The sequence below is a fragment of the Streptomyces sp. R818 genome (assembly GCF_056172735.1).
On sequence record NZ_JAOCNE010000005.1, the window covers coordinates 172,369 to 230,039 of the forward strand.

40 protein-coding genes and 2 pseudogenes (1 of these 42 running past the window's edge) are annotated in these 57,671 nt (G+C 72.4%); 26 read left to right on the top strand and 16 right to left on the bottom strand.

What is annotated here, in order from left to right:
* A partial coding sequence (locus N5I75_RS16000; protein ID WP_476678087.1) for a type I polyketide synthase occupies window positions 1–6,050 on the bottom strand: 6,050 nt, incomplete at its 3' end.
* Window positions 6,051–6,101: 51 nt separating this feature from the next.
* Window positions 6,102–18,623 (bottom strand): type I polyketide synthase, encoded by a 12,522-nt coding sequence (locus N5I75_RS16005; protein ID WP_476678089.1) that lies wholly within the window; start codon window positions 18,621–18,623, stop codon window positions 6,102–6,104.
* Between the two features lie 275 nt (window positions 18,624–18,898).
* On the opposite strand from N5I75_RS16005, the gene N5I75_RS16010 reads away from it, so the two are divergent.
* The 4 genes from N5I75_RS16010 to N5I75_RS16025 are packed head-to-tail and all read left to right on the top strand — an operon-like array spanning window position 18,899 to window position 22,684.
* On the top strand, window positions 18,899–20,278 hold the full coding sequence (locus tag N5I75_RS16010; RefSeq protein WP_476678091.1) for an NDP-hexose 2,3-dehydratase family protein: 1,380 nt from the start codon (window positions 18,899–18,901) through the stop codon (window positions 20,276–20,278).
* Entirely contained in the window at window positions 20,275–21,261 is a 987-nt protein-coding gene (locus N5I75_RS16015) for a Gfo/Idh/MocA family protein (protein ID WP_476678093.1), read from the top strand. Before N5I75_RS16010 ends, N5I75_RS16015 begins: the two co-directional genes overlap by 4 nt.
* A gap of 35 nt (window positions 21,262–21,296) precedes the next feature.
* Window positions 21,297–21,929: a TetR/AcrR family transcriptional regulator gene (locus N5I75_RS16020; protein WP_476678095.1), complete on the top strand. Its 633-nt coding sequence runs from the start codon at window positions 21,297–21,299 to the stop codon at window positions 21,927–21,929.
* 23 nt (window positions 21,930–21,952) lie between these two features.
* Window positions 21,953–22,684, top strand: coding sequence for a VC0807 family protein (locus N5I75_RS16025; RefSeq protein WP_476678097.1), 732 nt, complete (start codon window positions 21,953–21,955; stop codon window positions 22,682–22,684).
* Between the two features lie 19 nt (window positions 22,685–22,703).
* On the opposite strand, the gene N5I75_RS16030 is transcribed toward N5I75_RS16025, so the two are convergent.
* Complete coding sequence (locus tag N5I75_RS16030) at window positions 22,704–23,114, bottom strand: NUDIX domain-containing protein (RefSeq protein ID WP_476678179.1); 411 nt, start codon at window positions 23,112–23,114, stop codon at window positions 22,704–22,706.
* A 167-nt stretch (window positions 23,115–23,281) separates the two neighbouring features.
* Here N5I75_RS16030 and N5I75_RS16035 point away from each other — a divergent pair, with 167 nt between their 5' ends.
* Window positions 23,282–24,184, top strand: coding sequence for an alpha/beta fold hydrolase (locus N5I75_RS16035; protein WP_476678099.1), 903 nt, complete (start codon window positions 23,282–23,284; stop codon window positions 24,182–24,184).
* Between the two features lie 7 nt (window positions 24,185–24,191).
* On the opposite strand, the gene N5I75_RS16040 is transcribed toward N5I75_RS16035, so the two are convergent.
* On the bottom strand, window positions 24,192–25,046 hold the full coding sequence (locus N5I75_RS16040; protein ID WP_476678101.1) for an endo alpha-1,4 polygalactosaminidase: 855 nt from the start codon (window positions 25,044–25,046) through the stop codon (window positions 24,192–24,194).
* 334 nt (window positions 25,047–25,380) lie between these two features.
* Here N5I75_RS16040 and N5I75_RS16045 point away from each other — a divergent pair, with 334 nt between their 5' ends.
* From N5I75_RS16045 to N5I75_RS16060, 4 genes and pseudogenes are all read left to right on the top strand, one after another.
* Window positions 25,381–25,722, top strand: a complete 342-nt coding sequence (locus N5I75_RS16045; RefSeq protein ID WP_476678103.1) for a hypothetical protein — start codon at window positions 25,381–25,383, stop codon at window positions 25,720–25,722.
* Window positions 25,723–25,904: 182 nt separating this feature from the next.
* Window positions 25,905–26,666 carry an SDR family NAD(P)-dependent oxidoreductase gene (locus tag N5I75_RS16050; RefSeq protein WP_476678105.1) on the top strand — a complete coding sequence of 254 codons (762 nt, stop codon included), beginning with the start codon at window positions 25,905–25,907 and terminating at the stop codon, window positions 26,664–26,666.
* Window positions 26,667–26,948: 282 nt separating this feature from the next.
* A complete protein-coding gene (locus N5I75_RS16055; protein ID WP_476678106.1) occupies window positions 26,949–27,284 on the top strand; it encodes a hypothetical protein in 336 nt (111 codons plus the stop codon).
* Between the two features lie 123 nt (window positions 27,285–27,407).
* Window positions 27,408–28,429 (top strand): annotated as a pseudogene (locus tag N5I75_RS16060) (LLM class flavin-dependent oxidoreductase).
* A gap of 54 nt (window positions 28,430–28,483) precedes the next feature.
* Here the strand turns inward: N5I75_RS16060 and N5I75_RS16065 are convergent.
* Together N5I75_RS16065 and N5I75_RS16070 are read right to left on the bottom strand one after the other, a co-directional pair.
* Window positions 28,484–29,068 carry a hypothetical protein gene (locus N5I75_RS16065; protein WP_476678108.1) on the bottom strand — a complete coding sequence of 195 codons (585 nt, stop codon included), beginning with the start codon at window positions 29,066–29,068 and terminating at the stop codon, window positions 28,484–28,486.
* A gap of 28 nt (window positions 29,069–29,096) precedes the next feature.
* Complete coding sequence (locus tag N5I75_RS16070) at window positions 29,097–30,608, bottom strand: purine-cytosine permease family protein (RefSeq protein WP_476678181.1); 1,512 nt, start codon at window positions 30,606–30,608, stop codon at window positions 29,097–29,099.
* Between the two features lie 178 nt (window positions 30,609–30,786).
* Here N5I75_RS16070 and N5I75_RS16075 point away from each other — a divergent pair, with 178 nt between their 5' ends.
* The 3 genes from N5I75_RS16075 to N5I75_RS16085 all read left to right on the top strand — a co-directional run bounded on the left by N5I75_RS16075 (window position 30,787) and on the right by N5I75_RS16085 (window position 33,693).
* Entirely contained in the window at window positions 30,787–31,338 is a 552-nt protein-coding gene (locus N5I75_RS16075; RefSeq protein ID WP_476678109.1) for a TetR/AcrR family transcriptional regulator, read from the top strand.
* A gap of 129 nt (window positions 31,339–31,467) precedes the next feature.
* Complete coding sequence (locus N5I75_RS16080; protein ID WP_476678111.1) at window positions 31,468–33,096, top strand: amidohydrolase; 1,629 nt, start codon at window positions 31,468–31,470, stop codon at window positions 33,094–33,096.
* Between the two features lie 84 nt (window positions 33,097–33,180).
* Window positions 33,181–33,693: an ANTAR domain-containing protein gene (locus N5I75_RS16085; protein WP_476678113.1), complete on the top strand. Its 513-nt coding sequence runs from the start codon at window positions 33,181–33,183 to the stop codon at window positions 33,691–33,693.
* A gap of 17 nt (window positions 33,694–33,710) precedes the next feature.
* Here the strand turns inward: N5I75_RS16085 and N5I75_RS16090 are convergent, their stop codons facing one another.
* A complete protein-coding gene (locus tag N5I75_RS16090) occupies window positions 33,711–33,920 on the bottom strand; it encodes a hypothetical protein (protein ID WP_476678114.1) in 210 nt (69 codons plus the stop codon).
* 629 nt (window positions 33,921–34,549) lie between these two features.
* Here N5I75_RS16090 and N5I75_RS16095 point away from each other — a divergent pair.
* From N5I75_RS16095 to N5I75_RS16120, 6 genes are all read left to right on the top strand, one after another.
* Entirely contained in the window at window positions 34,550–34,903 is a 354-nt protein-coding gene (locus N5I75_RS16095) for an STAS domain-containing protein (RefSeq protein WP_476678116.1), read from the top strand.
* A 103-nt stretch (window positions 34,904–35,006) separates the two neighbouring features.
* Window positions 35,007–36,224 (top strand): serine hydrolase domain-containing protein, encoded by a 1,218-nt coding sequence (locus tag N5I75_RS16100; protein ID WP_476678118.1) that lies wholly within the window; start codon window positions 35,007–35,009, stop codon window positions 36,222–36,224.
* A 153-nt stretch (window positions 36,225–36,377) separates the two neighbouring features.
* Entirely contained in the window at window positions 36,378–37,592 is a 1,215-nt protein-coding gene (locus N5I75_RS16105) for a cation:proton antiporter (RefSeq protein ID WP_476678120.1), read from the top strand.
* Between the two features lie 53 nt (window positions 37,593–37,645).
* Window positions 37,646–38,056 carry a four-helix bundle copper-binding protein gene (locus tag N5I75_RS16110; RefSeq protein ID WP_476678122.1) on the top strand — a complete coding sequence of 137 codons (411 nt, stop codon included), beginning with the start codon at window positions 37,646–37,648 and terminating at the stop codon, window positions 38,054–38,056.
* A gap of 36 nt (window positions 38,057–38,092) precedes the next feature.
* The gene (locus tag N5I75_RS16115; protein WP_476678124.1) at window positions 38,093–40,594 is read left to right on the top strand and encodes a molybdopterin oxidoreductase family protein; all 2,502 of its coding nucleotides are present in this window, start codon (window positions 38,093–38,095) and stop codon (window positions 40,592–40,594) included.
* On the top strand, window positions 40,591–41,082 hold the full coding sequence (locus N5I75_RS16120) for a hypothetical protein (protein ID WP_476678126.1): 492 nt from the start codon (window positions 40,591–40,593) through the stop codon (window positions 41,080–41,082). The genes N5I75_RS16115 and N5I75_RS16120 overlap by 4 nt, the downstream gene beginning before the upstream one ends.
* A 170-nt stretch (window positions 41,083–41,252) precedes the next feature.
* Here N5I75_RS16120 and N5I75_RS16125 read toward each other — a convergent pair whose 3' ends face one another.
* Entirely contained in the window at window positions 41,253–41,936 is a 684-nt protein-coding gene (locus N5I75_RS16125) for an ANTAR domain-containing protein (RefSeq protein ID WP_476678127.1), read from the bottom strand.
* A 222-nt stretch (window positions 41,937–42,158) separates the two neighbouring features.
* On the opposite strand from N5I75_RS16125, the gene N5I75_RS16130 reads away from it, so the two are divergent.
* The 3 genes and pseudogenes from N5I75_RS16130 (at window position 42,159) to N5I75_RS16140 (ending at window position 45,237) form a co-directional block, all read left to right on the top strand.
* Window positions 42,159–43,571: a hypothetical protein gene (locus tag N5I75_RS16130; protein WP_476678129.1), complete on the top strand. Its 1,413-nt coding sequence runs from the start codon at window positions 42,159–42,161 to the stop codon at window positions 43,569–43,571.
* A 195-nt stretch (window positions 43,572–43,766) separates the two neighbouring features.
* Window positions 43,767–44,740 (top strand): annotated as a pseudogene (locus tag N5I75_RS16135) (aldo/keto reductase); the annotation flags it as partial.
* Window positions 44,741–44,817: 77 nt separating this feature from the next.
* Complete coding sequence (locus N5I75_RS16140; protein ID WP_476678131.1) at window positions 44,818–45,237, top strand: SRPBCC family protein; 420 nt, start codon at window positions 44,818–44,820, stop codon at window positions 45,235–45,237.
* 34 nt (window positions 45,238–45,271) lie between these two features.
* Here N5I75_RS16140 and N5I75_RS16145 read toward each other — a convergent pair whose 3' ends face one another.
* From N5I75_RS16145 to N5I75_RS16155, 3 genes are all read right to left on the bottom strand, one after another.
* On the bottom strand, window positions 45,272–45,970 hold the full coding sequence (locus tag N5I75_RS16145; protein WP_476678133.1) for an ANTAR domain-containing protein: 699 nt from the start codon (window positions 45,968–45,970) through the stop codon (window positions 45,272–45,274).
* Window positions 45,971–46,021: 51 nt separating this feature from the next.
* Window positions 46,022–46,756 carry an ANTAR domain-containing protein gene (locus tag N5I75_RS16150; protein WP_476678135.1) on the bottom strand — a complete coding sequence of 245 codons (735 nt, stop codon included), beginning with the start codon at window positions 46,754–46,756 and terminating at the stop codon, window positions 46,022–46,024.
* Between the two features lie 138 nt (window positions 46,757–46,894).
* A complete protein-coding gene (locus tag N5I75_RS16155) occupies window positions 46,895–47,845 on the bottom strand; it encodes an alpha/beta fold hydrolase (RefSeq protein ID WP_476678137.1) in 951 nt (316 codons plus the stop codon).
* A 135-nt stretch (window positions 47,846–47,980) separates the two neighbouring features.
* Here N5I75_RS16155 and N5I75_RS16160 point away from each other — a divergent pair, with 135 nt between their 5' ends.
* Window positions 47,981–48,571 (top strand): TetR/AcrR family transcriptional regulator, encoded by a 591-nt coding sequence (locus N5I75_RS16160; RefSeq protein ID WP_476678138.1) that lies wholly within the window; start codon window positions 47,981–47,983, stop codon window positions 48,569–48,571.
* 129 nt (window positions 48,572–48,700) lie between these two features.
* Window positions 48,701–49,567, top strand: a complete 867-nt coding sequence (locus N5I75_RS16165; RefSeq protein ID WP_476678140.1) for a LysR family transcriptional regulator — start codon at window positions 48,701–48,703, stop codon at window positions 49,565–49,567.
* Between the two features lie 37 nt (window positions 49,568–49,604).
* Here N5I75_RS16165 and N5I75_RS16170 read toward each other — a convergent pair whose 3' ends face one another.
* Together N5I75_RS16170 and N5I75_RS16175 are read right to left on the bottom strand one after the other, a co-directional pair.
* Window positions 49,605–50,411 (bottom strand): oxidoreductase, encoded by an 807-nt coding sequence (locus N5I75_RS16170; RefSeq protein WP_476678142.1) that lies wholly within the window; start codon window positions 50,409–50,411, stop codon window positions 49,605–49,607.
* A gap of 140 nt (window positions 50,412–50,551) precedes the next feature.
* Window positions 50,552–50,920, bottom strand: a complete 369-nt coding sequence (locus tag N5I75_RS16175) for an STAS domain-containing protein (protein ID WP_476678143.1) — start codon at window positions 50,918–50,920, stop codon at window positions 50,552–50,554.
* A gap of 363 nt (window positions 50,921–51,283) precedes the next feature.
* On the opposite strand from N5I75_RS16175, the gene N5I75_RS16180 reads away from it, so the two are divergent.
* From N5I75_RS16180 to N5I75_RS16190, 3 genes are read left to right on the top strand one after another with little or no spacing between them, the layout of a single operon-like run.
* Window positions 51,284–55,444: a SpoIIE family protein phosphatase gene (locus N5I75_RS16180; RefSeq protein WP_476678145.1), complete on the top strand. Its 4,161-nt coding sequence runs from the start codon at window positions 51,284–51,286 to the stop codon at window positions 55,442–55,444.
* Window positions 55,444–55,740 (top strand): STAS domain-containing protein, encoded by a 297-nt coding sequence (locus N5I75_RS16185; protein WP_476678147.1) that lies wholly within the window; start codon window positions 55,444–55,446, stop codon window positions 55,738–55,740. Before N5I75_RS16180 ends, N5I75_RS16185 begins: the two co-directional genes overlap by 1 nt.
* A gap of 24 nt (window positions 55,741–55,764) precedes the next feature.
* Window positions 55,765–56,433 carry an SMI1/KNR4 family protein gene (locus N5I75_RS16190; RefSeq protein ID WP_476678149.1) on the top strand — a complete coding sequence of 223 codons (669 nt, stop codon included), beginning with the start codon at window positions 55,765–55,767 and terminating at the stop codon, window positions 56,431–56,433.
* A 33-nt stretch (window positions 56,434–56,466) separates the two neighbouring features.
* Here N5I75_RS16190 and N5I75_RS16195 read toward each other — a convergent pair whose 3' ends face one another.
* The 3 genes from N5I75_RS16195 to N5I75_RS16205 all read right to left on the bottom strand — a co-directional run.
* The gene (locus N5I75_RS16195; RefSeq protein ID WP_476678151.1) at window positions 56,467–56,865 is read right to left on the bottom strand and encodes a VOC family protein; all 399 of its coding nucleotides are present in this window, start codon (window positions 56,863–56,865) and stop codon (window positions 56,467–56,469) included.
* 65 nt (window positions 56,866–56,930) lie between these two features.
* On the bottom strand, window positions 56,931–57,374 hold the full coding sequence (locus N5I75_RS16200; RefSeq protein ID WP_476678152.1) for an ATP-binding protein: 444 nt from the start codon (window positions 57,372–57,374) through the stop codon (window positions 56,931–56,933).
* Window positions 57,375–57,414: 40 nt separating this feature from the next.
* Window positions 57,415–57,671: the 3' portion of an STAS domain-containing protein gene (locus N5I75_RS16205; protein WP_476678154.1), read on the bottom strand. Its footprint extends 49 nt past the window's final position; the window shows 257 of its 306 coding nt (coding positions 50–306); the start codon falls outside the window, past its right edge — the gene reads right to left on this strand; the stop codon is at window positions 57,415–57,417.

The following is a 57,671-nucleotide window of genomic DNA, read 5'->3' on the forward strand; positions in this document are numbered from 1 at the left end:
TCGAGGATGACGTGGGCGTTGGTGCCGCTGACGCCGAACGAGGAGACACCGGCCCGGCGCGGCCGGTCGTTCCGCTCCCAGGGGCGTGCCTCGGTGAGGACCCGGACCTGCCCGGCGGACCAGTCGACGAACGAGGTGACCTCGTCGGTGTGCAGGGACTTGGGCAGGGTGCCGTGGCGCATGGCCTGCACCATCTTGATGATCCCGGCCATGCCTGAGGCGGCCTGCGTGTGCCCGATGTTGGACTTCACCGATCCCAGCCACAGCGGCCGGTCGGCGTCACGCTCCTGACCGTAGGTGGCAAGGAGCGCCTGTGCCTCGATCGGATCGCCGAGCTTCGTGCCCGTGCCGTGGGCCTCGACCGCGTCCACGTCGGCGGCCGACAGTCCCGCGTCCGCCAGCGCCGTGCGGATGACGCGCTGCTGCGAAAGGCCGTTGGGGGCGGTGAGGCCGTTGGAGGCGCCGTCCTGGTTGATGGCGGAGCCCCGTACGACGGCCAGGACCTGGTGGCCGTTGGCCCGCGCGTCCGACAGGCGCTCCAGGAGCAGGACGCCGACACCCTCGGCCATGCCCATGCCGTCGGCGCCCGCGCCGAACGCCTTGCAGCGGCCGTCCTCGGCGAGGCCGCGCTGGCGGCTGAAGCCGACCAGGCCGATCGGCTCGCCCATGACGGCGGCGCCGCCGGTCAGGGCGAGGGAGCACTCGCCGGAGCGCAGGGAACGCATGGCCACGTGCATGGCGACGAGTGCGGAGGAGCACCCGGTGTCCATGGTCACGGCCGGGCCTTCGAGGCCGAGGGTGTAGGAGACGCGGCCCGACGCGATGCTGGTGACGGTGCCGGTGATCAGGTGTCCTTCGAGGCCGTCGGGGACCTCGCCGGACGCTCCGTAGCCCTGGTGGGAGACGCCGACGAAGACGCCGGTGTCGCTGCCGCGCAGGCTGTCCGGCGCGATGCCGGCCCGCTCCAGGGTTTCCCAGGAGGTTTCGAGGAGGAGGCGCTGCTGCGGGTCCATGGCGGTCGCCTCGCGCGGCGAGATGCCGAAGAAGGCGGCGTCGAACTCGCCCGCGTCGTGCAGGAATCCGCCGTCGCGGGCGTACGTGGTGCCCGCCCGGTCGGGATCGGGATCGTACAGGTCCTCGACGTTCCAGCCGCGGTCGGCCGGGAGCGGGGAGATCGCGTCGGTGCCGTCGACGACGAGCCGCCAGAAGTCCTCGGGCGAGTGCGCTCCGCCGGGGAAGCGGCAGCCCATGGAGACGATGGCGATCGGCTCGTCCTCGTGGGCGACGGTGCGGGCCGCCGGTACGGCGGGGAGCGCGGCGGGTTGCTCGTCGGCGCTGTCGGCGCCTTCGTCGACGAGGTGGCCGCGCAGGTGGCGTACGAGGTCGCGGACGTTGGGGTGGTCGAAGACGATGGTGGCGGGCAGGGCAAGGCCGGTCGCCTCGTTGAGGCGGTTGCGCAGTTCGACGGCGGTGAGGGAGTCGAAGCCGAGTTCGCGGAAGGCGCGGGTGGCGGCGACGTCGCCTCCGTCGGCGTAGCCGAGGACGGCGGCGACCTGGGCGCGGACCACGTCGGTGAGCATCCGGTCGCGATCGACGGCGGGCAGGGCGGCGAGCTCGGCGCGCAGTCCGCCGCGCCGGTCGGCGGCCTGGTCGAGCACGGCCTCGTCGGCCTTCATCGCCTCGGCGACCTCGGGCACCTCATGAAGCAGCGGCCTGGGGTGGGCCGCCGTGAAGACGGGGACGAACCGCTCCCAGTCGATGTCGGCGATCGCGAGGAAGGTCTCGTCGTGGTCGAGCGCCTGCTGAAGCCCCGCGACGGCGAGGTCGGCGTCCATGAACGGGATGCCGCGCCAGCGCAGTTGCTCGCGTACGACGTTGACGGCCATGCCGCCGCCCTCGGGGCTCCAGATGCCCCAGGCCAGGGACGTGCCGGTGAGGCCGCGGGCCCGGCGGTTCTCAGCGAGGGCGTCGACGTAGGCGTTCGACGCGGAGTAGGCGCCGTGGTCGCCGCTGCCCCAGGTGCCGGCGACGGACGAGTACAGGACGAAGGCGTCGAGGCGGTCGTGGTCGAAGAGCGCGTCGAGGTGGGCCGCGCCGAGCAGCTTCGCGCGGGCGCCCTCGGCGAAGAAGTCGAGGTCGGTGTCGGCGAGCGGCGCGAGCATGCCGACGCCGGCGGTGTGGACGACGGTACGGATCGCGGGCCCGTCGGACTCGACCTGCTCGACGAGGCGGCGCAGCGCGTCCCGGTCGGCGACGTCGCAGGCGGCGATCGTGACCCGGCAGCCGAGTTCGGCCAGCTCCCGCTCCAGGTCGGCCGCGCCGGGCGCGTCGGAGCCGTGGCGGCTGGTCAGGACGAGGTGCTCGGCGCCGCTGCGGGCGAGGAGGCGTGCGGTGTGGGCGCCGAGGCCCCCGGTGCCGCCGGTGACGAGTGCGGCTCCGCTGGTGCGCCAGGTGCGCGGGGCGCTGCGGCCCGCGAGCGGGGCGCGGACAAGGCGGCGGATGTGCGCGCCGGCGCCGCGCAGGGCGACCTGGTCCTCGTCGCCCTGGGCCGCGAGGAGGGCGACGAGCCCGTGTGCGGTGTCGTCGTCCATGTCGGCGGGGAGGTCGATCAACCTGCCCCAGCGGCGCGGCTGTTCGAGGGCGACAACGCGGCCGAGGCCCCACAGGGCGCCCTGGACCGGGTGGTCGACCATGTCTTCTCCGGCGCCGGTGGCGACGGCCCCGGTGGTGAGGAACCACATCTTGGCGTCGATGTCGGCATCGATCAGCCCCTGGACGAGGAGCAGCGAGGACACCATGGCGGCGGTGGCGCCGGAGTGCGCGGGTGCCGGGCGCTCGTCGAGGGCGAGGAGGGAGACGACGCCCTGTACGTCGGCGGTCTCCGTCTGCGCGGCTGCGGCGCTGAGACGGGCGGCGATCTGCGCGCGGTCCAGGTCGTCGGCGTCCATGACGAGGGTGACGACGTTCGCCCCAGCCCGGCCCATCGCCCCGGCGACACCGCTGACCAGCGGCGATCCCAGATGGTCAGCGGGTACGGCGAGCAGCCAGGTGCCGTCCAGCTCCGTGTTCCCGGGCAGTCGGTACGGCCGCCACACGACCCGGTAGCGCCAGCTGTCGAGGCGGGCGCGGCCCTGCCGTCCCCGGTGCCAGGCGGAGAGCGCGGGGACGAGGTCGCCGAGTCCGTCGGTCCGCTCAAGGCCGAGCGTGCCGGCGAGCGCGTCGAGGTCACCCTCCTCGACACTGCGCCAGAACTGTTCCTCGGCCGGGTCAGCGGCGGCCTGTGCCTTCGGCAGGTCGAGCCAGTAGCGGCTGCGCTGGAACGCGTAGGTCGGCAGGTCGACCCGGCGCGGCGAAAGCTCCGTGAAGACGGCGGCCCAGTCGACGGCGACACCCTTCGCCCAGGCCTCGCCCAGGGAGAGGTAGAAGCGGTCGAGGCCGCCCTGTTCGCGGCGCAGGGAGCCGACGACCGGGGCGTCCGAACCAGCCGCCTCGACGGTCTCGGCGACCGGGACGGTCAGCACCGGGTGCGGGCTCATCTCCAGGAACGCACCATGCCCCTCGGCGACCAGCGTGGCAACGGCAGGCGCCAGCTGAACGGTCTGCCGCAGGTTCCGGTACCAGTACCGGCCGTTCGTGTCAGCGGAGTCGATCCACTCGCCCGTAACGGTCGACAGGAACGGCACCGACGGCTCCAGAGCCGTCACGGAAGCCAGGAGGTCCGCCAGCTCTTGTTCGATGGACTCCACGTGCGCCGAGTGCGAGGCATAGTCGACCTCGATCCGACGCACACGTATGCCCGCGCCGTCGGCGTACGCGACCAGCTCATCGAGCGCATCGGCGTCACCGGAGACCACGGTCGAGGTCGGCCCGTTCACCGCAGCCACCGACACCCGACCCGGCCAACGATCAGCCAACTCCTGGGCGCCCTCGGCCGCCAGCGCGACCGAGACCATGCCACCACGCCCGGCCAGCGCCGTGATCGCACGCGACCGCAACGCCACCACCCGCGCACCATCAGCCACACTCAACGCACCCGCGACCACCGCAGCAGCGATCTCACCCTGCGAATGACCGACCACCGCAGCCGGCTTCACCCCGAACGACTCCCACAGCGCGGCCAGCGACACCATCACCGCCCACAACACCGGCTGCACCACATCCACCCGGTCAAAGCCAGGCGCACCCTCCACACCCCGCACCACATCGACCAACGACCAGTCCACAAACTCGTCCAGCGCCGCAGCACACTCCTCGAACCGCCCCGCGAACACCGGCGACGAATCAAGAAGCTCAACCGCCATCCCCACCCACTGCGCCCCCTGCCCCGGGAACACGAACACGGGGTCGAGGCTTTCGCTCTCGGCGAGGCCGCGGGCGGTGGTCGCGGGCTGGTCGCCTCGGGCCACGGCGCGGAGGGAGTCGAGCAGGGCGGAGCGGTCGGTGCCGACGACGACGGCGCGCTCCTCCAGCGCGGCGCGGCCGGTGGCGAGGGTGTGGGCGACGTCCACGGCGGACAGGTCGGCGGATTCGACGCGGTCGGCCAGCCGCCGGGCCTGCTCGCGCAGTGCGGCGTCCGAGCGGGCGGACAGCAGCCAGGGCAGTACGGCATCGGCGGCGTCGGTCCCAGCGGCCGTCTCCTCGGCGGGCTCGGGGGCCGGTGCCTGTTCCAGGACGACGTGGGCGTTGGTGCCGCTGCCGCCGAACGAGGAGACGCCCGCGCGGCGCGGCCGTCCGGTCTCGGGCCAGTCGACGGCCTCGGTGAGCAGCCGGAGGGTGCCGGAGGACCAGTCGACGTGCGGAGTGGGGTCCTCGCCGTGCAGGGACTTCGGGACCACGCCGTGCCGGAGCGACTCGACCATCTTGATGACGCCGGCGACGCCGGAAGCGGCTTGTGTGTGGCCGACGTTGGACTTCAGGGAGCCGAGCCACAGCGGGCTGTGGGCGTCGCGTTCCTTGCCGTAGGTGGCAAGCAGCGCTTGAGCCTCGATCGGGTCGCCGAGCTTCGTGCCGGTGCCGTGGGCCTCGACCACGTCGACGTCCGTGGTGGACAGGCCCGCGTCGGACAGGGCCGCGCGGATGACGCGCTGCTGCGAAGGTCCGTTGGGGGCCGTCAGGCCGTTCGACGCGCCGTCCTGGTTGATCGCCGAGCCGCGGATGACGGCCAGGATCTGATGGCCGTTGGCCTGGGCGTCCGACAGCCGCTCCAGGAGCAGGACGCCGACGCCTTCGCCCCAGCCGGTGCCGTCGGCGTCGGCGGAGAAGGGCTTGCAGCGGCCGTCGGCGGCGAGTCCGCGCTGGCGGCTGAACTCGATGAAGTTGCGCATGCTGGCCATGACGGTGACGCCACCCGCGACGGCCATGGAGCACTCACCGGAGCGCAGGGCCCGCACCGCGAGGTGGAGGGCGACAAGCGACGAGGAGCACATGGTGTCGAGGCTGACGGCGGGGCCCTCGAAGCCGAAGTTGTAGGCGATACGGCCCGACAGGACGGCGGCGGACCCGCCGGTCAGCAGGTGTCCCTCGATGCCCTCGGGGGCGCGGGTGCCGTCGGGCGCGTACGCCTGGTTGCTGGCGCCGACGAAGACGCCGGTGGAGCTGCCCCGCAGGGTGGTCGGGTCGATGCCGCCGCGTTCGAACGCCTCCCAGGTGGTCTCCAGGAGGAGCCGCTGCTGCGGGTCCATCGCGGTCGCCTCACGCGGCGAGATCTCGAAGAAGCCCGCGTCGAACTGGGCGGCGTCGTGGAGGAAGGCGCCCTGGCGGACGTAGCTGGTGCCGATGCGCTCGGGGTCGGGGTCGTACAGCGCGTCGATGTCCCAGCCACGGTCGGAAGGCAGGTCGGAGACGGTGTCGACGCCGTCGGCGACGATCCGCCACAGGTCCTCGGGGCTGCGCACTCCGCCGGGCATGTGGCAGGCGGTGGCCACGATGGCGACGGGCTCGTGCGCCCGCGTCTCCAGGTCGGTGAGCCTGCCGCGGGTCTGCCGCAGGTCCGTGGTGACGCGCTTGAGGTAGTCCCGCAGCTTGTCCTCGGTGTTGTCCGTGTTGGCCATGCCAGTCAGCCCTTCGAGCTTCGAGAATCGGGATGTCGTGTCGGGGACCGCTCAGGAGATCCCGAGTTCCTTGTCGATCAGGTCGAACATGTCCTGGTCGGAGGCGCCGACCAGTTCCTCGTCGACGGCCGCGGGGGGCACCTCGTCGGTGGACGCGTCGGATGCGGCCCAGGAGTCGAGGAGGCCGCGCAGCGCGTCGGCGAGTCCCTGCCGGCCGGCCGGGTCGGTGTCGGCGCGGTAGGCCGCCTCGATCTCCCGGAGCCGAGGGTCGAGGCGGATGGCGTCGCCGTCGTCGGCCGGGAACAGCTCCGCGCCCAGATGGTCGGCGAGGGCGTTCGGCGTGGGGTGGTCGAAGACGAGCGTCGCCGAGAGCTTGGTGCCGAGTGCAGCGCCGAGTCTGTTGCGCAACTCCACGGCGGTCAGGGAGTCGAAGCCCATGTCACGGAACGCCTTGCCGGGCTTGACCGCCTCGGCCGGTGCGGTGCCGAGCACAGCGGTGACGTGCGTGCGGATCAGCTCGGCCAGTCGCCGCCTGCGCTTGGCCGGAGGCAGGGCGGTCAGCTCGGCGCGCAGCCCGCCCGGGGCCCCGCCCGTCGTGCGCGCGGCGGCGTCCTCGTCCTGCTGGGCGGCTTGCGCGGCCGTCAGCTCCTGGACGTCCGGAATCTCGTCGATGAGCGGACGGTGCCCGTGGGCGCAGTAGGCCGGGACGAAGCGGTCCCAGCGGATGTCCGCGACGACGACGGTCGCTTCGTCCGCCGTCACCGCCTCGCGCAGGGCGCGGGCGGCGAGCCTCGGCTCCATCGCGGGCACGCCGCGCCGGAGCAGCTGCTCCCCCACCTCGGCGTCGACCATGCCGCCGCCCGCCCAGGCGCCCCATGCGACGGACGTCGCGGGCAGGTCCTCGGCGCGGCGCCGCTCGGCGAGGGCGTCGAGGTGGGCGTTGGCCGCCGCGTACGGTGCCTGGCCGCCGTTGCCCCAGACACCGGCGCCGGAGGAGAAGAGCACGAACGCGTCCAGGGGGTGCCCGGCGAGCAGGTCGTGCAGGTGCTCGGCGCCGACGACCTTGGCGTGCATCAGGTCGACCGCCTCGTTCGGGTCGACCTCGGTGAGGGGCCGGGCCTGGTCGACGGCGCCCGCAGTGTGCACGACCGCCGTCAGCGCGGGCTCGGCGGGCAGCGAGTCCAGGAGCGCGGCGAGCGCGGCACGGTCGGCGACGTCGCAGGCGGCGATCGTGACCCGGCAGCCCAGCTCGGCCAACTCCCGCTCCAGCTCCGCCGCGCCGGGCGCGTCGGGGCCGCGCCTGCTCGTCAGTACGAGGTGTTCGGCGCCCTCGCGGGCGAGGTCCCGGGCGACGTGGGCGCCGAGCGCGCCAGTGCCGCCGGTGACGAGTACCGTCCCGCGCGGCCTCCAGTCACGCGGGGCCGCCGCCGCGCCGAGCGGGGAGCGCACCATGCGGCGGACTCGGACGCCCACGGCACCGGGCCGCAGCGCGAACTCGCTTTCGCCACCGGGAGCGTTGCGCACTGGCGCGTTGCCGCCTGGAGCGTCGCCGCTTGGAGCGTTGCTGCCTGGAGCGTTGCCGACTGGAGCGTTGCTGCCTGGAGCGTTGCCGCCGGCCAGCAGCGCGGGCAGGTGGGACAGCACGTCGGTGGCACCGTCGGCCGGGAGGTCGATCAGACCGCCCGCCCGCTCGGGGTCGTCGAGCGCGGCGACCCGGAGCAGGCCCCACACGGCGGCCTGGGCGGCGTTCGGTGCCGATGCGCCGCCGTCGACCGTCACGGCTTCTCTCGTCAGCGTCCACAGTCCGGCTCGGACGGCGGTGTCGGTGAGCGCCTGGCTCAAGGCCATGGAGGCCAGGAGGCCGGTGGAGACACCGGGGCTGCGCTTGTCCGGTTCGTCGCCTTCGTCGTAGAGGGCGAGCAGGGACAACACCCCCGCCGGTACGTCTCCCGCGTCCGCGACGGCCGCGTCGAGCAGTTCGGCCAGGACCGCGCGGTCCGCCTGCTCGGGCACGACGACCGGGACGACACCGGCCCCCGCTTCCTCCAGCACACGCCGGGTCCGCGCCGTGAGGTCGTCACCTTCGCGGGCCTCGGGCACGACGAGCAGCCAGTCGCCGGTGAGGGCACCGACGCCGGGAGAGGCGAACGGCTTCCACACCACGCGGTAGGACCAGTTGTCGAGCGTGCTCCGTTCGCGGCGGGCGGTGCGCCATGCGGCCAGGGCGGGGACGACCGCGTCCAGCCCTTCCTTGACGCCGATGGTGTCGGCGAGCTTCTCCAGATCGCCTTCCTCCACGGTCCGCCAGAACTCCGCCTCGACGGGGTCCGTGCTTGCCTGCGCCTTCGGCACCTCGAGCCAGTAACGGGCGCGCTGGAAGGCATAAGTCGGCAGATCGACCTGTCGCTGAGACAGCCCTTCGAAGGCGGGTGCCCAGTCGACGGCGACGCCCTTCGCCCAGGCTTCGCCGAGGGAGAGGTAGAAGCGGTCGAGGCCGCCTTCCTTGCGCCGCAGGGACCCGACGACCGGGGCGTCCGAACCGGCCGCCTCCACGGTCTCGGCGACCGGGACGGTCAGCACCGGGTGCGGACTCATCTCCAGGAACGCGCCATGGCCCTCAGCGACGAGCTTCGCGACGGCCGGGGCCAGCTGAACGGTCTGCCGCAGGTTGCGGTACCAGTACCGGCCGTCGGTCTGACCCGGCTCGACCCACTCCCCCGTCACCGTGGACAGGAACGGCACCGACGGCTCCAGAGCCATCACAGGGGCCAGGAGGGTCGCCAACTCCTCTTCGATGGACTCCACATGCGCCGAGTGCGAGGCATAGTCGACCTCGATCCGACGTACGCGTATGCCCACGCCGTCGGCGTACGCGACCAGCTCATCGAGCGCATCCGCGTCACCAGAGACGACGGTCGAGGTAGGCCCGTTCACCGCAGCCACCGACACCCGACCCTGCCAACGATCAGCCAACTCTCGGGCACCCTCAGCCGCCAGCGCGACCGACACCATGCCACCACGCCCGGCCAACGCCGTAATCGCACGCGACCGCAACGCCACCACCCGCGCACCATCAGCCACACTCAACGCACCCGCCACCACAGCAGCCGCGATCTCACCCTGCGAGTGCCCGATCACCGCCGCCGGCCGCACACCGAACGACTCCCACAGCGCGGCCAGCGACACCATCACCGCCCACAACACCGGCTGCACGACATCCACCCGGTCGAAGCCGGGGGCGCCGTCCACGCCGCGCACCACATCGACCAACGACCAGTCGACAAACTCGTCCAGCGCCGCAGCACACTCCTCGAACCGCCCCGCGAACACCGGCGACGAATCAAGAAGCTCAACCGCCATCCCCACCCACTGCGCCCCCTGCCCCGGGAACACGAACACCGGGGACGCCGCCGCCGCAACCACCGAACCCGACACCACCGGCTCCCCGGCGACCACCACCGACCGGCACTCGAACGCCGTCCGCGACCGCCACAACGACCACGCCACATCCACCGGGTGCGCGGCGACGGACTCCAGGTGCTCGGTCAGCTGCCGGATCTGGGCGTCCAGGGCCTCTTCGGTCCGGGCGGAGACCAGGAACGGCAGCTCCGGCGCGGACTCACGGTCGGGGGCGGGCTCATCGGCGGCCTGCTGGGGTGCCTCGACGATGACATGGGCGTTGGTGCCGCTGATGCCGAAGGACGACACGCCGGCCCGACGCGGACGCCCGTCCGGCGCCGCCCACTCCCGGGTTTGGTCGAGCAGCTCCACAGCGCCCGTGGACCAGTCGACGATCGGGGACGGCTCGTCCGCCTTGAGGGACTTGGGCAGCGTGCCGTGCCGCATCGCCTGCACCATCTTGATGATCCCGGCCATGCCGGACGCGGCCTGCGTGTGCCCGATGTTGGACTTCACCGATCCCAGCCACAACGGCCGTTCGGCGTCGCGCTCCTGCCCGTAGGTGGCGAGCAGCGCCTGCGCCTCGATCGGATCGCCCAGCTTCGTCCCCGTGCCGTGCGCCTCGACCACGTCCACCTCGGCGGCCGACACCCCCGCGTCCGCCAACGCCGCGCGAATAACGCGCTGCTGCGAGGGTCCGTTCGGCGCCGTCAGACCGTTCGACGCGCCGTCCTGGTTGATCGCCGAGCCTCGTATGACACCGAGCACCTGGTGGCCGTTGGCCCGCGCGTCCGACAGGCGCTCCAGGAGCAGGACGCCGACGCCCTCGGAGAGCGCGAAGCCGTCCGCGTCGGCGGCGAAGGGCTTGCAGCGCCCGTCGGCGGCCAGCGCGCGCTGGCGGCTGAAAGCGACGAACGCGCCCGGCCCGGACATCACCGTGGCGGCGCCCGCCAGCGCGAGGCGGCACTCACCGGCGCGCAGGGCGCGGACCGCGAGGTGCAGGGCGACCAGCGACGAGGAGCAGGCCGTGTCGACCGTGACCGCGGGTCCCTCCAGACCCAGCGCGTACGCGATGCGCCCCGACGCCACGCTGGCCGCCGCGCCGGTGGCGAGGTACCCCTCGTTGTCGCCGGACGCGGCACGCAGCTGGGTGGCGTACTCCTGGTCGGTGAGGCCGACGTAGACGCCGGTCGAGCTGGATCGCAGGCTCTTCGGGTCGATGCCGGCCCGCTCCAGGGTCTCCCAGGAGGCCTCGAGGAGGAGCCGCTGCTGCGGGTCCATCGCGGTCGCCTCACGGGGCGAGATGCCGAAGAAGGCGGCGTCGAACTCGCCCGCGCCGTCGAGGAACCCGCTCTCGCGCACGTAGCTGGTGCCGAGGTGGTCGGGGTCGGGGTCGTAGAGGGCGGCCAGGTCCCAGCCGCGGTCGGTGGGGAGCGGGGTGATGGCGTCCTCGCCGTCGAGGACCAGTCGCCACAGGTCCTCCGGAGTGCGCACGCCGCCGGGGAAGCGGCAGCCCATCGAGACGATGGCGATCGGGTCGTCGTCGCCCGCCGCGCGCGCCGGCTCCTCCGTCGGCCGCGCGTCTGACTGATGCTGTTCCGCGAACTGGTCCTGCCCCGTGTACTGGTCCTGTCCCGTGAACTGGTCCCGTCCCCCGAACGCGAGGTCGTCGATGTAAGCGGCGAGCGCGGAGATGCTGGGGTGGTCGAAGACGACGGTGGTGGGGAGCTTCAGACCGGTGGCGCGGTGCAGCCGGTCGCGCAGGGCGACGGCGGTGAGCGAGTCGAAGCCCAGCTCCTTGAACGCGGCCTCCACGCTGACGGCCTCGGCATCAGCGTGTCCCAGAGCGGCCGCCACGTGGGTGCCGACGAGGGTCCGCAGCGCGGCGAGCCGGCGGGCGGGCGGCAGGCCGGCGAGTTCACGGAGTCCCGCGGAGGTCTCGTCCCCGTCCTCGGCGGCGTTGTCGGCGGTTTCGCCCTGGGCGGCGGGCAGTTCGGTCAGCAAGGCGCTGCCGCGCACCGAGGTGAAGACCTCGGCGAACCGGCGCCAGTCGACATCGGCGACCGCCACGACCGTGTCGTCGTGGTCGAGCGCCTGCTGGAGCCCGGTGACGGCGGTGCTGGGCTGGATGACGGGCACGCCCCTGCGGCGCAGGTCGTCCTGGACGGACTCGGCGATCATGCCGCCGCCCGCCCAGGGGCCCCAGGCCACGGAGAGCACGGGGGCGCCGTCAGCGCGGCGGCGTTCGGCGCGGGCGTCGAGCATCGCGTTGGCCGCGCCGTACGCGGCGTGGTCGGCGACGCCCCACGTGCCGGAGATGGACGAGAAGTAGACGACGGCGTCCAGGTCGGCGGTGTCGAGGACCTCGTCGAGGTGAGCGGCGCCGAGGACCTTTCCGGACAGCGTGGCGGCGAGGTCGTCGACGCCCGCTTCGGCGATCGGGCCGAGGACACTCACACCGGCCGCGTGGACGACGGAACGCACGGGGCTGCCGTCCTCGGCGAGGCTGCCGACCAGGTCCGCCAGGGCGTCGCGGTCGGCGGTGTCGCAGGCGGCGACGGTGAGCCGGGTTCCGTGCGCCGCCGCGAGTTCGTCCCGCAGGCCGTCGAGGTGGGCGCCGTCGCCCCGGCGGCCGGTGAGCACGAGGTGGTCCGCTCCCCGCGCGGCGAGCCAGCGGGCGACGTGCGCGCCGAGGGCCCCGGTACCGCCGGTCACGAGGACTGTCCCACGCGGCTGCCAGTCACGCGGGGCCGCCTTGCCGCCGGTGGCCGCGTGCACGAGACGACGGCCGTACGCCGCACCGTCGCGCAGGGCCACCTGATCCTCCACGGTGCCCGCCGTGACGGTGTCCAGGAGGAGGTCCACGACGTGGCCGGCCCCCGACGCCGGGAGGTCGACGAGCCCGCCCCACCGCTTCGGGTGTTCCAGGGCGGCTACCCGTCCGAGGCCCCACACACCGGCCTGGGACGGCGCGGTCGGCGGGTCCTGCGGACCGGTGCCCACGGCGCCCCTGGTCACGCACCACAGAGGCGCGTCGATCTCCGCGTCGCCGAGAGCCTGTACGAGGGTGAGGGTCCCGGCGAGACCGAGCGGCACGGCGGGCCGGAGCGGATGCGGGCGTTCGTCGAGGGCCAGGAACGACAGCACCCCGGCGTAGTCGGCCGACGGTGCCAGCAAGGCGGTGAAAGCGGCGCGATCCAGGTCTCCGGAGGCGGCCACGACGACCGCACGGTCGCCGCGCTCCTCAAGCGCGGACAGTACGTGGGCGACGAGCCGGTCATCCTCCATCTGCTCGGGGAGGACGAGCAGCCAGGTCCCGCCAATGGATGCGGGGGCGGCGACGGGCAGGGGTCGCCACTCGGTGCGATACCTCCAGCCGTCGACCGCACCCCGCTCACGGCGGGCGGTGCGCCATGCGGCCAGGGCGGGGACGACCGCGTCCAGCCCTTCCTCCACCTCTACGCCGATGGTGTCGGCGAGCGCCTCCAAGTCACCCTCTTCGACACTGCGCCAGAACTGGTCCTCGACGGGGTCCGTGCTGACCTGCGCCTTCGGCACGTCGAGCCAGTAACGGGCGCGCTGGAAGGCATAAGTCGGCAGATCGACTTGTCGCGGAGACAGGCCCTCGAAAGCAGGCGCCCAGTCGACGGCGACGCCTCCCGCCCAGGCCTCCCCGAGGGAGAGGTAGAAGCGGTCGAGGCCGCCCTCACCGCGCCGCAGCGAACCCACCACGACCGCATCCGCGCCCGCATCCTCGACGGTCTCGGCGACCGGCACGGTCAGCACCGGGTGCGGACTCATCTCCAGGAACGCGCCATGCCCCTCGGCGACGAGCTTCGCAACGGCCGGGGCCAGCTGAACGGTCTGCCGCAGGTTGCGATACCAGTACCGGCCGTCGGTAACAGCAGAGTCGATCCACTTGCCCGTAACGGTCGACAGGAACGGCACCGACGGCTCCAGAGCCGTCACGGCGCCCAGCACCTCGGCCAGCTCAGCCTCGATGGACTCCACGTGCGCCGAGTGCGAGGCATAGTCGACCTCGATCCGGCGTACGCGAATACCCACGCCATCGGCGTACGCGACCAGCTCATCGAGCGCATCCGCGTCACCAGAGACGACGGTCGAGGTCGGCCCGTTCACCGCCGCCACCGAGACCCGACCTGGCCAGCGCCCCGCCAACTCCTCAGCACCATGCGCGGGCAACGCCACCGACACCATGCCACCACGCCCGGCCAACGCCGTGATCGCACGCGACCGCAACGCCACCACCCGCGCACCATCAGCCACACTCAACGCACCCGCGACCACCGCAGCCGCGATCTCACCCTGCGAGTGGCCGATCACCGCAGCCGGCTTCACACCGAACGACTCCCACAGCGCGGCCAGCGACACCATCACCGCCCACAACACCGGCTGCACGACATCCACCCGGTCGAAGCCGGGGGCGCCGTCCACACCCCGCACCACATCGACCAACGACCAGTCGACAAACTCGTCCAGCGCCGCAGCACACTCCTCGAACCGGCCAGCGAACACCGGCGACGAATCAAGAAGCTCAACCGCCATCCCCACCCACTGCGCCCCCTGCCCCGGGAACACGAACACCGGAGACGAGGCCGCGGCCACCACCGAACCCGACACCACCGGCTCCCCGGCGACCACCACCGACCGGCACTCGAACGCCGTCCGCGACCGCCACAACGACCACGCCACATCCACCGGTTCAGGGGAAGTGGCGCCAGCGGCGAACTGCGCGAGGCGGTTCTCCTGCTCCGTGAGCGCCGCCGGGGTGCGGGCCGACACGAGCCAGGGCAGGGTGACGTCGGTTGCCGTCCTGTCCGGCACTTCAAGGCTGGGTGCGGCTTCGAGGATGACGTGCGCGTTGGTGCCGCTGATGCCGAAGGACGACACCGCTGCGCGACGCGGACGCCCGTCCGGCTCCGCCCAGTCGCGGGCCTGGTCGAGCAGTTCCACGGCGCCCGACTCCCAGTCGACGAGCGGCGAGGGTGCCTCGGCGTACAAGGACTTCGGCAGGAGCTGCGCCCGCATGGCCTGCACCATCTTGATGACGCCGCCGACTCCGGCCGCGGCCTGGGCGTGTCCGATGTTGGACTTCAACGAGCCAAGCCACAACGGCCGTTCGGCGTCGCGCTCCTGCCCGTACGTGGCAAGCAGCGCCTGCGCCTCGATCGGATCGCCCAGCTTCGTCCCCGTACCGTGGGCCTCGACCGCGTCCACCTCGGCGGCCGACACCCCCGCGTCCGCCAACGCCGCGCGAATAACGCGCTGCTGCGAGGGCCCGTTCGGCGCCGTCAGACCGTTCGACGCGCCGTCCTGGTTGATCGCCGAGCCTCGTACGACAGCGAGCACTTGATGGCCGTTGGCCCGCGCGTCCGACAGGCGCTCCAGGAGCAGCACGCCGACGCCCTCGGCCCAGTTCGTGCCGTCCGCGTCGGCGGCGAACGGTTTGCAGCGGGCGTCGGCGGCGAGTCCGCGCTGGCGGCCGAACTCGACGAACATGCCCGGCCCCGACATGACGGTGGCGCCCGCCGCGAGGGCGAGTGAGCAGTCTCCGGCGCGCAGGGCACGGACGGCGAGGTGCAGGGCGACCAGCGACGAGGAGCAGGCCGTGTCGACCGTGACGGCGGGGCCCTCCAGACCGAGCGCGTAGGCGATGCGGCCGGAGATCACGCTGGCCGTCGTGCCGGTAAGGACGTGGCCCTCGACAGATTCCCCGGCCTCGTGCAGGCGGGGGCCGTACTCGGGCGCGGTGGCGCCGACGAAGACGCCGGTGGTGCTGGCGTGCAGGGTGCGGGGGTCGAGCCCGGCCCGTTCGACGGTCTCCCAGGCTGTTTCCAGGAGGAGCCGCTGCTGCGGGTCCATCGCGGTCGCCTCACGCGGCGAGATGCCGAAGAAGGCGGCGTCGAACTCGCCCGCGCCATCGAGGAACCCGCCTTCGCGGACGTATGTGGTGCCGGTGCGGTCGGGGTCGGCGTCGTAGAGGGTGTCGAGGTCCCAGCCGCGGTCGGTGGGGAAGGCGGAGATGGCGTCCGCCTCGTCGCGGACCAGGCGCCAGAGGTCCTCCGGAGTGCGCACGCCGCCGGGATAGCGGCAGCCCATCGAGACGATGGCGATCGGCTCGTCCGCGGCGGTGCGGCGATCGGGGCGATCCGTGTCTTCGTCGGCTGCGGTGGGGGCGGTCAGGTGCGCGGCGAGGCGGGCGGGGGTCGGGTACTCGTAGACGGCGGTCGCGGGGAGGTGGGCACCGGACAGGGTGTTGATCCGGTCGCGGAGTTCCACGGCGGTGACGGAGTCGACGCCGAGTTCCTTGAAGGTGCGTTGCGGGTCGACCTGGCTGCGGTCGGTGTGGCCGAGGACGACGGCGGCGCAGTCGCGGACGAGGTCGAGCGCGTCGGCCCGGTCGAGTCGGGAACCGGCTGCATCGGACGGGGCCGGCGTGTTTTCGACGGGTGCCGATGTCGTGGTTGTCCGGGATCCCGGAGCCCCGTCGATCCAGTGGCGGCGGCGCTGGAACGCGTACGTCGGCAGCGGGACCCGGCGCGGTGCGAGCCCGGCGAAGGCGGGCGTCCAGTCGGCGTCGGCGCCCCTGGTCCACAGCGCTGCGAGGGAGGTCTGGAAGCGGACGGCGCCGCCCTGGCCGCGGCGCAGGGTTCCGGTGACGACGGCGTGCCGGGGGCCCGCGGCGGCCTCGACGGTGTCCTGCACGGGGGCGGTCAGGACAGGGTGCGGGCTGACCTCGACGAAGGCGCCGTGGCCCGCTGCGGTGAGGGCGCGGACGGCCGGTTCGAGGAGGACGGGGTTGCGGAGGTTGTCGTACCAGTAGCGGGCGTCGGTGGCCGCGTGGTCGAGCAGGTCGCCGGTGACGGTGGACAGGAAGGGCACGTCGGGGCGGCGCGGCGTGATGGTGGCGAGGAGGCGGAGCATCTCCTCGCGGACGGGTTCGACGTGCGGGGAGTGGGAGGCGTAGTCGATGCCGACGCGGCGGGCGCGCACGTCCTCGCGTTCGGCGGTGGCGAGGATGTCGGTGACGGTCTCGATGTCGGCGGAGACGACGGTGGAGCGGGGCCCGTTGAGGGCCGCGATCGTGACGCGGTCGCCCCAGCGTGCGACGAAGCGGCGGGCGTCGTCCTGGGCGAGGGCGAGCGAGACCATGCCGCTGCGGCCTTCGAGGGGGACGAGGATCTTGCTGCGCAGGGCGACGACCAGCGCCGCGTCCTCCAGGCTGAGCGCACCGGCGACGACGGCCGCGGCGATCTCGCCCTGGGAGTGTCCGACGACGGCCGCGGGCCGGATGCCATGGGACTGCCACAGGGCGGCGAGGGAGACCATGACGGCCCACAGGACGGGCTGTACGACGTCGGAGCGGTCCAGGGGCGGGGCGTCCGGGTCGCCGCGCAGGACGGCCGCGAGATCCCAGTCGACGTGCGGGGCGAGGGCGTCCGCGCACTCGGCGAGGCGGGCGGCGAACACCGGTGAGGTGGCGAGCAGTTCGGAGGCCATGCCGGCCCACTGGCTGCCTTGGCCGGGGAAGACGAACACCGGGCGGTGGATGTCCCCCTCGACCGGTCCGGCCGGGGTCGCCGTGGTGATGCCGCCCAGCAGAGCGGTGGTGTCGGCGCCCACGGCGACGGCGCGGTGCGGGAGGTGGGCGCGGGTGGTGAGCAGGGACCACGCGGTGTCGACGGGGTCGGCTCCGCTGTCGCGGACGTGCGCGGTGAGGCGGTCGGTCTGTGCGCGGAGCGCCTCGGGCGTGGCGGCGGACAGCAGCCAGGGCACGGTGGCGGCCCCGGACTCGCGGTCCTGCCGCGGCGGGGCCGCCTCGGTCGCCGGGGGCTCTTCGAGGACGAGGTGGACGTTGGTGCCGCCCATGCCGAAGGAGGAGACTCCGGCGCGCAGCGGGGCGCCGGGGGCGGCCGGGGTCCAGTCGGTGGTCGCGCGCTGGACCCGCAGGCCGAGGCCGTCCAGGTCGATGGCGGGGTTCGGCTCCTCGTGGTGGAGGCTGGGCACCAGGCGGCGGTGTGCGAGGCACAGCACGGTCTTGATCAGGCCCGCGATGCCTGCCGCGCCTTCGAGGTGGCCGATGTTGGTCTTCACGGAGCCGACGGCGAGCGGCGTGCGCCGGCCCTGTGCGGTGCCGAGGACCGCGCCGAGGGCGGCGGCCTCCACGGGGTCGCCGACGCGGGTGCCCGTGCCGTGCAGTTCGACGTAGCCGATGTCCGCGGGGTCGACGCCCGCGCGGTGGCAGGCGGCGCGCAGGACGGCCGCCTGGGCATCGGCGTCGGGGGTGGTGATGCTGGTGCCGGTGCCGTCGTTGTTGAGGGCGCCGCCGCGGATGACGGCGTGGATGCGGTCGCCGTCGGCGAGGGCGCGGGAGAGCAGCTTCAGTACGACGATGCCGCCGCCCTCGCCTCGTACGTAGCCGTTGGCGCGGGCGTCGAAGGTGTGGCAGGCGCCGTCCGGGGAGAGCGCGCCGAACTGGGCGGCGGCCAGCGTGGATGCGGGGCTGAGGTTGAGGTGGACGCCGCCCGCGAGGGCGAGTTCGCTCTCGCCGAGGCGCAGGCTGTCGCAGGCGAGCTGGACGGCGGTGAGGGAGGAGGACTGCGCGCTGTCGACGGTCATGCTGGGGCCGCTGACCCCGAGGGCGTAGGAGAGCCGGTTGGCGATGAGGGACCGGTTGAGGCCGGTGAGGGTGTGGTGCCCCGCCGGCTGTCCGGCGTCGCGGGCGACGTCGGCGTAGTCGCAGGTGTCCGCGCCGAGGTGGACGGCGGTGGCGCGCGGGGCGGCGGTCGCGGGGATCCCGGCGCTCTCCAGGGCCTCCCAGCCCAGTTCGAGGGCGAGGCGGGCCTGCGGGTCCATGGCGTCGGCCTCGCGCGGCGAGATGCCGAAGAACGCCGCGTCGAAGTCGGCGGGTGCCGACACGTATCCGCCGCGCAGGGGTGCGGTGCCGCCGTGCGGGGTGGGCCAGCCGTCGGCGGGGGTGCCCGCGCGGCGGTCCTCGGGGGTGTCGGTGACGGCGTCGCGGCCCTCGGTGAGCAGCTGCCAGAACCGGTCCGGGTCGTCGGCGCCCGGGAGCCGGCACGCGAGGCCGACCACGGCCACGGGCTCAGGGCCCGGAGCGGTATTCCGGACGTCGGTGGGCACCGGCTCGTTCATCGATGGCACTCCAAATACCGAGGGCGGGAGGGCGGGGACGGCTCACACATTCGCATGAGGGCGAGGGCCGTCCGGCGTTCGGAGGAAACGCTCTAGGGGAATCTCTAAGCACGTCGTGGGCGTCGCGGGCGTACTTTTTCGGGCCGGCCGCCCCGGGAAGCGGCGGCGGATGGTAGCCAGCCCGGGAACCGGCCGCAAGGGCGATGTTCTAGGCGAATGCCGGAATCGCGGCGGGCACGCTGGGAGGTATCCCGAATCGCAAGAAGGGCAGACCCATGGCACCGACACCCGCATCCGCGCCGTCGCGCGATGAGGAGGCCGGCACACGGGCGGCGCTGGCCGCTTCGGCGGCGACCGTCGACGGCGGTGTGCTGAGCGACGCGGAGCTCGCCGCGTGGCTGGAGGAGCGGCGCCGCACACAGCCGCAGCAGGTGGAGCGGGTGCCGTTCGCGGAGCTCGACGGCTGGCGGTTCGACCCGGGCACCGGCGACCTGCGCCACGCGAGCGGCCGCTTCTTCTCGGTGCACGGGCTGCGGGTCCGCTCGGACTTCGGTCCTGTCCCCGAGTGGGAGCAGCCCATCATCGACCAGCCCGAGATCGGGATCCTGGGCATCGCCGTACGGGACTTCGACGGCATTCCGCATCTGCTGATGCAGGCCAAGGCGGAGCCGGGCAATGTGAACGGGATGCAGTTGTCGCCGACGGTCCAGGCGACGAAGAGCAACTACCGCAGGGTGCACGGCGGTTCGGCCGTGAAGTACCTGGACTGCTTCCGCCGCCCCGAGCCGGGTTCGGTCATCGCCGATGTGCTGCAGTCGGAGCAGGGGTCCTGGTTCCTGCGCAAGCGGAACCGCAACATGATCGTCCGGGTCGGCCCCGAGGTGGAGGCCGGTGAGGACTTCGCCTGGCTGACGCTCCGCCAGGTCAACTTGCTGCTGCGGCAGGACAACGTGGTGAACATGGACTCCCGTACGGTCCTGTCGTGCCTGCCGGACTGGCGGCCCGACGCCACCGAGTGCGGCGCTTCGCTGCACACGGACAGCGAGATCCGCAGCTGGATCACCCGGCGGCGGGCCGAGCACGACGTGCACGTGGTGCCGATCGGGCTCGCGGAGACCAAGGACTGGCGGCACGACCCGGACGCCGTGTCCCACGTGGGCGGACACCACTTCAGCGTCGTGGCGGTCGACGTCGTCTCCGGGCGGCGCGAGGTGGCGGCGTGGTCGCAGCCGCTCATCGAGCCGCACGGCACGGGCACGTCGGCGCTGTTCGTGCGCCGGGTGGGCGGCGTGCCGCACGTCCTGCTGCGCGCCCGCGCCGAGGCCGGGTTCCTGTCCGTCGTCGAGCTGGGCCCGACGGTGCAGTGCACCCCCGAGAACTACGCGGACCTGCCGCCCGACGCCCGGCCGCCGTACCTGGACGAGGTCCGCGACCGGCGCGGCTCGGCCGTCTACGACGTGCTGCTCTCGGAGGAGGGCGGGCGGTTCCTCAACGCCCAGAGCCACTACGTGATCATCGAGATCGAGGACGACATCCCCCTGGTCTCCGACGAGTTCCAGTGGGTGTCGCCGCGCCAGGTCGACGAACTGCTGCGCTACAGCCACCACCTGAACGTGCAGGCACGCACTCTGATCGCCGCCCTGAGGTCGCTGTGACGGCGCCCGCGGCCCGGCCGTTGCGGCTCGGCGCGATCGGTACGTCGTCGATCGCGTGGCGGCGCGTGCTGCCCACGGTGGCACGGATGCCGCAGTGGGAGCTGGTGGCTGTCGCCGGACGTACGGCGAAGAAGGCGGCCCTGTACGCGGAGCACTTCGGGTGCGCGGCCGAAAAGGACCCGGAGGCGCTCCTCGCCCGGCCCGACATCGACGCCGTGTACGTGTCGACCCCGACGGCTCTGCACCACGAGTGGGCCGAGCGGGCGCTGCGCGCGGGCAAGCACGTCCTGGTGGAGAAGGCCATCGGGACCGACGCGGCCGAGGCGCGCTCGCTGTGCGCGCTCGCGGCGGAGCGGGGCCTGACGCTGCGGGAGAACTTCATGTTCCTCCACCACCCGCAGCACGACAGCGTGCGCGCCCTGATGGCCGACGGCCGGCTGGGACGGGTCGCCTCCTTCCGCGCCGCGTTCTGCATCCCTCCCCTGCCGGACGACGACATCCGCTACGACCCGGCCCTGGGCGGCGGCGCGCTCCTCGACGCCGGCGTGTACCCGCTGCGGGCCGCCGCGCTGCTGCTCGGTCCGGGCCTCGAAGTGGCCGGCGCTACGCTGCGCACCCGGGCCTCGGACGGCCTCGACCTGTCGGGACAGGTGCTGCTCGTGTCCCGGTCGGGGGTCCTCGCCGAGCTGGCGTTCGGCTTCGAGCACACCTACGCGTCGGCCTACACGCTGTGGGGCGACCGGGCGCGGGTGACCGTGGAGCGCGCGTTCACCCCGCCCCCCGCCCACCGGCCGACGCTCGTCATCGAGGAGCAGGACCGCGAGGAGCGGCTCACGCTGCCCGCCGCGGACCAACTGGCGCTCCTGCTCGACGAGTTCGCCGAGGCGATCCGCGCGGGCGCCGGGCCGCACACGGACTCCCTCGTCGGCACGATGGAGCTGGTGGACACCATCCGCAAGGTGGCAAGACGGGCTGAACTTTAGGAAAATCCCGATCATGATTTCGTTAATCTGAGGCCATGATGGTCAAGACAGCCAAGACGCGCACGCGGACCTTCACGCAGAATGCACGGCGAGCCCAGATAGTCCAGGCGGCTATCGAAACCCTCGCCGAATCCGGTTATGCGAAGGCGTCGTTCACGAGGATCTCCCAGCAGGCCCAGCTCAGCAGCACCGGGATGATCTCGTACCACTTCTCCGGCAAACCCGAGCTGTTCGCGGAAGTCGTCAACACCATCATGGAGAAGGTCGACAACATGGCGGTCACGCGGATGAACGCGGAAAGCACCTGCCGCGGGAAGCTCGGCGCGTACATCACGTCCTATTTCGACTTCGTCGCCCGGTATCCGCTCCACAGCCGGGCACTCACCGAGATCGTCCGGATGATCCGGCACGGGCAGATCACCGGCCTGGAGAACACCGAACGCACCATCTTGTCGGTGGACCGGCTCGTCACACTCCTCGAACAGGGCCGTGGCGCCGGGGAGTTCGCAGACTTCGACTGCCGCACCATGGCTCTGGCCGTGCGCGGCGCCATCCACAACGTCCTGCGCCACCACCTGTCCGAGGTGGCGATGGACCTCGACCGGTGCGCCCGCGAACTGGCAGACATGTTCGACCGCTGTACACAGGCCGTACAGCGCACGCCGTAAGGCCCTCCCCTGGAGCACACTTCATGACCTCCCCCACATCCAGTCCCGAGCCCACGACGACTCCCCCCACCACCTCCGAGAAACCCTCCTCACGCTGGGGTTTCGTCATCACCGTCGTCTGCGACATCGTGTTGCCCGTCGGGCTCTACTACGTGCTGCGCGCGGCCGGCGCGAGCGAGATCACCGCTCTGCTGCTCAGCGGGTCCGCGCCCGCGCTGCACACGCTCCACTCCGCGATACGCCACCGGAAACTGGACGCCATCGGCGTCTTCACCGTCGCGCTGCTGCTCGTGAGCGCGCTGGCCTCCCTGCTCACCTCGGATCCGCGCATCGCCCTGGCCCGCAACGGCCTTTTCACCGCGCTCGCCGGTGTCTGGCTCCTCGTCACCCTGTTCACCGCGCGCCCGTTCACCTACCAGGCGCTGGGCACTCTGCTGCCCGGACGCACGGAGAAGCTGGAGCGGCTGTGGGGGTCGGACCCGGCCTTCCGCCGTGTGTGGCGCGCCCTGACCGTCCTGTGGGGCGTCGGCCTGCTGTGCGACGCGCTGCTGCGGCTGATCATGGCGTACACCCTGCCCGTCGACACCGTGCCCGCTCTGGACGGCGTCCTGTACGCGGTGTCGTGGATCCTGCTCCAGGTGATCACCCAGATCGTCCTGTTCCGCTCGAAGACCCTGACCAAGATCTTCGGCGAGCGCGGGCCGGGCCGCCGCGCCTTCGCCACCGCACCTCAGCGGCAGGAGGCCAACGACTGACCCGCCCGGCGATGCACCGTCAACGCCGCGCGGTGTGCGGGCAGTCGGCCGCCGTCTCCAGGATGAGGCGGCGGTGGCTGTCCAGCAGACCGTCGGGCAGCTCGTCGGCGGCGAACCAGCGGGCTTCCAGGATCTCGAAAGGGTCGATGCGCAGGGTTCCGCCGGTGAGGCGGGCCTCGTAGGTCACCTCGACGCGCAGCTTGAAGCCACTGTTCAGCCGCACAAGGCGGCCGACGGCGACGTCGAGTCCGGTCTCCTCACGCACCTCCCGGACGACGGTGTCGCCGAACTCCTCGCTCTTGACCGCGAAGCCCGTGGGAAGTCCCCAGGGACGCCTCTTGGACCACATGCGGTGCCTGAGCAGCAGTACACGCTGCTGCTCGTCCCGCACGATGCCGGTGACACCGACCATGAACTTGGCATGGCTCATCCACAGCACGCGCCACTGAAGGCCGCCGCGAAGCCCGTGCCAGATCCATGCGGTGAACCGCGAAAACACGCTCGGTCTCCCTCCGTGGCAGGGTGCGTCCCCACTCCTCCCGATTGTCCCGCAGCCGCCGGATGCGTTCGCACGCCGGAACCTGGCAAGATCGAGGAATGCCGATCATCGACGTGTCGCCCGAAGTGTCCCTCGCCTACGACACCTTCGGGGACCCCCGAGCGGCTCCCGTCCTCCTCGTCTCGGGTTTCGGCGCCCAGATGATCTCCTGGCACGAGGACCTCTGCCGGGCGCTGGCGGACCGCGGACGGTACGTCATCCGCTACGACAACCGCGACACCGGTCTGTCCACCAGGTTCGACGCGCACCCTGTCGACATGAGCCGGTTCATCGCCGCCGTGGGTGCGGGAGATCTCGCGGCCGCTTCCGCCATGGTCCCCTACCGGTTGCGGGACATGGCCGACGACGGCCTGGACCTGCTCACGGCGCTCGGCATCGAGCGGGCCCATGTCGTCGGGGCCTCGATGGGCGGAATGATCGCCCAGACCATGGCGATCACGCATCCGGAGCGGGTGCTGACCCTGACGTCGATGATGTCCTCGACCGGCGAGCCCGAGTTCGGCCGGTCCACCCCCGAGGCCCAGGCGGCCCTGTTCGCCCCCAAGCCGGACGACCGCGAGGGGTACGTCGCGGCGGCCGACCGGGCCCTCCTGTGGTCCTCCAAGCGCTACGGCGACCCCGTCGCCCTGCGCGAGCTGGCCGCCGACAGCTACGACCGCGGCTACTACCCGGCGGGGACCGGGCGTCAGCTCGGCGCGATGATCCTCAGCGGTTCCCGCGCGGACGCCCTCCGCAAGCTCGACGTGCCGACCCTGGTGATCCACGGCCTCGACGACACCTTGATCGACCCCAGCGGCGGGCAGCGCACCGCGGAGCTCGTGCCCGGAGCCGAACTCCTGCTGCTGCCCGACATGGGGCACGACCGCCCGCGCGAGCTGTGGCCCCAGCTCCTCGACGCCATGGAGGCCCACACCTCGGCCGGTTCGCCCGGTCCGCGGTGAGCAGCCCCTACACGTCGCCGCAGGTCTCACGGACGTAGCCCGCGTCGCCTTCCGGCGTGACGTCGACGTCGCGCCGGACGACGCTGATGTCGTCGCCCCAGCCGTCGCAGGCGCGCTTCAGCCCGCGCCCGGTGTACTCGATGACCATGACGTGGTCGCCGAACGCGTCGGTGTAGTCGCCGCACTCCTGGTACGCGCCGCACTCCTCGACCACCGCGAAGTCGAGGCCCACCTGGTCCCGGGCGGGGGCCAGTTCGACGGTGTTCTTCTGGCCGATGGCCAGGCCCTCGGCGTGGGCGTGCCCGGCGAGGAGGGTGAGGAAGGCTTTGGCGTGGTCGGCGCTGAGCAGGCCCTTGGGTGCCCGCGTGTAGCTGTCGTAGTTGTCGGGCTCGACCGCCTGGAAGCCCTTGGACGCGCACTGGTCGATCCAGCCGTCGACCTTGTCGGCGATCCGCTCGCGCTTGTCGGCGGTGGAGATGTCCAGGATCGCCTCGTCCCAGTCCTTGTCCATGACGACGTCGCCCTCCCGGTCGCGCAGCAGGAGGTCGGCTTCCCAGTCGCCCTCCGCGCCCGGCTGGGCCTGGAAGGCGTTGACGTAGCAGACGTTGTAGACGCCGGGCGCGGGCTTCTCCGTGTGGTCGCGGGCGACGATCTCCACGCCGCCCGGCGGGGTGTAGGCGCCGCCGAGCTGGTAGTCGAAGCCGGCGTGGACGGGCGGGAGGGCGACCTTGCCCGCGCTGGTCGTGCCGCCCGGCTCCCGGGCGTCGTCGGTCGAGCATGCCGTGAGAATGCAGGCGGCGAGTGCGGCGGACGCCGCGAGCAGGGCGGTGGTCCGGCGGGCGGGCAGCTTGTTGTCGCGCATGGCTGACGGGCTCCGTATGAGGGGACACGTCCCCGCCTCGGACGCGGCAGCGGTCCTGGCGACTCGGTCCGGACTCGCGGCGCTGTGCCGCCCTACCGGCTGGGCGTGTCTCTCGGCCGACGGCTCACCGGCAGCCGCCCATGACGCTAAACGATCAGAAAACCGCACGTCAAACCGGGTAGCGGAGGCACCACGCGGCAAGCACAGTAGGCCGTTTGCTCGGGAAGAACCGATTCAGCAACCCACGATCGAAGGAGCGCGCGTTCCGTCGCGGACGGCCGAGGGCATCTCTGGCCCCGACCAGACGCAAGAAGAACCCAGGAAGGACCTCCCCGTGCCCCTTCGCTCCCTCGCCGTCGCAGCCGGCGCCGCCGTACTCCTCGTCGCCGTGCCCAGCTCGGCCTCCGCCGCGAACGGCCAGTTCCGCTACTCCTACACGACCGCGGACGGTCACGAGGCCGTCGGCTTCCTGAACGATCCCGCCAGCGGCCAGTGCGTCAACCTCGCGCCCGCCGCGTCCGAACCCGGATCCGCCTCACGGGCACCCAAGAACCACACCGACGCGACCGCGACGGTCTTCCTCGGCACCGACTGCGAAGGCGACACCTACTACACCCTGCGCCCGGGCAAGGGAGCCTCCGACCGCCTCCTCGTACGCTCCGTCGTCTTCTCCTGACAGCCCCTGAGCACCAGGGCGCGGACCGTCGTCGACAGTGCCGGGGACCAGGCCCGCGCCCTCCGCAGGAGTCAAGTGGACACCCGGCCATGGCGTATCCCAAGATCGAGCCCACCTGGAGTCATCGAGTCTCTGAGTCACCGAGTCACCGAGTCACCAAGTCACTGAGTCGAAGGAGCAGCATGCGGCGAATACTGATCACCGGGGCGTCCCGCGGGATCGGCCGGGCGGTGGCCCTGGCGTTCGCCGAGCGCGGCGACCGCGTGGCGGTCCACTACGCCTCCGGTCACGCCGACGCCGCCGAGACGCTTCGCCTCCTGCCCGGCACCGGCCACACCAAGCTCTCCGGGGACCTCGGCGATCCCGAGGCGGCGCGGGAGGTGGTCGACAGTGCGGTGCGGGCCCTCGGCGGGGTCGACGTCCTGGTCAACAACGCGGCTGCCGCGCCCTCCGCCGAGACGCGGCACGCGGTGGCCGACGTGTCGTACGAGGACTGGCAGCACAACTGGCGCCGCATGGTCGACGTCAACCTGCTCGGCGCGGCGAACGTGACCTACTGCGTCGCGCGGCACCTCATCGAGCGCGGCGACCCGGGCAGCATCGTCAACGTCGGCTCGCGCGGCGCCTTCCGGGGCGAGCCCGACTTTCCCGCGTACGCGGCGAGCAAGGCCGCGCTGCACGCCTTCGGGCAGTCGATGGCCGTCTCGCTGGCGCCGCACGGCATCGCGGTGACATCCGTGGCGCCCGGCTTCGTGGCCACCGAACGGCAGAGCGCCAGGCTGGCGGGCTCGCAAGGTGACGAGCTGCGCGCGCAGAGTCCGTTCGGGCGGGTCGGAACACCCGAGGAGATCGCTGCAGCCGTGCTCTACCTCGCCTCCCCCGAAGCGGCCTGGTCGTCCGGGACGGTGCTCGATGTGAACGGCGCCTCGTACCTCCGGTCGTGAGCCGGACGTCAGCCGGGATTCTTGCCGGCCAAGCCGGGTGGTTCTCAAGGCTCGCCCGGCGGGCGCAAGGCGCCCGGGCGGTGGTGGAGGCGGCGCCAGCGGCGAGCCCGCCTGGAAGACCGTCCCGTCCTGGTACCTGATCGCGACGCAGGACAAGGTCATCCCGCCCGCGGCCCAGCGGTTCCCGGACACCATCGTCCTCGTCCACGGCTTCCGGGTGACGCCGCGCAGCCGGGAACACTGGATCAACCGTTACTTGCGCCCGACTGCCCCGGCTTCGAGGTGGAGGCCGAGGCGCTCAACGCCGACCCCACCCCGATCGAGGAACTCACCGTCCCGTCGATCATCTCGTCGCTCGAGAAACTGATCGACGGTCTCGGCACGCAGCCGATCATGATGGGCCACTCCGCCGGCGGCGTGTTCACCCAGATCCTGCTCGACCACGGCTACGGCAGCGCCGGGGTCGCCATCAACTCCGCGCCCTGTACGAGCGGCACCACATCCCAGCCTCGGGCCATGTGTGCTTGGGGCAGCGCCCTGGCCGACATCCATCCCGGGCACGCCGCCTCGTACGTGAACCACCGCAATGACGACCGGGCACCGCCGCTGTTCATCTAGAGGCCTGGCTCGGCCCGCGGAATCTTTCAGCACGACGCACGTGTTGCCCTGATGATCGCCGGGCGGGCGGGCGGACAGCTGCCCGGCGTTCGGCAGAGCTGGTGCCGACGATGGAGGAGCCCCGTGCCACCGACCGATTCGCCCCTGCGGAAGCTGGGCTTCCTGACCATCGGCCTGTTCGACGAGGCCGATCCCCGGCGGGGCCACGAGTCGACGCTGGAGATCATCGAACTGGGTGAACGGCTGGGCTTCGACAGCGCGTGGCTGCGCCATCGCCACCTGCAGTACGGCATCTCCTCCCCCGTCGCCGTCCTCGCCGCGGCCTCGCAGCGCACCAGCAGGATCGAGCTGGGCACCGCGGTCATCCCCGTCGGCTGGGAGAACCCGTTGCGGCTTGCGGAGGACCTGGCGACCGTCGACCTGCTGTCCGGGGGGCGACTCAACCCCGGTGTCAGCGTCGGCCCGCCGATGCACTTCGAGTCGGTGAAGGGCGCGTTGTACCCCGACACGGCGGAAGCGGAGGACTTCGGTTACGGCCGCGTCGAACGGCTCCTCGGTTTCGTACGCGGCGCACCGGCCACCGATGTCCGCGGCGTCGAGGGCTTCGAGGTGTTCTCCGACCGCGTCCAGCCGCAGGCTCCCGGTCTGGGCCGCCGCATGTGGTACGGGGCCGGCACAGTCTGCGGTCGGCGCGCTGGGCCGGGGAGCACGGGATGAACCTCCTGACCAGCAGCGTCGTCAAGGCCGAGGAATCGGAGGACTTCGCCGAGGTACAGTTGTCGCACATCCGCGCCTTCCGCGCCCACCACCCCGACGGCGCTCGGGCCCGCGTCTCGCAGGGGCTCGTCGTGATCCCCACGGACAGCGCCACGCCCGAGCAGCGCAAGAAGTACGAGGAGTACGCGCGGGTCCGCACCCCGCGCACCACGTCCCCGCAGGGCCCGGCCCGGATGATGTTCGCACCCGATCTGGTCGGCCCGTCGGCCGAGATCGCCGAGCGGCTCCACGCGGACATCGCGTTCCAGGAGGTCGACGAGGTCGCGTTCGCACTCCCCTTCACCTTCGACCACGAGGACTACGTCCAGATCCTCACGGACATCGCCCAAGGCCTCGGCCCGGCCCTGGGCTGGCAGCCGACCGGCTGAATCCGGTTGCGGGCGGCCGGTGGCCTCAGGACCGTCCGGCGCGGCGGTCTCCGCCTACTGACCGGTGCCCGCCAGGCGGGCGAGTTCGGCGGCGCGGCGGTGGTCCTTGCGGCGGCCCAGGGCGCGCCGCATGGCGATCAGGTCGGTCAGGGCGGCGTAGCGGATGGTGAAGCCCGCCGGGTCGTGGGCTTGGACGGCCCGTGCCAGACAGGGGGTGACGTCCATGGCGCCCCAGGGTAGGGCGGGGGTGCACAGGTCGCCGCTGACGCTGGTGAGCTGGTAGGCCACTTGCGGCTGGTCGAGGACGGGCGGGGTGACGCAGCCCGCGACCGTCAGGGCAGCGCGCAGGGCCCGGGCCTCTGCGGGAGTGCCGTCCCACAGCAGATCGAGGTCGCCGGTCAGCTCCTGCGAACCGTGCAGGATGCCGGCGACCTGGCCTATGACGACGGCGCGGGAGCCGGACCGGTGCAGGGCACGGAGGAAGGGGAACGGGTCGAAGCCGAGCGCGCCGTCCGTGGCGAACGTACCGGCGTCGTCGTCGGCCTGCTCCGGGCCGCGCCCGGTGGCGGCGCGTTCACGGGCGGCGTCGTGGATACGCCGTACGGCCTGACGAAGTCGAACAGCGGCGGGCTCACTCATGCACCGCATTCAACAGCAGCCACCTCCCCTACTTCTGCTCCGCGCTCGGACGCGTCCGCCGCGTCCGCCGCGTCCGCCCGCGCATCGTCAGGGCGTAGCAGCCCGCCGCCACCGCCATGCCCAGCGGCAGTGTGAGATCGATGCCGCCCGCCGCCGCGGCGATCGGGCCGGTGTAGAGGGTGTCGACGCTGAGGGCGGCCGTGGTGGTGCCGAGGGTCAGGGCCGCCGCTCCGGGCCAGTTGACGCCTCGGCGGTACCAGAACGGGCTGCCGGGGGTCTCGTCGCAGAGGGCGGGGCCGTCGTAGCGGTTGCGGCGCAGGACGATGTCGGTGGCGTAGATCGCCGTGCTGGGGCCGAGCAGGACCACGGTGAGCTGGAGGACGTTGTTGACCGTGTCGAGGAAGTTGGAGACAAGGAGTGCGTAGAGGGTGAGGCCGACGGCCGCCGTGCCGTCGAAGAGGACGCTGACGGAGCGGCGGATGCGCAGACCCACGGCCTGGAGGGCGAGGCCGGCGCTGTACGCGGTCAGCGCGTTGATGGCGATGGTGCCGAGGACCAGGGCGAGCAGGAAGACCGGCGTGAACCAGCGCGGCAGGATCCCTTCGAGGGCGGACTGCGGTTCGCTCATGTCGACGACGGTCGCGGCCAGGGCGCCGAGCGAGCAGACCACCATGCTCGGCAGGAACCCGCCCAGCGCGGTGAAGCCGATGACCGCCCTCTTCGACGTCGTGCGCGGCAGGTAGCGGGAGAAGTCCGCGCTCGTCGTGTAGGAGAGCGGGCCCGAGGCGATCAGCGTGACCCCGGCGAGGATCGTGGCCCACAGGTCGACACCGGTGAGGCGGTGCTGGGGGACGTAGGTGAAGTCGGCGTGCCGGACGACGCTCACGGCGACCACGGCGAAGGTCGCGGCGAGGGCGAGCGTGATCAGCGGGTACAGCCTGACGATCACGGCGTGGCCGTAGACGCTGATGGTGAGCGTGAGCGCCGCGATGACGACGATGACCACCGTCTTGACGCCCGTGTTCGCGGTGACGCCCGCCTTCTCGACGAGGGAGAACGCGGCGACGGACGCGGCCGACAGGTTGAGCGCGAAGTAGCAGACCGAGATCATCCAGCCGGTGACGGCGTTGTTCACGCGGTTGCCGAGCACGCCGAACAGCGCCCGTGTGATCACCTCGCTGGGCGCGCCCGCGGCGGGGCCGGAGACGGCGAGGAGCCCGGTGAGCGTCCAGAAGGCGTTGCCCACCACAAGCACCGCGAGGGCCTGCCACAGGGTGAGCCCCATCAGGACGAGGGCGCCGCCGACCACCAGATTGAGGTAGTTGACGTTCGCCGCCGCCCAGACGGAGAACAACTCCCGCGGTCTGCCCCGGCGTTCGGCGTCGGGTATGTGGTCGATGCCATGTGCCTCGATGCCGTGTGCTGCGGTGGCGTGTGCCTCGGTGGCGGGCGCGGTCGTACGGGCCTCCGGCCGGGCTCCGGGCGGGGCCGCGGTCGTGCCCTCGGCGTCCGGGCCGGGATCTGGAAGCGTCGACGCCATGGAGTCCTCCGGGGTGCTGGTCCTACCCACCTGCTTGCTTATTGGTCGCACACTCAATAACGTGCCGCTCATGCCGTCAAGCGCTCCGAGCAAGCGAATCCGAAAATCTCCGGCCACCAGACGTGCGGAAATCGTTGCGAGAGCCGCTTCCGTTGCGCTTTCCGAAGGACTGGAGTGCGTGACGCTCCGGCGGATCGGCGAGGAACTCGACGTCCGTCCCGGGCTCGTCAGCCACTACTTCCCCTCGGCGGAGGAACTCGTCGCGGAGGCATTCGGAAGCGCGGCGACGGGCGAACTCGACGCCCTGCTGCCCGAGCGATCCACCGGGCGGGAGGAGCCCGGAAGTTCCGGGGAGCCCGCGACGCTGCGGCTCAGCCGGTTCTTCAGCCGGACGACAGGGCCCGTCTGGGACGACATCAGCCGGCTCTGGATCAACGCCCGCCACCTCAGCCGCTACCGGCCCGCGCTGCGCGACCGCGTCGTCGAACAGGAGGCGATGTGGCGCGGGCGCCTCACCGCCCTGCTCGCGGACGGCGCCGGGCGCGGTGAGTTCCGTACGGCCGATCCGGAGGTGGTGGCGATGCAGATCCTGGTCGTCCTGGACGGGCTCGGCGCGGACGCGGGCGCCGGCTCCGAGCAACTGCCCCCGGCGATCACCAGGATGGCGGTGACCCTCGCCGAACGCGAACTCGGCCTGCCGCACGGGTCACTTGCCCCGCTGAAGCCCTGATTCCCCGAGCCCCCGCCCCCTGGCCCCTGGAGTCCCCGCCGCTGAGTCCCCGAGCCTCCGCGTCCCCGCCCCTGCGCGCCGCTCAGCCACCCCGTCACCCGAACGCCGACGCACACCTGGAGCAACCCCATGGCCCCCGACCTCGTCCTCCTCAACGCCCGCCTGCTCGACCCCGCCACCGGCGACCGTCTCCCCCACACCGCGCTCGCCGCCACGGACGGAGCGATCAGCGCCCTCGGCGACGACCGGGCCGTCCGGGCGCTCGCCGGGCCCGGCACCACCACGATCGACCTCAGGGGCGCCGTCGTGACCCCCGGCCTGGTCGACGGCCACCTGCACCCCGTCTCCGGCGCCGAGCTGACCCACGGCCTCGACCTCTCCGGCTGCACCGACCTGGACGGCGTACGGGACGCGCTGGCCCGGCACAAGCGGGAGCTCGCGCCCGGGGCCTGGCTGCACGCGTGGGGGCTCGATCCCAATGTGTTCGGCGACCGGCCCGTCGAGGCCGCCGCCTTCGCGCCCGTTCTCGACGGGACACCCGCGCTGCTCCAGCTCTTCGACGCCCACTCCATGGTGGCGAGCCCGCGCGCCCTCGAACTCGCCGGGGTCGACGGACCCCGTACCTTCGACCAGGCCGCCGAGGTGGTGTGCGACGCCGACGGCGGGCCGACCGGGCTGCTCCTCGAGGACGCCGCCTGCGAACTCGTCGAGCGGGCCGCGCCGAAGCCGACGCACGAGGAGCGCCGCGACCGGCTCGCGCAGGCTCTGCGCGCGATGGCCGCGGCCGGTCTCACCGGCGGGCACGCCATGGACGCGAACGGCGACAGCCTCACGCTCTACGCCGCGCTCGACGCCTCCGGCGACCTTCCGCTGCGGCTGCGGGTGGCGCCCTGGTGCCAGCCCGGCGCGGATGCGGAGGCGCTGCGCGCGCTGATCGAAGCGCAGGGCACGGGCGGCGAGCTGTGGCAGACGGCGGGCGTCAAGCTGTTCATGGACGGCACGATCGACAACGGCACCGCCTGGCTGGAGCGGCCCGACTGCCACGGCGAGTCGACGCACGCGTTCTGGCCGGACCCGGCCGCGTACACGCACGTCATCGGCGCGCTGCACCGGGCCGGAGTGCCGACGGCGACGCACGCCATCGGCGACGCGGCGGTGCGGCACGTGCTCGACTCGGTCGAGAAGGCGCAGTCCGGCAAGGCGGGGAGCGCGGGCCCGCGGCATCGCGTCGAGCACATCGAGACCGTGCCGGACGACACCGTACGACGCTTCGCCGCACTCGGCGTCGTCGCCTCGATGCAGCCCACGCACTGCTGCGACTTCACCCGGGCCGACCACACAGACAACTGGTCGCGGCGGCTCGGCGAGGAGCGGGCCGGGCGGGCGTGGCGCTGCCGCGACCTGTGGGACGCGGAGGCGACCGTCGTGCTCGGGTCGGACTGGCCCATCGCCCCGTACGCACCGCTCGGCGTCATGGCAGGCGCCCGGCACCGTCGCCCGTCCCGCGACCTCGCCGCGCCGCCGCACGGCCCCGAGCAGGCGCTGACCGGTACGGAGGCGCTGCGGGCGATGACGGTCAACGCCGCGTACGCCGCGGGCGAGGAGCGGATCGCCGGGCGCCTGGGCGTCGGGTTCCGCGCCGACCTGTCGGTGTTCGCCGACGACCCGGCCACGACGCCCGCGCTCGACCTTCCGCGGCTCCCTGTGCGGTTGACCGTGGTGGGCGGGCGAGTGACCTACCGCGCGGACGACTGCTAGCCCCTCGCGCGGCACGTCACTGTGTCGGAGGGGACGGATCGTGAGCGGTGGTGGAGCTGAGCACTTTCAGGGAAGGTGCCTGATATGGACACCGTTGTGGAGAAACAGCTGCACCGGCACGCGTCCACGCACGAGCGGGCGCGGAAACTGGTGGCCCAGACCCGTGCCCTGGCCGCCCGGCATCAGCAACTCGCCCTCCGGCACCGGCAGGTACTCGCCGCCTACCAGGCCAGACTGCATGCCAGGAACTCGGGCCGTACCGGGTCGGCCTCCACGTCAGCGAGCACCCCGGGAAGGGAACTGGCGGCGGCGCGCCGCGAGATCGAGCAGCTGCGCGAGGCCATGGCCCGTCGCCCCGTCATCGATCAGGCCTGCGGCATCCTCATGGTGCAGGCCCACTGCGGCTCCCGGCCGGCCTGGGACCTCCTGGTGGAGACCTCCCAGCGCACCAACACCAAGCTGCGCGACGTCGCCGCGATGATCGTCACCGCCCACACCGAAGGCCACTGGCCCACACATGCGGCGGCCACCCGGGTGCACACCTGCGTCTCCCGGCTGCTGGCCGCGCGCAAGCCCCGCGGGCAGCGGCGGGCCTGAGGACGTGGACGGCCCGGCTAGGCGGCGTCGGTGGGCCGGGACCGCCGGGCCCGGGCGGTGGAGAGCATCCGCTGCGCGTCGCTCCGCATGCGCTGTGCCGTCGCGTAGCAGGCCTCGGCCTTGGCGTGCATGATCGCCGCCCGGTCGGCTGCGGCCCACGCGTGCTGACACATCATCGCGGCGTGTCGCCGCATCAGCGTCGCGTCCGCGCTTCGAGTCGTCTTCACTGATCACCTCTCCTCGCCGTGCCGACCGCTCGCCTCGTCGGGCCGACCGTTCTCCTCGCCGTGCCGACCGCCCGAATCGCCGGGCCGACCGCCGGGCCGATCGCCGGGCCAACCGCTCGCATCGTCCGGCCAACCGCTCGCATCGTCCGGCCGACCGTCCGCATCGCCAGGCCAACCGTCCGCATCGCCGGGCCAACCGTTCCCATCGCTGTGTCGGCCGTTCGAACGCCTCGGCCGCAGCCTCCGACGGGCGGGGTCCAGGCCGGCCGGAGGCCGCCGGCCTCAGCGCGCGAGGCCGCGCCTCCAGCCTCCTCCCCCTTTCGCCCCCGTGCGAGGACGAGGCGGAAAGGATCGGAGGACAGACCTGTTCCGGACGACAGGTGACAACCGGGCGTCCCTTTCGGCCCACTCGCACGGCCACCCGCCACCCGCCACACCCGCACCGGCCCTGGGCGGCCGATGCGGGTCAAGCCGATAAACGCTGCGCTTCGTGACTCCTGCCGCCCCCTCACAGGCGGTAGAACATGATCACTCAACAGCGATCATCCAGGCCGCGCAGAACCGAGGAGCTCCGCCCGCCCGTGGCGGAGCGTTCACTCCTGCCACTTCCCAGGGAGAGCTCCGAGACCGTGGGCACACCGTTACCGCCGGGCTGGGAGGTCCGTGTCGTCGACACCGGCGACACCGTCCTGCTGCGCGTCCACGGCGAACTCGACATCGCCACCGCACCCGCCCTGCGGACGGTCCTCGCCCCGCTGGCCGCCCGCTGGTGCGAACTCGATCTGGGCCACGTGACGTTCATCGACTCCAGCGGCGTCAACCTGCTCACCCGCCACCAACGCCGAGCGGCACAGGCGGGCGGCCACCTGCGTCTGGTCGCCACCACCCACGCTGTGCGCCGTGTCCTGGACATCACCGGCACCACCGGCCTCCTGATGACCGAACCCCGCCCGCTCCCGCCCGACGACAGCCCCGGCCCGTAGCACGCCCGCTTCCCGTCCGGCGGCGCCGCCGCCCCCTTGTCCCGCTCGATCACCGGTGTCACCATCGGTCCGCACTTGCGGACCGCGGCACCACGGAGGGCACATGAGCACGGGCACGAGGCGGGCGGGCGGCGCGCTGGCGATCGGCGCGGCGGTCGCCGGGCTCGGCGCGGGGGCGCGCTGGCTCTGGCGCCACCAGGCCGACATCGCGTTCTCCCGGCCCGTCAACGAGTGGGCGTTCACGCACATGTCCGCCGTGCTGCCCACCGAGCCGGTGCCGCGCGCGGCGGTGCCCCGGCCGTTCCCGGTCAGGCCCGGGCTGCGCGACTTCGCGTACGGGCACCAGGGCGAGCGGCGCACCCTGGCGGAGCTGCACGCCCGTACGCACACGACGGGTTTCGCCGTGCTGCACCGCGGGGTCCTGGTGCGCGAGGAGTACCCGGGCCGCTTCGCCTCGCCGACAGCCAGGTTCCAGCTGTTCTCACTGACCAAGTCGGTGACGTCGATACTCATCGGCATCGCGCTGGAGGAGGGCGCCCTCGGCTCGACGGCCGACAAAGTGGTGTCGTACGTTCCCGAGCTGGCGGGCAGCGCCTACGACGGCGTGACGGTCGAGGATCTGCTGCACATGTGCAGCGGCGTGGAGTTCGTGGAGGACTACGCCGACCCCGAGTCGTCGTTCGCGCGGTTCGAGCGGGCGGTGTCGGGCGGCGGTTCCCTGCTCGACCTGGTGCGGTCGTTGCCGCGGGCGGCCGAGCCGGGCGGCACCTTCACCTACTCGACGGTCGACTCCCAGGTCCTCGGCTGGGTCCTCGAGTCGGCGACGGGGCTGCCGCTCTCCCAGTACGCGCACAGCCGTCTGTGGAGCCGCATCGGCGCCGAGCGCGACGCGTACTACTTCCTGACCCGGGGGCGGCCGCGCACCGCGCTCGGCGGCGGCTCGTTCAACGCCTCGGTGCGGGACATGGCCCGGGTGGGCCTGCTGATGGCGCGCGGCGGCGAACTGGACGGGAAGTCGATCGTGCCCGCGTCCTGGGTGGAGCGCAGCCGCCGGGCGAGCGCGCCGCACCTGGCGGTCGGGGCGCTCGGCACGGACCTTCCCGCGCACTACGGATACGCCAACCAGTGGTGGACCCTGGCGGGCGAACAACGGGCGTTCACCGGGATCGGCATCCACGGGCAGTACCTGTGGGTCGACCCCGAGGCCGATGTGGTGGTGGTGAAGACCAGCGCCTGGAACACCGCGGAGGACGAGGCGCGGGACGCGGAGACGGTGGCCGCGCTGTCGGCGCTGGTCGCGCATCTGAAGGCACACGGCTGATCCGGGAGTGCCTGGCCGGCGCCCCTGCCCGGACGGAGGCGGTGGCCCGGCTCCCCCGTACAGGAAGAGTCACCCGCACGCCCGGTCCCGCATGCGCCTGATGCCCGTAGCCCACAGGGTCGGGAGCAGGTGCGGAACGGGCAAGGGGACGGTGTGGGCCAGGCTGGGACGCTCATCCTGATCATGGTGGCGGCGGTGCTCGCTCCGCTGCTCGCCCACGGGGCGGGCCGCTGGGCACGGATCCCGGTGGTGATCTTCGAGATCGTCCTCGGCATCCTCCTCGGCCCCGACGTGCTCGGCTGGGCGCACGGCGGCGAAACCATCGACCTGCTCTCCGACCTGGGCCTGTCGATGCTGATCTTCCTCGCCGGGTACGAGATCCAGTTCGCCGAGATCCGCGGGGACACGCTGCGCCGCTCGGTGTGGGCCTGGGTGGTCTCGCTCGCTCTGGGGCTCGGCCTCGCGCTGGCCCTGACGGGCTTTGACCTGGCCCGCACCGTCATCATCGGCACCGCCCTGACCAGCACGGCGCTGGGCACGGTCCTGCCGATCCTGCGCGACAGCGGCGACCTGGACGGCCGCTTCGGCACGGTGATGATGGCGTTCGGCGCGGTCGGCGAGTTCGGCCCGATCATCGCGATGTCCGTGCTGCTCAGCGGGCGCGCCCCCGGAGCGGCCACGGCCGTCCTGGCCGGTTTCGCGGCGATCACCGCGGTCGCCGTGTTCTGGGCGCTGCGCCCGCGCGCCTTCTGGTTCACCGAGGTCGTGCGGAACACGCTGCACACCAGCGCGCAGTTCGCGGTCCGCTTCGTGATGCTGCTGCTTGTCGGGATGCTCGCGCTGTCCCGCGCCTTCGGGCTCGACGTGCTGCTCGGCGCCTTCGCCGCGGGCCTCCTCACCCGGCTCGTGCTGCACGGTTCGGCCCCGGAGAGCGGCGAAGAGGTGCTGGGGAAGGTGGAGGCGATGGGCTTCGGCTTCCTGGTGCCGCTCTTCTTCATCGTGACCGGCATCGAGTTCGACCTGTCGTCGCTGCTGCACGGCGGCCGTCCGCTGCTCCTTGTGCCCGTCTTCCTCGTCCTGTTCCTCCTCGTCCGGGGCCTGCCCGCGTACGTGCTGGCGCCGCGCGACCTGGCGCCGCTCAGCCGCAGGGCGCTGACCCTGTACTCGGCCACCTGCCTGCCGCTCGTCGTCGCCATCACGACGATCGGCGTCGACGAACACGTGCTGGCCGGAAGCGACGCGGCGGCGCTGGTCGGGGCGGCGATGATCTCCGTCCTCGTCCTCCCGCTGCTCGCGATGCGGTGGCGCGCACGGGCCCGGAAGGTGCGGCCCGGACTGGCCCGGTCGGTCGAGACCGAGAGCTGGTGAACATCCCTCCCGCGGGGGCACCCCCGCGTCATACATCTCACGAAGGAGACCTCATGAGTACGACGGTCAAGGACATGCTCGCCGCCCACCCCGCCGGTCCGGGCGGTGTGGACCGCGACAAGCTGGCCCGCTGCATCGAGGAGTGCGTCGCCTGCGCCCAGACGTGTACGGCGTGCGCGGACGCCTGTCTGTCGGAGGAGATGGTCGCCGAGCTGACCACGTGCGTCAGGACCGACGCCGACTGCGCCGACATCTGCGCCGCGACCGCCGCCGTCCTCTCCCGCCGCCCGGGTCACGACTCCGATGTCGTCCGCGCCGTCCTCACGGCGTGCGCCGCGGCCTGCAAAGCCTGCGCCGACGAGTGCGCGCACCACGCCGACCGCCACGAGCACTGCCGTCTCTGCGCCGAGGCGTGCCGCCGCTGCGAGCAGGCGTGCGAGGAGCTGCTCGCCGTCCTCGGCTGACGGCCCGGTCGGTACTCCAGCAGCGGAGGGCAACACGTGGACTCATCGGTGGACCGGATCGCGCAGCCGTGGGGCGGCCGGACTCCCTACGGACGGCACGAGGCATGGCCCGCGCGGGTCGACACCTTTCTCGCGGAAGGTGTCGACCCGGACCAGGTGCAGCGATGGGTGCAGACCGCGTCGATCCTGCACTCCGACGGGGACGCCATGGACGTCGCCGTCGTGGACGGGCGTCTGGCCGGTGTCCGGGGGCGGGCGCAGGACCGGGTCAACCGCGGCCGGCTCGGTCCCAAGGACCTCTTCGCCTGGCAGGCCAACGCCTCCTCGGACCGCCTGACCAGGCCGCTCGTCCGGCGCGACGGGCGCTTGACGGAGTGCGACTGGGACACGGCGATGGAACATGTCGTCGCCCGCTCGAAGGCTCTCCTTGACGAACGCGGACCGGGCTCGATCGGGTTCTACACCAGCGGGCAGCTCTTCCTTGAGGAGTACTACACGCTCGCGGTGGCGGCCCGCGCCGGGATCGGCACCAACCACCTGGACGGCAACACCCGGCTGTGCACATCCACCGCCGCCGAGGCATTGAAGGAGACCTTCGGCAGCGACGGGCAGCCCGGCTGCTACGACGACATCGACCACGCCGACGTCATCGCCCTGTTCGGGCACAACATCGCCGAGACCCAGCCCGTGCAGTGGATGCGCGTCCTGGACCGGCTGGCCGGCGGCGACCCGCCCCGGCTGCTGTGCGTCGACCCCCGGCCCACCGAGGTGGCCCGCAGGGCGGCCGTCCACCTGGCCCCGCGCCTGGGCACGAACGTCGCCCTGCTCAACGCCCTCCTGCACGAGATCATCCGCGCCGGCCACATCGACCAGGAGTACATCGCGGCCCACACGGTCGGGTTCGAGGAGCTGGCCGCCCGGGTGGAGCAGTGCACCCCGGCGTGGGCGGCCCGGATCTGCGACGTGCCGGCCGCGCGGATCGGTGCCGCCGCCGAACTCCTCGGCACCGCCGACCGGCTGCTGTCCACAGTGCTGCAGGGTGTCTACCAGTCCCACCAGGCCACCGCCGCCGCCGTCCAGGTCAACAACCTGCACCTGATCCGCGGCATGATCGGCAGGCCCGGGGCCGGGGTCCTGCAGATGAACGGCCAGCCCACCGCCCAGAACACCCGGGAGTGCGGCGCCAACGGCGACCTGCCGGGCCTCCGCAACTGGCAGAACGACAGCCACGTCGCCGACCTGGCGCGCGTGTGGAACGTCGAGCCGCGGACCATCCCGCACTACGCGCCCCCCACGCACGCGATGCAGATGTTCCGCTATGCCGAGCAGGGCTCGATCCGCATGCTGTGGATCAGCGGGACCAACCCGGCGGTCTCCCTGCCCGAGCTGGCCCGGATCCGCTCGATCCTCGGGCAGGACCGCCTCTTCGTCGTCGTCCAGGACCTGTTCCTGACCGAGACCGCCCAACTCGCCGACGTGGTGCTCCCGGCGGCGACCTGGGCCGAGAAGACCGGCACCTTCACCAACGCCGACCGCACGGTCCATCTGTCCGACAAGGCCGTCGAACCGCCCGGCGAGGCACGGCCCGACCTGGACATCTTCCTCGACTACGCGGCCCGCATGGATTTCCGCGACAAGGACGGCGGGCCGCTCGTCACCTGGCACGACCCCGAGTCGGCGTTCGAGGCGTGGAAGCGGTGCAGCGCGGGCCGCCCGTGCGACTACACCGGCCTCAGCCACGACAGGCTGCGCGGCGGCAGCGGCATCCAGTGGCCGTGCGACGACCGGGCCCCCGACGGCACCGAGCGGCTCCACACCGACGGCATCTCCTGGGCGCACCCGGACGTGTGCGAGTCCTATGGCAAGGACCTGGTGACCGGCGCGGCCCAGGAGGTCGTCGAGTACCGCTCCTTGAACCCGGACGGCAAGGCCATGCTCAAGGCGGCCGACTACGTGGCACCGCACGAACCGCCCGACGAGGAGTACCCCTTCCAGCTGACGACCGGGCGAACCGTCTACCACTTCCACACCCGCACCAAGACGGGCCGGGCGCCGCAGCTGAACGCGGCGGCCCCCGACGTGTGGGTGGAGGCGTCGGCCGCCGACGCGGACACGCTCGGGCTGAACGAAGGCGATGTGGTGGAGGTCCGCACGCCGCGCGGCGCGCTGCACGGCAAGCTGCGCGTCAGCGGCATCCGCCCAGGACTGCTCTTCGTCCCCTTCCATTACGGCTACTGGGACACCGAGGCCGGACACGCCCCCTCCGCGGACTCCCCCGGCCGGGCCGCCAACGAGACGACCGTCACCGACTGGGACCCGGTCTCCAAACAGCCGCTGTTCAAGACCGCCGCGGCAGCCCTGCGTCTCGTGGCACCCGGCGACGGCGGCAGCGCCCCGGCCCCGACCACCACCGCCTCGGCCCCCGCGGCACCGTCCGGCACGGGGCCCGTACCCTCTCCCACCGCCGGAGGCCGGTCCGCACACGTCACCCAGGCGGCCGACCCCACGTGGGACGACGCACGGCAGGAGGCCCGGTGAACGGCGTCACGCTCACCCTGCGCGCCCTCCACCACGGCGAGAAACACCTGGCCGGGCACCTGACGGCGGTGGCCGACCGCCACCACGCCGAACACGAGGTCCGCCACGTCGCCCTGGACCTCGCCGACTGGTCCCGCACCCACGTCCAGCGCCTGACCGACACCGCGAGCCACTACGGACTGAACCTCCGCGAGCCCTCCGCCACACCCCCCGCGCACCTGCTGTCCACCCTCACGCGGAAGGCGTCCGAGGCGACGGCCCACCGCCCCGAACCCGGCCTGCTGCTCCTGCGCGATCTGCGCGAACTCCACCTCGGCGCCGCGGAGAACTCCCTGCACTGGGAGATGCTCGCCCAGGCCGCGCAGGCGTCCAAGGACGAGAAGCTGCTCGATCTGGTCTCCACCTGCCATCCGTCGACCCTGCGGCAGATGCGCTGGACGAACACCATGCTCAAGAATCTGGCCCCGCAGATCCTGACCAGCCTGTGACGCTCTGAGGACTCTGGACTCAGGTGTCGCGCGTGACGACATCGGTGTGCGTGCCCACAGCAGTTCCCACGCGTCCGAGCGGGCCCTCAGAGGCAAGGTCAGAGCCTGCAGGTGCAACAGGCGCGCGGCCCGGGCGGCGGAGGCGACGGACAGATCGCGCGGGTGACCGGCTATGCGGGCAGCTCGCGCTCCAGGACGGCGCGGGCCGTCTGCCTCAGCGTCAGACCGGAGGCGTAGGCCTCCGCACGCAGCCGCACCAACGCTTCGGGCAGCGATATCTCGAGCACTCCGCTCAGCACACCTGTCGCCTGATGCACCTCCGCCCGGTGCAGATCCACCGCGCCCGCCCGCCCCGGCCCGTTCCGCTCGGCCGCGCTGTCGGGCCAGCGGGCCAGCAGGTGGACGGCCAGCGCGTCGGCGACCAGCCAGCCCTCGGCCCGCTGCCGCGCGCTCAGCGCACCGACGACGCGCCGGTAGCCGGTCAGGGTGCCGCTGCTCACCGCACCCACGCGCACCGGCCACACGAAGACCGCCAACACGCCCAACTCCTGGGCCTCGGGCACGAACTGCGGCCAGAACCGCATCACCAGCCGGTCCACGTCGGGCACTTCCCGCACCCGGCCGCCGACAGGGAAGTACAGCCCGGGACCCTGCCCGAGAACGGTCTGCACATCATCGAGACGGGCACTGGTCTCGTCACTGAACCAGACCAGCTCCCCCTGCATCGAGACGGCCACCCCGTCCAGGCCCAGCGCGTGCGCGCAGTCGACCGCCCAGACGCGGCGCTCCTCCGCGCTCGCCACCGTGTGCATACCGTCCAGCAGCTCCTGGACCGACCCACCGCTTCCACACATCCGCGGCCCCCTCTCGAAACCGGGCGGTTCACCCGCCGAAGAGCCGTCGCGGGGGCCCCGGGCACCGGTTCCACCGTAGCGCGCACACCTTCTCCGGTCCCCGGCCCCGCCGTTCCGCGGTGAAGCGCCACCCCCTGACCCGCACGCCGCCACCAAAAACGGGACAGACCGGACGGCGCCGCCTCCCCCGTCGCACCCCGCATCGTCAGCCACCATGACCCCATGGTGGAGATCGACTACAGCAACGCCGCGCTCAGCACCTTCGTGGAGCAGTTCTCCGTCCTGCCGGACGGCACCCGGCTGGACTCCCTCGCGTTCCCGGTCGCCAACCGGACCAGGACGAGATTCGCGCTCAACCCCGAAGCGCCCGTCGCTCTCGGCGACATCGAGGCGGAGATCTCCGGCCCCTTCCGGGACGTGCGCAGGGAGCTGGCCCGGCTGCCGGTGGTGGGCGAGGTCGACGATCCGCTCGTCACCTCCCTCAACCAGGGCTGGTGCTCCTACCTCGCACGGAACTTCGTCCCCTGGCACGAGTGCTTCGCCGCCGCGAACATCCTCTACTTCTACCGGTGCATCACACCGGCGCGGTACCAGACCCCCGGCCACATGAGGATCCTGTACGCGATCGGCACCGCCGTCGAACTCCTCACCGCCTTCACCGTGATCCCCGACGACGTCTGCGACGGCGCCACCGAGCGGCAGGGCAAAGCCCCCTGGTTCCGGGCCCACCCGACGTCCGCGTACTTCGACGGCGGCCTGCTCGCCATCCAGGCCAGGCTCATCCTGGAGAACGTGGTCCCGGCGACGCACCCCAAGCGCGCCGAGATCGTGCAGGCGGCCGACAACTTCTGCCGCCGCTCCTCCTACTATTTCAGCGCCTACGCCTGGCAGCTCAACGCGGCGGACGAGACGGCCGCCGCGGCCCGCCGGGACTACGAACCCTACGGCCCCGACAAGCCGACGGCGTCGGCCCGGTGGATGTTCGACATCGGTCTCGACCGGGCTTCCTACGACGCGTGGAACTGGCTGCGCGCCCGCCAGTACATCCTCCTCATGACCGAGATGGCCCGCCTCTTCGCCTGCTACGACGCCATCACCCCGGCCTCCTCGCCCGCGTACACCGAGTACGTGCACACGAGCAGCGCCATCCTGGAGATGGTCGACGACTTCGTGGACATCGCCTGGGACGAGGAAGCCGGCGACGAGCCGCCCGAGGACGTCGCGGCGGGCGAGATGCACAACATCTTCCTGCTCTCCGCCCTCGACGTGCGCGACGCACTCGACGACGCGGAGGAGCGGGAGCGGTTCACGGCCACCATGCGCTCGTGCTACGGGACGGGCGAGCGTGACGACGCGGCCACGGTGATGCGTCTGTGGCGCCACCACGGCGTCTTCGACAAGGCGGTCGAGCACCTCCATCAGAGCCTGGACGCCTACGAACAGGCCCGGGCGGCGGCGATCGACGCACACTCCGTCCCGCCCGGCCTCCTCGACCAGATGGCCGCCTACATGGTCCTCCACGACCTGGGCTCCGACACACTCCCCCACCTGCGTCGACTCCGCGACACGACCCACACGCCGGAGGACCTCCTCCCGCATCTCATGGAACATCTGGTCAAGGGGCTCCCCCGCTGACGCCGGTTCGGGTCCGCCCCGACCACCCAATAGCAGGCGTTTGCATTTAACCCGCGTCTGCAATTAATGTTGCCACTCGTCAGGCGCGTTCGCATCTGACCGCGCGGAAGGCGTTCATCCACGTACGCCTCCCGCGTGTACCCGGGATGTCGCAGCATCCCCGCGACACGGCACCACCGAAAGGCAACCCCCCGCATGTCCCTCAAGGAAATCCTCCCCGGCCGTCTCGGCTTCGGCACCGCTCCTCTCGGCAACATGTTCCGCGCGATCCCCGACGACGACGCCCGCGCCACCGTCGAGGCCGCCTGGGACCAGGGCATCCGCTACTTCGACACCGCCCCCTTCTACGGCGCCGGGCTCGCCGAGGAGCGCCTGGGCGAGGTCCTGGCCACCAAGCCCCGCGACTCCTACGTCCTGTCGACCAAGGTCGGCCGGGTCATCCTCGACGAGCCGGAGACCGACGTCCCGGACTTCGGCGAGAAGGGCGGCCTCTTCGAGCACGGCAACCCGAACAAGGTCCTGCACGAGTGGACCGCCGACGCCACCGAGCGCTCCATCGAGGGCAGCCTGCGCCGCATGGGCGTCGACCGGTTCGACATCGTCTGGGTGCACGACATCGCCCAGGACTTCCACGGCGACGCGTGGATCGGCAAGTTCGAGGAGGCCCGCACCGGCGCCTTCCGCGTCCTGTCCCGCCCTGCCGATCTCGGCCGGAGACGCCTGGGGCCGCTCACAAGACCGAGCCCATCGAGATGACCCTCGCCCTGACGAGCCAGGCCGACGGCTTCCTCCTCGCCGGCCGCTACACCCTCCTCGACCACGCGCACGCCTGCAGCGCCTGCTGCCGATGGCGAGGAACAGGGCGTCGACATGGTCGTCGGCGGCCCGTACAGCTCCGGCATCCTCGCCGGCGGCGCCCACTTCGAGTACCAGCAGGCCCCGCCGGAGATCATCGAGCGCGTCCAGCGCCTCAAGTCCCCCGGCACGCATCAAGCCGCCGCGCTGCAGTTCCCCTGGCCCACCCGGCGGCCGCCGCCGCGATCCCCGGTGCCACGCGCCCCAGCCGGATCGCCGAGGACAGCGCCGCCCTCACCGAACAGGTGCCCCCGCCTCTGACGGACCTGCGCGCGGCCGGCCTGGTCAGCCCGTCCGCCCCCCTGCCGAACGGCGCCGACCCCCACTCCCCTCCCCCGCGCACCGGCACGACAGCACGACCACCACACGCTCATCCAGGAGAAGCAAGACCATGGCCTCGACTTCCGTCAGCCGCATCGTCCCCGCCTCACCCGACAAGGTCTGGAGCCTCATCGGCGGCTTCGACTCCCTGCCCGACTGGCTTCCCTACATCCGCGAGAGCACCCCGCTCGAAGGCGGCCGGGTCCGGCGGCTGGAGAACCCCGAGGGCGACATCATCGTCGAGCGCCTCGTCGACTTCAACGAGACGGAGCGCCGGTACAGCTACGCCATCCTCCAGGCACCGTTCCCCGTCGACGGCTACGTCTCCACCCTCCGGGTGCACACCGTCCCGGGCCGGGAGAACGCCGCCGAGGTGCAGTGGTCCGGCCGGTTCGCCCCGGAGGGAGCCACCGAGGACGAGGTCGTCGACCTGTTCACCGACATCTACCGCGACGGCCTCGACGCCCTGCACCGGTCCCTCGCGGGCTGAGGCGGGTCCCGCCCCGCCGGAACGCAGGAGCAGGTCAGGCGGGTTCGAGGTGGAGACGGCCGGTGACGACGGCGTGGGCGACGTCCCGCAGGGGCTCGCCACGGGACCAGGCGTGCGAGCGCAGCCGTAACAGTGCCTGGTCGATGGGGATGTCGAGGTCGACCGAGGTGATCCCGGCCGCCTGATGGACCTCGGCCCGCAGCAGGTCGGGGGCGTCCGGCGCGGCCTGGGCGAGGCGGGTGGCGGGGGTCTGCAGGAGCGGGTGGACGAGGGCGTGGGCGAGGGTGGTGAAGGTGTCGAGCCGGGCCGGGGCGAAGGGGGCCGGCGTGGTGCGGTAGGCGGTGAGCACGGCGGGGACGATGACGCCGAGCCGCACGGGCAGCGCGGCGACCGCACGGCCTCGGGAGACGGCGGGGGCGGCTTCGGCGAGCGCGGCCCACTGGACGGCGGTGCGCAGGTCGGGTGCGGTGATGACGCGGTGTTTGGTGGCGGCGTCCAGGGTGGGGCCTTCCCCGAGGGTGAACTGGAGGTCCTCCAGCGGCGGGCCGACCAGATCGCCGGGGTCGCCCCAGAGCGGTTCGAGGGCGCCCCGGGCCGAGATGAGGGTGAGCGTCAGGGAGTCGACGCCGGTGTGGTGGGCGAGGGTGCGGGCGGAGAACGCGGTGAGGTCGCGGCCGGTACGGGCGGCGCGGCGCATGCCGGTCAACAGCGCGGACAGATCACTTTCGGGCATGGCGGGCCCCCCGCAGGGGTGGAGGGCGCCGAACGGGCGCGGCCGGCCACATCAGCGGGCCCGGCCGAGCAGGGATTCGGGAAGGTCGCCGGTGGCGATCCGGGTCGCCAGCGCGGTGAGGGGCTGCTGGGTGGAGCGGGCGTGGGCGCGCAGGAGCCTGAAGGCGTCGTCCACAGTGACGTGCAGCCGGGCGGCTAGGACGCCCTTGGCCTGCTCGATCACGATCCGGCTGTCCAGGGCGGTCTGCAGCTGGCGGATGACCTCCTCCCGGTCGGCGACGTCCCGGCGGTGCGTCAGGGCCAGGGCGGCGGCGTCCGCGAGGACCTGGGCCATGTCGAGGTCGCGCTGGTCGGGCAGGGGCGGGCCGGTGCTGATCAGGTTGAGCGCGCCCAGCATGAGGTCGGGGGTGTGCAGCGGCACGGCCGCCACCGCCGTGATCGAGGCGGCCAGCGCCAGCGGGATGAACCGGGGCCAACGGGCGGTGGCCTCGGCGCTGTCGAGGAGCATCAGCGGCAGCGGGTCGTGGGTGCGGGCGCTGTCCAGGCACGGGCCCTCGTCCAGGTCCAGTTGGTCCTGTTCGAAGCGGCGGCACAGTTCGTCGGAGGCGGTCAGGTAGGCGACGTCGCCGCCGTTGTCGAGGACAGTGATCCCGGCCCGTGTCGGCAGGAAGGCGGCCGCGAAGGCGGTGAGGTCGTGCAACAGCCCGAGCACGTCGGAGTCGGGCGAACGGCTCGCCAGCTCGAGTACCGCCCGGGACATGTCCAGTTCACGCGCGGTGACCGTCATGGCCTGCCTCCACCCCGGAGAACATCTCCGTCGATCGACGCGGGGTCAGGGCGGTCACATGCACATATCCGGTGGGACCCGCCCGACTGGTGTCGCGCTCAGCACTGACGCAGGGCAGACGCACGCCGTACCGTCACGCTACTCCCCTTCTCCGCGGCCGGGGCCCTCCGCGACGAAGTCGGTCAGTGCGGCGGCGACGGCGTCGGGCTGTTCGTCGGGGATGAAGTGCCCCGCGTCCGGCACGACGATCCCGGTGGCGTGGCCGGCCCACGGCCTGAGGGAGGCCGCCATGTCGGGGACGGAGCCGTGGCTGCCGGAGATCCCGAACACCGGCAGGGTCAGGCGCTGTTGCCTCAGCGCCTCGTGGTTCTTCCGTGCCGACTCGGCGGCGTGCCGGTAGTAGGCGAGGGACGCGCGCAGACCGCCGTCGGCGGCCACGGACGCGGCGTACCGCTCGGTCTCGGCGTCGTCGAAGGTGCCGGGAGAGTGCGCCTTGGCCCTCAGGAACCAGCCGACGTACTCGCGTTCGCGGCCGGTGAGCAGGGTCTCGGGCAGGTCGGGCACGAGGTGGAAGGCGAAGTGCCAGGTCTTCCAGACCTGTTCGGGGTCGGTGGGGACGACGTCGGGGAGGGTGATGCCCGGGATACCGGCGTCGAGGAGCGCGAGGCCGTGCATCTGGTCCTGGTGCTTCAGCGCGAGGGAGAACGCGACCCATGCGCCGACGTCGTGCGCGGCCAGCCAGTAGGCCGGGACGCCGAGCGCCTCCACCGCGGCATGGACGTGCCCGGCGACCGTGTGCGTGTCGTAGCTGATGTGCGGGCGTTGGGAGTGGCCCTGGCCCGGCAGGTCGAGCGCGATGACGTGGAAGCGGTCGGCGAGGCTCGGCATCACCTTGCGCCAGGCCCACCAGGTCTGCGGGAACCCGGCGAGCAGCACGACGGCCGGACGGTCCGGCCGGCCGCCCTCGACGGCGTGCAGCCGGACGCCGCCCCCGTCGACCCAACGGTGGGTGAAACCGGCCAGGTCGGCGAGTGGCAGGCCGGGGACCGGGTTGCCAAAGACGCGCGAGGCGTCCGTGGGGTCGTGCATGGTTCTCCTCCGGAGGCGCGGTGGTGGGTTCGCGGTCGGTCGAACCCTAGCCCATCTTGAACCGAACGTTTCAAGATGGGGGCTGGCATGGGAGGATGGCTCCGGCGACAAGGCGTAGCGGGAGAAAGGCGCGGCATGGCGGGCAAGAAACAGTTCGATGTCGCCACGGCGCTCGACGCCGCGATGATCCAGTTCTGGCGGGCCGGCTACGCGCACACGTCGGTGGACGACCTGTCCCGGGCGACCGGACTCAACCGCAGCTCCCTCTACTCCTCCTTCGGCGACAAGGACGCGCTCTTCCTGCGCTGCCTGGAGCGTTACACCACGCGGTACGGGGCCAAGTACGACGCCGCGTTGTCCAGCGCCGCCGACGGGCCCCTCGCGGCGGCGCGGGCGTTCTTCGACGTCACCCTGGAACGCATCGCGGACCCGACCCTGCCGGACGGATGCCTGGTGGCCCAGACCGTCATGGCGACCCCGGTGCTCAGCCCGAGCGTCGCGGCGCGTGCGCGGGAGGCGATCGGTGTCCAGCACACCCGGCTGCGCGCCGCACTGGAGGCGGGCCGTCTGCACGACGGGACGGCCGACTCCTTCGCGACCCACCTCGCCGCCGTGAACCAGTCCCTCGCCGTCATGAGCCGGGCCGGAACGGGCGAGGAGCAGCTGCGTGCCATCGTCGATGTGACGCTGGACGCGCTCGCGCGGACGCTCGGCGCGAGCGACTGAGCCCTGTCCGGCAGCGGGGCCGCACACGGACGCGTGCCGCCGCCCGGACGGTGCCGCGGCCGTCGCCGGTATTCTCGCGACGCCGAGATCCACTCGGTCCCGGACGCCCACAGGAGGGGACGGCAGCCGATGAGCCTTCGCCAGTTCGAGTACGCCCTGGCTGTCGCCGAGGCCGGTTCCGTGACCGCCGCGGCGCAGTTGCTGCATGTCGCACAGCCGTCGATGTCCCAGCAGATCCGCGGCCTGGAGCGGGAGCTCGGCGTCGAGCTGTTCTCCCGTACGCCGACCGGCCTGGTCCCCACGACGGTCGGCCGCGAGTTCCTGCGGGAGGCGGAGATCGCGGTGAACGCGGCGCGGCGGGCCAGGGCCACGGCACGGGCCGGCGCCGGGGAGACGGCGGGCGAGCTGGTCGTGGCGGCGCAGATGGGGTACGGCGCCCGCCAGTTGCCCGGCGCCCTGAGCGCCCTGCGACGCCGCTTCCCGCGCCTTGAGGTCACCGTCTTCGAGGAGCCCAGCTCCGCCGAGCTGGAGCGCCTGTGCAGGCAGGGCGTCCTCGACCTCGCCCTCATGGCGGCGTGCGAGCGGACCCCCGCCGACGCGCACCGCCTCGGCGACGAGCAGTTCGTCGTGGCCCTCGGCGCCGATCACCCGCGGCTCGCGGCGGACCGGGTCGAGCTGCGGGACCTGGCGGGTGAGCCGTGGGTGCGGTTCGACCGGGACAGCGCGCTCGACGGCGTGCTCGTGGCCGCGCTGCGGGAGAACGGGCTGACCCCGGCCACCGCCGCTCGCGTCTCCCGGACCTCGACGGCCGTCCGCTGGGCCGCGGACGGGCTCGGCGCCACGCTCGTCCCGGCCTCCGCAGTCCCGCCCGACCACGACCATCTCGTCCGCCCGGTCTCTCCCGCCGTGTCCCAGCCGGTCATCGCCGTACTCCGCGACGGCACGAGTCCGGCGAAGACGGCCCTGCTGGAACTTCTGCGCAACGAGAATTGGTGACCCGCTATCCCTTCACGGGCCGGTCCTGAATGTATTTCTACGGCCGGGAGAATTCCCCGCCGTCCACCACCATATTGCTGCCGGTCAGCCAGCCGGCCCGGTCCGACAACAGGAACAGCACCGCGTCCGCGATGTCCTCGGGCGCGCCCTCACGGCCCAGCGGAGGCGTATTGGCGGCCTGGCCGGGGCTCGGGTCGAGGAGCGCCCACTCCTTGCGTGTCGTCTCGCCGCCAGGGGTGGCGGTCCTGCCGGGTGACACGGTGTTGACCCTGATGCCGTGCGGCGCCAGTTCGGCGGCCAGGCCCCTGCTGTAGTTCTCCAGCGCCGCCTTGGCCGCCGTGTAGTGCAGGAACGGCGGCGGCACAGCGGGCACGGCGGCCGAGGACACGTGCACGATCGCGCCCCCGCCCCGGCCCCGCATTCCCGGGGCCAGCAGCGCGTTCAGCCGCACCGACGACAGGAAGTTCAGCTCCAGCGCGTCCTGCCAGACGTCGTCGGCGATCGACAGGGCGCTGTCGTAGGGCTGCGCCCCGCCCGCGTTGTGGACCAGGAGGTCGACCCCGCCGAGCGTCTCCCGCACGGCCGCGGCGATCGACTCCGCCCCGGCGCCGGTCCGTACGTCGGCCGCCACGAAGGCCGCCCCCTCCGGCCCCGCGTGCGTCGAGGACCTCGCGGTGGTGAGCACCTCGGCGCCGGCGTCCAGGAGGCGGCGTACGACCGCCGCCCCGATGCCGCGCGTTCCGCCGGTGACCACGGCGCGCTTACCGGCGAATTCCTGCGTGTGCAGCGTCTGCTGCGCCTGCTGCGTCCACCGCGTTTCCGAAAGACTGTCCGTCGCGTTCATTTCGTCATCCCTCTCCACCTGATAAATGTTCGCCCGCCTTGAGAAGGCGCCTTCTCGGCGGGCTGATTCACCGTAGGCAGGGGAAATATGGAGGAGCAAAGACGAAATTGCAGCAGGGGGTAGAGGAGAAACCTATGGGGTCAGGACTCGGCGGAAGTGTGCAGGGTGGCGATCGCCTCGTCGACGGTGGGCCGGAAAGTGAAGACCTGGTCGAGCCCGACGATCTGGAGGACGCGCATGAGGTCGTCCCGCACTGCGGCGAGGATCAGCGGCGTACCGGTTTCCCGGGAGCGGTTGAAGGCGCCGACGAAGACCGTGATGCCGGTGGAGTCGCAGTAGGTGAGGCCGTCGAGGTCGAAGACGACCGGGGCCTCGGGGGTGAACGGTGTCTGGTGCAGGACCTGGGTGACCTCCGGAGCCGTGTGGTGATCGAGTTCGCCGACCACGGTCAGCACGACGACCCCCGAGGGGTCGGAACGTCGGGTGGCGGTCAGGGTGCGGTCAGTCACCGTTTCTCCTGTGTGGGGACGCTGGGGCTGGCGGGTGGAACGAACGGAGCGAGCAGCGCGGTGTCGTCGCTGACCCCATGCCCAGATCGGTGCGGAATGTGTACGCCGAGGCCGGCGGACCCTCGGGGCCGGCAGCGTGCGGGGCGGAGCGCCGGATCGCCGTCATATGCTGCCTTCCGCGCGGTGCCGACCTGAGTGCCCGCCGCCTTCAGGCACGGCTGTCTCATCCTACGGCCCGCCGCAAAAAGGCCCGCTGGCGGGCGTAGGAAATCGCCTGTGCAGGGCATGTGGCTTGGACGGCACAATGGAACGGCCCGCGAGGCGCATCGCGTCAGGGGCCGGGGGCGAAGGAAAGGGTGTTCAGTGACACGTGCGGACGACGGCGAACTGACCGTGCCGTCGCGGGCCGGGGGCGACATTTTCGCGGCGGAGGAGAGGGTCGGCGCGGACCTGTCCCGGGTGGACTGGTCGGCGACCTCACTCGGGGAGCCGGAGAGCTGGCCGCAGAGTCTGCGGACGGCTGTGAGCATCTTGCTGTCGTCGAAGTTCGCCATGTGGATGGCATGGGGCCCCGAACTGACGTTCTTCTGCAACGACGCCTACCGCCGCAACACTCTGGGCCAGAAGTACCCGTGGGCGTTGGGGCGGCCCTCCACCGAGGTGTGGGCGGAGATCTGGGACGACATCGGGCCCCGTATCGACACCGTCCTGACCACGGGCGAGGCGACGTGGGACGAGGCACTGCTGTTGTTCGTGCGGCGCTCGGGCTATGTCGAGGAGAGTTACCACACCTTCTCCTACAGCCCGCTGCGCGACGACGCCGGTGCCGTGGTCGGCATGTTGTGCGTGGTCAGCGAGGACACCGAGCGGGTCATCGGCGAACGCCGCATGGCGACGTTGCGCGATCTCGGCTCCGATCCGAGCGTGGTCCGCACCGAGCAGGAGATGCTCGACTTCGCCGGTGAGCAGCTCGGCCGCAATCCGCACGATCTGCCGTTCACGCTGACCTACCTGTTCGGGGACGACGGCAGTGCCGCTCTCGCCGCGACGAGCGGGATCCCGGCCGGCCACCCCGCCGCCGCCGACCGTCTCCCGGCGGGCGACGGGACGCTGTGGCCGGCTGCCGCCGCGGCCCGCGGTGAGAGCACCGTCGTGCCGCTCCAGGGTTCGGCGTTCGCCGACCTGCCCGCCGGGGCGTGGGCCAAAGCACCCGTTCAGGCGTTGGTCGTGCCGCTGCTGCAGCAGGGCGGAGCCCCGTACGGGTTCATGGTGGCCGGTCTGAACCGCTACCGGGCGCTCGACGGGGACTACCGCGGCTTCGTGGAGCTGGTCGCCGGTCATGTCGCCACCGGCATCGCCAGTGCCCGCAGCTACCAGGCCCAGCAGCGCCGGGCCGAGGAGCTCGCGGAGCTGGACCGGGCGAAGACGACGTTCTTCTCCAACATCAGCCACGAGTTCCGCACCCCCCTCACCCTGATCATGGGGCCGCTCGAAGGGCTGCAGGACGAACTCGCCGACGCGGTTCCCCGTGTGCGCGAGGAGCTGGATGTCATCCACCGCAACGGGCTGCGCCTCGGCAAGCTGGTCAACACCCTCCTGGACTTCTCCCGCATCGAGGCGGGCCGGATGCAGGCCAGTTACGAGCCGGTCGACCTGGCCACGGTCACCGGCGAGCTGGCCAGCGTGTTCCGTTCAGCCATCGACAAGGCCGGCCTCGACTTCGACGTCGACTGCGCGCCGCTGCCCGAGCCCGTCTACCTCGACCGGGGCATGTGGGAGAAGATCGTCCTCAACCTTCTCAGCAACGCGCTGAAGTTCACGTTCGACGGCTCGATCCGCGTCGCCGTGCACGCCGAGGGCCCCGAGGCCGTCGTCACCCTCCGCGACACCGGTATCGGCGTGGCCGCCGAGGAGATGCCGCGCCTGTTCGAGCGGTTCCATCGCATCGAGAACGCCCGCTCCCGCTCCAACGAGGGCAGCGGCATCGGTCTGGCCCTGGTGAAGGAGCTGGTCAGCCTGCACGGCGGCACCATCACCGCCGACAGCACCGAGGGTCGGGGCACCTGTTTCACCATCCGGCTGCCCTTCGGCTGGGCGCACCTGCCCGCCGACGCCGTCCGTTCCGAGGAGAGCACCGACTCCGCGCTCCTGGCCGCCGACCCGTTCGTCCAGGAGGCCCTGCGCTGGCTTCCGGACCAGCAGACCACCGCGGCGCCCGCCGAGGACCATGCCGCCGTGGAGCCGGCCGCCACCCCGCAGACCGCCGCCCTCGCACGGATCCTGGTCGCCGACGACAACGCCGACATGCGCGACTACCTCAGCCGGCTGCTGCGCGACGCCGGCTACGAGGTCCACACCGTCGACGACGGCCGCCAGGCCCTCGACGCGATCCGTGACGACGCCCCCGACCTGGTGGTCAGCGACGTCATGATGCCGCACCTGGACGGCCTGACCCTCGTCGGTCTGCTGCGCAACGATCCGCGGACCGCGTCCGTGCCGGTCCTGCTGCTGTCCGCGCGGGCCGGTCAGGAGGCGTCCATCGAGGGGCTGCAGGCCGGTGCCGACGACTACCTCGTCAAGCCGTTCGCGGCAGCCGAGTTCCTCGCCCGGGTCCGCGCCAACGTCGAGCTGGCGCGTCTGCGCAACCACCACGCCCGCTGGCGGACCGCGCTGGTCGACTCCCTCCAGGAGGCCTTCTTCGTCTGTGACGAGGAAGGCGCCGTCATCGAGATCAACACCGCCTTCACCACCACTCTCGGCTACGACACCGACCATCTCCCCTACCAGCCGATCCACCCCTGGTGGCCCGACGCCGCCACGGACCCCGAGGCGCACCGCCAGGTCGCCGACGCCTTCGCGACGCTGCTCGACCAGAGCCGGGGCAGCTACACCATCCCCGTCACCCACCGCGACGGCCACCGGCTGTGGGTCACCGCCAACTTCAACCAGGTGCAGGACCCCGACACCGGACGCTCCGTCGTCGTCGGCACCTTCCGCGACGTGACCGCCGAGCACTACGCCATCCAGCGCGAGAGCGCCCTGGCGGCCCTGAGCACCTCCCTCTCCCGGGCCACCTGCCTCTCCGACGCGGTGACCGGCGCCTTGGGCGAACTGAGGGAACTGTGGCGGGCGCGGCGCGTCACGGCCGCCGTCTTCGACCGCGGCGACGAACCCACCCTCACCTCCACCGACCCCGACCTCACCTGGCAGCAGCTGTCCGGCGAACGCCGCCGGTCGCTGGCCGAACTGCGCCGGCAGGCGCCGCTCACCCCCACCGTCGACCAGGGCGGGGCGGGCATCCTCCTGGAGTACCCCGACGGTCCGCTCGCGCTGTGGCTCGACCTCGGCGAGAACCGACCCTTCACCGGCGAGGACGAACTGCTGCTGTCCCTGCTGGCCGGCCACCTCGCCCAGGGACTCGCCCGCGCCCACCAGATCGACCAGCAGCGCGAGACGGCCATCGCCCTGCAGCGCGCCATCCTCGGCCCCTCCCACCTGCCCGCCGGGTTCGCGGTCCGCTACGAGCCGGCCACCCAGCCTTTGGAGGTCGGCGGCGACTGGTACGACACCGTCACCCTCCCCGACAGCCGTATCGGCATCGTCGTCGGTGACTGCGTCGGCCGCGGCCTGGAGGCCGCCAGCGTCATGGGGCAGCTGCGCAGCGCCTGCCGCGCCCTGCTCCTTCAGGACGCCAGCCCGGCGCAGACCCTCATGGCGCTCGACCAGTTCGCCGCCGGGGTGCCGGGGGCCATGTGCACCACCGTCTTCTGCGGTGTCCTCAACGCCGAGACCGGGCAGCTGACGTACTCCAGCGCGGGCCACCCGCCGGGCATACTCGTCCGGCCCGACGGCACGACCCACCTCCTCGAGGGCGGCCGGTCCCTGCCCCTCGCCGTCCGGCCGGGCAACCCCCGTCCCGAGGCCACCTGTACGATCCCCGCACGCTCCACGCTGCTGCTGTACACCGACGGGCTCGTGGAACGCCGCCGCCGCCCGCTCAGCGCCGGTATCACCGAGGCCGGCGAGGCCCTCCAGGACGGCCGGGACACCGCGGTCGACGTCCTCGCCACCGACGTCATGTCCCGGCTGGCGCCCGCCGACGGCTTCGACGACGACGTCGCCCTCCTCCTCTACCGGCACCCGGCGCCGCTGGAGATGTCCTTCCCCGCCGAGTCGGCGCAGCTCGCGCCCGTCCGCAAGGCCCTGCGCGGCTGGCTCGACCAGTGCGAGCTGCCCCCGACGACGGCGCAGAACATCCTGGTGGCCGCCGGGGAGGCCTGTGCCAACGCCATCGAGCACGGGCACCGCGACGCCCCCGGCGACGTCGTCCGCTTCCGTGCCGAGGCGTTCGTCGACAACCTGCACCTGACGATCGCCGACAGCGGGCGGTGGAAGACCCCCCAGCCCGAGCTCAACACCCACCGAGGCCGCGGCCTGAGGCTGATGCGTGCCCTGATGCAGCAGGTAACCGTCACCCCGGGGCCGGCCGGGACCACCGTCGACATGCACACGAGGATCGCCTGATGACTACCCCACTGACCCTCACACCCGGCCGGCAGGCCGACGGCGCCGCCCTGTTGATCGCGGTGGGCGAGATCGACATGAGCAACGCCGCCGACCTGGCCGCCGCGCTGGAGGACACGTCCGGCGCGCTCGTCCTCGACCTCAGCGGTGTCGAGTACCTCGACAGCGCGGGCCTGAGCGTCCTCTTCCCGCACGCCGACCGCATCCGCCTCATCGCCAACCCGCTCCTGGCCCCGGTCCTGGCCATCTCAGGACTGACCGACCTGACCGAGGCGGACGAGCCACCGACGAGCTGACCGGCCGGGCGCTACCGTACGGCCATGATCGATGGCAGCTGGGCAGGGGTACGGGACCGGGTGCTCCGGCTGGCCGAACATCGCGACGCGGGAACGGTGTTCGGGGCGAACAGCCACGGCTTCCGGCTCGGCCCGGTCCTGCGCGAGGACGAGCTGCGGGCGCTCGAAGCGGACCTGGGCGTGCCCCTTCCGGCGCAGTACCGGAGCTTCCTGCGCCACGTCGGGCGCGGCGGCGCGGGCCCCGACCACGGTCTGACGACGCCGGTCGCGGATGCCGGCGGATGGCGATGGCGCGGCGTCCAGCTCGCCTTTCCGGGCCAGGTGACCACTGCCGAGTTCGCCGGACGCCCCTTCGTGGCCGAGGCGCTGCAGAGCGAGCTGGACGCGCTCGAAGAGCAGGAGCCGAACGAGGACGCCTTCACCGACGAGGACGCGCTGGACCGCGCGTATGCGGCGTGGAACGCGCGGTACGAGGAGCTGTGCGACGCGCAGGAGGCGGGCACGGTCTTCCTCGCCGAGCAGGGCTGCGGCTACACGTCGCTGCTGGTGATGACCGGCCCGCACCGGGGCGCCGTCTGGGAGGATCTGCGGCCTGCGCATCAGGGGATCCGGCCGACCGGGCATGACTTCGCGGGCTGGTACTTGCGGTGGCTGGAGCGCGTTGAGCGGCGGTTGGGGGTCGTGCCGTCGTAGCCGTACCCGGGGGTTTGGCCGGGCAGCCCCTGCTCAGGCGCCCGAGCGCAGCGCCAGCCATTCCTGGAGTTCGATCAGGTTGCCTTCCGGGTCCTCCAGGTAGGCGACTCTCATCCGGTCGCCCATCGGGCCCGGTCCCCGGAGGAACTCCGCGCCTCGGGCGGTGAGCGCCTTGTGGGTCGCGTCGAGGTCGTCCACGCGGAGCACCACCAGCGCCCGGTGGCCCTCCCCCTCCGCTTCCAGCCGTTCAAGGACCCCGGCCATCTGCGCCCGGTCCTGGAGCGCGATCGCGGCGTGCCCGGTGTCGGGGCCGAGCTTGGCGTACGGGCCGTTCTCCGCCTCGACCTGCGGCTTCAGCCCGAGTACGTCCCGGTAGAAGCGGTAGACGGCGGTGAAGTCGGACACCAGCAGGCGTATCTGGGTGAGTTCCATGCCCTCATTCTTCCCGCCCGGCGCCGTGCGGGCCCGCCTCCGCCCGGTCGTTCGGCCGGTTCGCGTCAGCCCAGGGGCAGGTAGGCGGTGATGGTCTTCCCGGTGCCGTCGGAGTGCGCGTCCACCGAGACGCCGGCGGCGAGCTTGCGCACCAGCGCCCAGCCGAAGCCGCCCGGCTCGGCCCGGTGCCCGTCGGAGGTGACCGGCAGGGCCGCGCTGCGGTCGCTCACCTGGATCAGGACGCAGCCGCGTTCGTGCCAGACCCGGAACGAGGTCAGGCCGCTGCCGTGGCGGCGCGCGTTGGAGACCAGCTCCGAGCAGATCAACTCCGCGTCGGCCACCCGCTGTTGCACCGCGGCCGGAGCCTTCCCGGCCTCCGCCGCGCAGGCCAGCACGACATCGCGCACCTGTTCCCGCGCCTGCGCGCCCGACAGCTGGGTGCCGTCGTCGGCGGTGTGCCGGGGCAGCTCGCGGTCGCCGCCGCGCCCCGCCCCCGTCACTGGGACCACGCGCTGGTCGGAGCCCCGGCCGGGGGCCTGCACACCGTACTCACTCCGTACACCCCTGATCCTCGCCACCTTGCCCCGGCTGGTCCATGAGGAGGTCCAGGGTCCCCGTCTCGGTCAGCAGGCGCCGCACGCCGACGCTGAGCGGCCCGCGCACGACGAGCCGACGCTGCCGGTCGTTCTGTGTCCGCCATGCTTCCAGCAATGCGTGCAAAAGCGTGGAGTCGGCGAAGCGCAGGCCCGCCACATCGACCACCAGGGTCCCGGGAGCACCCGCCAGCGCCTTGGTCAACGCCGCTG

What these genes read in the sequence shown, in the direction of transcription:
- N5I75_RS16110 (WP_476678122.1), top strand. Translation starts at nt 37,646, where the DNA reads ATGAGTACGACGGTCAAGGACATGCTCGCCGCCCACCCCGCCGGTCCG.
- N5I75_RS16080 (WP_476678111.1), top strand. Translation starts at nt 31,468, where the DNA reads ATGGCCCCCGACCTCGTCCTCCTCAACGCCCGCCTGCTCGACCCCGCC.
- N5I75_RS16155 (WP_476678137.1), bottom strand. Translation starts at nt 47,845, where the DNA reads ATGCACGACCCCACGGACGCCTCGCGCGTCTTTGGCAACCCGGTCCCC.
- N5I75_RS16010 (WP_476678091.1), top strand. Translation starts at nt 18,899, where the DNA reads ATGGCACCGACACCCGCATCCGCGCCGTCGCGCGATGAGGAGGCCGGC.
- N5I75_RS16140 (WP_476678131.1), top strand. Translation starts at nt 44,818, where the DNA reads ATGGCCTCGACTTCCGTCAGCCGCATCGTCCCCGCCTCACCCGACAAG.
- N5I75_RS16195 (WP_476678151.1), bottom strand. Translation starts at nt 56,865, where the DNA reads ATGGAACTCACCCAGATACGCCTGCTGGTGTCCGACTTCACCGCCGTC.
- N5I75_RS16100 (WP_476678118.1), top strand. Translation starts at nt 35,007, where the DNA reads ATGAGCACGGGCACGAGGCGGGCGGGCGGCGCGCTGGCGATCGGCGCG.
- N5I75_RS16035 (WP_476678099.1), top strand. Translation starts at nt 23,282, where the DNA reads ATGCCGATCATCGACGTGTCGCCCGAAGTGTCCCTCGCCTACGACACC.
- N5I75_RS16190 (WP_476678149.1), top strand. Translation starts at nt 55,765, where the DNA reads ATGATCGATGGCAGCTGGGCAGGGGTACGGGACCGGGTGCTCCGGCTG.
- N5I75_RS16070 (WP_476678181.1), bottom strand. Translation starts at nt 30,608, where the DNA reads ATGGCGTCGACGCTTCCAGATCCCGGCCCGGACGCCGAGGGCACGACC.
- N5I75_RS16145 (WP_476678133.1), bottom strand. Translation starts at nt 45,970, where the DNA reads ATGCCCGAAAGTGATCTGTCCGCGCTGTTGACCGGCATGCGCCGCGCC.
- N5I75_RS16025 (WP_476678097.1), top strand. Translation starts at nt 21,953, where the DNA reads ATGACCTCCCCCACATCCAGTCCCGAGCCCACGACGACTCCCCCCACC.
- N5I75_RS16170 (WP_476678142.1), bottom strand. Translation starts at nt 50,411, where the DNA reads ATGAACGCGACGGACAGTCTTTCGGAAACGCGGTGGACGCAGCAGGCG.
- N5I75_RS16125 (WP_476678127.1), bottom strand. Translation starts at nt 41,936, where the DNA reads ATGTGTGGAAGCGGTGGGTCGGTCCAGGAGCTGCTGGACGGTATGCAC.
- N5I75_RS16150 (WP_476678135.1), bottom strand. Translation starts at nt 46,756, where the DNA reads ATGACGGTCACCGCGCGTGAACTGGACATGTCCCGGGCGGTACTCGAG.
- N5I75_RS16030 (WP_476678179.1), bottom strand. Translation starts at nt 23,114, where the DNA reads ATGAGCCATGCCAAGTTCATGGTCGGTGTCACCGGCATCGTGCGGGAC.
- N5I75_RS16130 (WP_476678129.1), top strand. Translation starts at nt 42,159, where the DNA reads ATGGTGGAGATCGACTACAGCAACGCCGCGCTCAGCACCTTCGTGGAG.
- N5I75_RS16020 (WP_476678095.1), top strand. Translation starts at nt 21,297, where the DNA reads ATGATGGTCAAGACAGCCAAGACGCGCACGCGGACCTTCACGCAGAAT.
- N5I75_RS16065 (WP_476678108.1), bottom strand. Translation starts at nt 29,068, where the DNA reads ATGAGTGAGCCCGCCGCTGTTCGACTTCGTCAGGCCGTACGGCGTATC.
- N5I75_RS16185 (WP_476678147.1), top strand. Translation starts at nt 55,444, where the DNA reads ATGACTACCCCACTGACCCTCACACCCGGCCGGCAGGCCGACGGCGCC.
- N5I75_RS16160 (WP_476678138.1), top strand. Translation starts at nt 47,981, where the DNA reads ATGGCGGGCAAGAAACAGTTCGATGTCGCCACGGCGCTCGACGCCGCG.
- N5I75_RS16085 (WP_476678113.1), top strand. Translation starts at nt 33,181, where the DNA reads ATGGACACCGTTGTGGAGAAACAGCTGCACCGGCACGCGTCCACGCAC.
- N5I75_RS16165 (WP_476678140.1), top strand. Translation starts at nt 48,701, where the DNA reads ATGAGCCTTCGCCAGTTCGAGTACGCCCTGGCTGTCGCCGAGGCCGGT.
- N5I75_RS16040 (WP_476678101.1), bottom strand. Translation starts at nt 25,046, where the DNA reads ATGCGCGACAACAAGCTGCCCGCCCGCCGGACCACCGCCCTGCTCGCG.
- N5I75_RS16005 (WP_476678089.1), bottom strand. Translation starts at nt 18,623, where the DNA reads ATGAACGAGCCGGTGCCCACCGACGTCCGGAATACCGCTCCGGGCCCT.
- N5I75_RS16050 (WP_476678105.1), top strand. Translation starts at nt 25,905, where the DNA reads ATGCGGCGAATACTGATCACCGGGGCGTCCCGCGGGATCGGCCGGGCG.